Raw genomic sequence first — 57671 nt, forward strand, 5'->3', positions numbered from 1 at the left:
ATCCTGCTGCTGGTCCCGGTCGCCCTCAGCGCCGAGTCGCTGGCGGTGCCCCGGGAGGGCTGGGGCATGGTGCTGTTTGCCGGGCTCGCCTCCTCCATCTTCGCCGCCTACTGCTGGATGCGCGGCCTCGCCAGCCTGGGGGCGGAGCGCACCTCGGTCTTCATGAACCTGATGCCACTGTGCACGGCGCTGATCGCCGTCATCACCCTGGGAGAGCCCATCCACGGCTATCACCTGCTGGGGGGCAGCCTCATCCTGGGGGGCGTTATGCTCGCCCAGCGCAAGCCAAGAGCCCGCCCCGTCCTTACCCAGGAGGCATGAAAACGACGCTCCCCTCGCAAGGACACGGGACCACAAACAGCAAAAAGGGAGCCTCGGCTCCCTTTTGTCTGAATATTCGTTTGTGTATGCATGGCGAGCTGGCAGATCAGCTCTCCCGACGCCAGCGATAGCGGCGCTCCGGCCGGCCCCGCTGACCATAGTTGAGCTCCACATCCACCCTGTCTTCCGACTCCAGATATTCCAGATAGCGGCGCGCCGTGGTGCGACTCAGGGAGAGGCGCAGCGCCACAGTATCGGTGGAGAAAACGCTGTCCGGCTCCCCTGCCAGCAACTCAAGCACCTGGCGCAGGGTGATGCTGTCGATCCCCTTGGGGGTAATGCGCATCTCCCTGGCCTGGGGTCGCCCCTTGCCCAGCAGCTTGTCGAGATCTTCCTGCTCCAGCCGCCCCCGTTCACACAGCTTGCGATGCAGTTGCAGGATCTCGTCCAGGCTCTGCTGGATGCGAAACAGCCGCAGCGGCTTGATTATGTAGTCATGCACCCCGAGATTGAGCGCCTGCTGTATGGTCTCCACCTCGCGGGAGGCAGTCACCATGATGACATAGGCTTCACGGTTGTGACTGCGCAGGCGGTTCACCCATTCAAGACCCGAGCCATCGGGCAGGGAGATATCCACCAGCAGCAGTTGCGGCACCACCCCGGCCATCATCTCGTCGGCCTGGGCCAGAGTGCCGGCCCGCCCCAGCAGGGAAAACCCCGGGGTCGCCGCCACCAGTTCCGACAGGATGGCGCCGATCCGATCGTCATCTTCAATAACAAGCGTGATTATTGGGTCCATGGCTCACATTAACTGGTTTTTATTCAAATAGATGCCAAACAATGTGGTCCGTTCGGCAGTTCGCCGCCATTCTATCACACCCTGGTGTCGCCCCACCGTCTCCTTGACCAGGAACAGGCCCACCCCGTGATCACCGCTCTGGCGAGTCGCCCCGTAATCGAACAGATGATCGGCCAGCTCCTCGTCAACTCCTTCGCCACTGTCTTCCACCTCGATCACCAGCCGGCGCCCCACATCGCACAGTGACAAGAGCACCCTGGGGGGGCACTGCTGGCGGTTGCGCCAGGCGGCCTGCAGACCGTTGTCCAGCAGGTTGCCGATGAGAGTAATGAGATCCGCCGAGACCGAGGCGGAGTACTCCCCGAGCGACGAATCGGGGTCGAGCTCGAGCGTCACCCCAAGCTCCCTGGCACGGCTGAACTTGCCGAGGATGAGACCGGCCACCGGCTTGTTGTCGATGAGCCGCAACAACTCCTGCAGCATGGTCTGGCAGGCTTCATTCTCCTGCTGGATAAGCTCCACCGCCTGATCCACGTGGCCAAGCTGAAGCAGACCGGAGAGACTGCTCAGCTTGTTGGCAAACTCATGGCTCTGCATTCGCAACATCTCGGCATACTGGCGTAGGTGGGTCACCTGTACCCCGAGACTCGCCGCCACTTCGGGACGACTGAAGATGAACAGCCGCCACGGTGCCCGGCCATTGACCACCTGCCAGCGCCCGACAAAGGGCTCCCCCTGGATGGCGAAGCTGAGTTCGCCCCCCTCCTGCGTCAGACAAGGGGCCAGCGATGGTACCAGTTCGGCCAGCGACTGCCCCAGGAGGGCATGGCGACCCGTGCCGGGCAGGCGCAACTGGTAGCAAGCGGTGCTGTTGATCATGCTGATGTTGCCGTTGTCATCGAGCGCTATCACCCCTTCGGTGATGTATTCGAGCAGCAGATCCTGCAGGGTGAAGCGGCGCACGATCGCCTCGGGCTCCAGATCGAGCAGGGTCTTGCGCAGCCGCTGCTGCATCCAGAATGCCAGCACCAGCGCGCAACCGAATACGGCGGCGATGGCGCAGACCAGCAGCGAGATGCGCTGCAGATAGATGCCCTCCACCGCCGTCATCAGATAACCCACCACGACCGCCCCCATGGGACGGCCATCGGCCCCGATCACCGGAGAGAAGCAGCGGATCGCCAGCCCCAGGGTCCCCTCGTCACGGGAGCAGTAGCTGCGCCGCTCCTGCAGGGCAGGCCAGATATCCTCACCGCGAAATTGCTGGCCGATCAGCTCGGCTCTAGGATGACTCAGACGCCGGCCATGTTCGTCGGTCACTACCATGTAGGTGGCATCGGTGCGCCGGCAAATCCCTTCCACATAGTCGCGCAGGGCGGGATCCTCACCGCGTTGCAGGGCGGCGACCACCCGGCGGTCGGCAGACATGATGCGGGCCAGATCCCCCCCCTTCTCCTCCAGATTGCTCTCCAGCAGATGACGGATGAAGAGGGCGAGCAGCGAGCCCAGAATGAGGATCAGCAGCAGGGACAAGCCGAGGGAGAGGGTCACCAGTTGGTGGCGAAGTTTCATGCACAAACCTTACAACGTCAGAACGCCACCCAATAGTGCGGATGCCGGGAAGCAGGGTCAATCATGGATGCCAGCGTTTCGACGCGTGCGGCTCTATGATGGCAGTATCCCTCGTACGGAGCAGGTACATCACCGGGCGGATATTATTGGCGACCCCGTGCGGGGTCGCCATTTATTGTGATACTGCGTGTGTTTCATCCTGCACTCTATTGCGTGTCATCCCTGTCGTCATTTAACCAAGCGACAAAATCATATAAAAACATTAAAAACTTAAACACCACGGCTCCCATCCCGACATGCTTTACCGACACCGGGGCATGGCAACCAGGCAGCCAGCCTTTCACACTATTCCTCCATGCAGCATTCACCTGTGAGAAACCGGAGCAACTGCCAGTGCCAATCAGGACGCCAGGCCCAACAATAATAAAGAGGAGTATGGCGACCCCAGATTCTTCTCGTCAGCAACAGACAGTCATCCAGGCCGTATCGCCATACAGGGAGCCAGCGCTCCCGTCGGCAGAGCGCGGGAAAGGTGATGGGAAAATGAGTGCGTGAGAGAGAGCCAGAACAAACCGGCCAATACCTGCATACCGGTTTATTCATTCGAGCAGATATAGATGCTCCAGTTATTCCGCCAGCAACACAGGAATATTGGCAGGGTCAAATTCATGACATATTTCGCTACTCTCCCAACCCGCTCCCGCATGAAATCAAGATGCATTTTCTGCATCGCTTAACAGGCGATCCAGTACCAGATATCCCCCATCCACCTCATATTTTTCCATCGCAAAATGCCTCCCTGATCCAGACCTGAATAATATTAGCGAATAAAAAACAAGCTGCACGATAGACATGAAAATACGCTGAAAATAATGAGTCACTATTTTCCTCTGTCCTTACCATCGCAAAAAAAGACTCTATCGACACCACCCAAGGCTCACCTGCCACCCTGCGCAAAAAGATGATCCACATCACACCATTTACTTAGCCTGCTAAATAAATATAATGCTTAGCAAGCTAAGTAAACTGAGGTGGCCGACGTGAAGGATTTGGAAAGGTTGCGCGAGCTCTCCCTCGCCGAACAGATAGCCCGCATGCACCGGCTCTGGCGCACCGCCGCCGATCTGGAGCTCGCGCCCCTGGGCCTCACCCATCCTCGCTGGACCGCCTTGTGGAAACTCTCCCGCATGGGGGGAGAGGTGAGCCAGAAGACCCTGGCCGATGCCCTCGAGATCGAACTGCCCTCCCTGATGCGCACCCTGGGCCAACTGGAGGAGCAGGGGCTGATCGAGCGCCACTGCTGCAGCCAGGACAAACGGGCTCGCATCGTCTGCGTCACCGCCGAGGGCCAGGCCCTGCTCGACCAGATTGCCGGTCGCATCATGCGCGTTCGCCAGGAACTGCTGGTCGGCATAGATGAACAGAGCCTGCGCCAGTTTGAAGCCATAGTGCAGCGCATCTCGGCCAATGCCCTCGGCAGGATCGAATGGCACCACGAGCAACTGACCGACCACCAGAAACACCCTGAAGCAGGAGAGTAAAATGACCCCTGATCAACAATTTGCCCGCTGGATCAAATGGTCCATGGCCGGCTTCGTCATCCTCTTTGCCTACTTTCTGGTGGCCGATCTGCTGATGCCCCTCACCCCCCAGGCCATGGCGACCCGGGTCGTCACCAAGCTGGCCCCCCAGGTCAGCGGCAAGGTGGTGGAAGTGGCCGTCCACAACAACCAGCATGTCAAGAAAGGGGATCTGCTCTTTACCCTGGATCCCGTGCCCTTTGAACTCGCGGTGGAACAGGCCCGGCTCGCCCTGGATCAGGCCGAGCAACAAAACAGCGAGCTGGATGCCGCCCTGGCCGCCGCCGATGCGGATATCAATGCCAAGGAGGCCCTCGCCAGCCAGAAGGGACGGGAAGCTGCGCGGATTGGTTCCCTCTACCAGCGCCACATGGTGTCACTGCAACAAAAAGACGAAGCGGACAGCGCCCTGCGCAACGCCCGGGCCAACCTGGCGGCCAGCAAGGCCAAACGGGACGAGATCAGGGCCAGCCGCGGTGCCAGCGGTGAGGACAACCTGCTGCTGCGTCAGGCGCGCAACAAGCTGGCCCAGGCCGAACTGGCGCTGACCTACAGCCGGGTTCATGCCGATCAGGATGGCATCATCACCAACCTGCAACTCAAACCGGGCAGCATGGCGACGGCAGGTGGTCCGCTGCTGGCGCTGGTGGCGGATCAGGTGGACGTGATCGCCGATTTTCGCGAGAAGAGCCTGCGCCATGTGGGAGATGAGACCCGGGCGCTGGTCGCCTTCGACGGCAATCCAGGCGAACTCTACCCGGCCCGGGTCAGCAGCCTGGATGCCGGGGTGAGCGCCGGCCAGTTCGATGCCAATGGCACCCTGGCGGCCCCGGTGGAGTCGGATCGCTGGGTGCGGGATGCCCAACGCCTGCGCCTGCACCTGACCCTGGAGCAACTGCCCAGCCATCTGCCGGCCGGCGCCCGCGCCACCGTGCAGTTGCTGCCGGACAACGGCCTGACCGCCATGCTGGCTCGCGCCCAGATCCATCTGCTCAGCCTGCTGCACTACATCTATTAAGGTGGCGACCATGACTCTGTGGCACAGGCCCCTGACCGGCAACGAGTTGCGCCAATGCCTGCGCATCGCCTTTGGTAGCACCACGGGGTTCTTGCTCTGCAAGATCTTCGGCTGGAACTATGGCGTCTTCTACACGGTGACGCCCGTCCTGCTGCTGGGCATGGTGCCGGTGATGAATGGTCATGCGGCACGCCAGCTGATCGCCTCCGCCATCGTCTGCGGGGTGGAGGTGGGCCTGCTTGGGGGACTGTTTGGCGGCCACCCAGCGCTGATGACCCTCCTGGTCTTCTTGCTGTTTCTCTATCGCTTTGCCGCCATGTCCCGGGGTAGCCTATTCCTGTTCGGTGCCAATGGCGTGCTGAGTCTGAGCATCATGCTGCACTTTGCCAGCTATCCCCAGACCGATCTTAACGACCTGATCCTCAACAACCTGTGGGCCAGTGTGCTGTCGGTGCTGATCGCCTACCTGATGACGGCCCTGCTCCCGGATGTGGAGCCACGCCCGACGCCGGCGGCTGCCCCCAAGGCTCCGCACCGGATGCGCCACGAGGCGCTGCTGGGAGCCAGCATCGCCACCCTCTCCTTCCTGGTGTTCCAGGCCTTCGATCTGCGCGACTCCATGTCGGCCCAGGCCACCACCCTGCTGCTGCTGTTTCCCATGCACTGGAATGGCGCCCTGAGTTATGCCCGCAAGCGGGCCATGGGCACCCTGCTCGGGGTGAGCTTTGGCCTCATCGGCCAGCTGCTGCTCTATGACTGGTCCGGGCAGCTGATCCTGGTCGCGCCCCTGCTCTGGTTCGGCGCCATGTTGTTCAGCCATGCCCATGTGAAGGAGGCAAGCGGTTCCGGCGTCGGTTTCGGCGCCCTCACCACCCTGGGGATCCTGTTTGGCCAGTACCTGACCCCGGGCAACGATCTGGTGTTCAGCGCTCTCTACCGGGTGAGCAGCATACTGTTTGCCATCGTCGCCACCCTGCTCGCCTGCTACCTCATCCATCGCCTGCTCAACCGCTTCGAGGCGACCCGCTTCGGCTACTGACTTTTCATGGTGCTTCAAGGATGATCCGCTTTTCGCCCCGCAGCCTGCCGGGGCGTTTTTTTATGGCCAAGCTCTATGGCGTGGCGGCAGAAGCGCTATGGACAGCTGCCGACGCATCCCAAAAACGGACAATTGCAGATCCTGCCCAACCTGTTAGGCTCACGGCGTTAGATAGCAAAGGAGTCCACATCATGCGCCACATTTCCCTTTTCACCACCTCGGCTTTGGCGTTTGCCCTGCTCACCGGCTGTGTCCAGAATGACACTCTGGTCGCCACCGGTGGCGAGCCAATCAACTACCTGTGCGAGCAGGGGCAAAAAGTACAGGTACGCTATTTCACCCTCTCCGATCAGAGCCTCGACTTTATCAAACTGGCACTGCCGGATGGCAAGGATTACACCCTGCCCCAAGCCGTCTCCGCGTCGGGGGCCCGCTATAGCGACGAGTTCCAGGCCGTCTGGTGGAACAAGGGGGAGGAAGGTTTTGTCGAGCTTAGGGATCCGCAAGGGGAGTGGCAGATCGCCTATCGGGAGTGCAAACAGCAATAAGAGAGACCCCGGCACGGCCGGGGTCTGATGTCATCGCGCTCGGGTCAATTGACCTCGATGTTGAAACGGTTGGTCACCTGCACCGGAATGGCGTCCGGATTGTCCTCTGCCGGGCTGTAGCGGATCCGCGAGAGAGTCGCCAGGGCGCTCTGCTCCAGCTCGCCGGGCGGCTCGGCCGCCACCACCTCGGGTTTGGTCGGCCTGCCATCCTCATCAATCACATAACGCACGTCCACATAGCCCTTGACCGGTTTGGTGGGCAGCGCTTCTTCATCGCTGGCAAACCATGAACGCTGGTTCTGTTGTATCCAGTATTGCGGCAGTTGTGCCAGCGTCACAGCGACAGGCTCACGGTCGACCACCGCCACCTCGCGGGACAGGCACCCTTGCAGCAGTGCCAGCATTACCCCTGACCAGATTGCCATCTTCCACTTCATACCACGCTCCTTGTTCTCTCTGCCGGGCCTGCAAGCCATCGGGCTTCTCCATTTGGTCAGTGATGAATCCTAACGAAAAAGCTGTCGGCTGAACATGTACAAAAGGGCCAACCCGTGAGGTTGGCCCTTCTTTTTCAACAATTGAGCGGGATGACGAGGGAAGATGGTCAGGCACGCTTGTCGCTCACCACCAGCCAGAGCGCGTGAACCATGCCGGGCAAGCCGCCGAGCAGGGTCAGCACTATGTTGATTAAGAAATGCAGGCTGAAGCCGACCTGGATAAAGGCGCACACAGGGGGCAGGAAAATGGCCAGCAGGATCTTGAGCAGATTGTTCATCTCGCAATGCCTCATCAAAGATTGTCACGATACTTGGGTGGCCTAACCATAAACAGCATTGGCCTCAACTGCAAACCAGACAGGGAATGTGCTCACCCCCTTCCCGCCAGGAGTTGAGATCGTGGATCTGCTGATTGCTGCTGCCGCGCCAGAGCAGACCGGGGTCCGCCAGCCCCTTTTCGAACTTGCCATCCACCAGCACGTCCAGCAAGCAAACCAGCTCACTCTGGGCCGGGCTGAGCTCTGCCAGCAGATAGCCGGTCCAGCACCAGATGTCCTTGCCGGGACACTCGGCACGCACCCGCTTCACCAGCGCCAGCACGTGGGGCACGTTGGCCGGATGGAGCGGATCACCGCCGGAGAGCGACAGACCCCGCCGCTTGATGCGGGTGTCGTTGAGATCCGCAATGATGCGATCGCTCATGGCCTGATCGAACGGGTGGCCACCGTCGAGGCGCCAGGTGCTCTGGTTGTAGCAGCCGGGGCACTGGTGTTCGCAGCCCGACACAAACAGGGTGGCTCGGGTGCCGGGGCCGTTGATCACGTCGACCGGGTAGTACTGGTGGTAGTGCATCGCTTCTCTCCTGCCTCGCTCGTGCAACGACAGAGACCTGTCGCCGCCCAATGAAAATGGCCCCTTGAGTCAGGGGCCAGCTCTTCATCACGATTGCGCTTACATATGCTTGACGCGGCGCTTGACCTCTTCCTGCTTGCCCGCGTTGAAGGGGCGCGCATCCGGACTGCCGAGGTAGCCGCAGACACGGCGGGTCACCGACACCTTGGCCGGGTCGTGGTTGCCGCAGCGCGGGCAGGTGAAGCCCTTGGAGGTGCACTCGAACTCGCCGGTGAAGCCGCACTCGTAGCACTCGTCGATGGGAGTGTTGGTGCCGTAGTAGGGCACCTTGTCATAGCTGTAGTCCCAGACGTTCTCGAGCGCTTCCAGGTTGTGCTGGATATTGGGGTACTCGCCGTAGCAGATGAAACCGCCGCTGGCGATGGGCGGATAGGGCGCCTCGAAGTCCAGCTTGTCATAGGGGTTCACCTGCTTCTCCACGTCGAGGTGGAAGCTGTTGGTGTAGTAACCCTTGTCGGTCACCCCCGGCACCACACCAAACTCCTTGGCGTCGATGCGGCAGAAGCGGGAGCAGAGGTTCTCGCTCGGGGTGGAGTAGAGGCTGAAACCGTATCCGGTCTCCTCCTTCCACTCGTCGGTGGCGGCCTTGAGACGCTCGACGATGGCGATGGCCTTCTGTTGCAGCTCGTCATTGTCGAACAGATGCACCTTGTCGCCAAACAGGGCATTGATGGTCTCGTGGATCCCGATATAGCCGAGGGAAATGGAGGCGCGACCATTCTTGAAGATCTCGCTGACGTTGTCGTCCGCTTTCAGACGTACCCCGCAAGCCCCTTCCATATAGAGGATGGGCGCAACCCGCGCCTTGACGCCATCCAGACGCTTGATGCGGTACATGAGCGCCTTCTTGGCGACCCGCAGGGCGGCATCCAGCTTGTCCCAGAAGTCCGCCTCATCGCGGGATTTGAGGGCGATGCGCGGCAGGTTGAGGCTCACTACCCCCAGGTTGTTGCGCCCCTCATGAATGAGCTCGCCATTCTCCTCGTAGGCACCGAGGAAGGAGCGGCAGCCCATGGGAGTCTTGAAGGAGCCGGTCACCTTGACCACCTGGTCGTAATTGAGGATATCCGGGTACATGCGCTTGGAGGCGCACTCCAGGGCCAACTGCTTGATGTCGTAGTTGGGATCGCCCTGCTTGTGGTTGAGGCCATCCTTGATGGCGAACACCAGTTTCGGAAACACGGCGGTCTTCTTGTTCTTGCCAAGGCCGGCGATGCGGTTTTGCAGGATGGCGCGCTGGATCATCCGCGACTCCCAGCTCTCGCCCAGGCCAAAGCCGAAGGTGACGAACGGGGTCTGGCCATTGGCGGTATGCAGGGTGTTCACCTCGTATTCGAGGGACTGGAAGGCGTCGTAGCACTCCTTCTCGGTGCGGGCCATGGCATAGCCCTCGGCGTCAGCAATGCCCCACTCCTCGGCCACCTGGCGATTCTTCTCCCAGCTGATGGTCACATAGGGTGCCAGCACTTCATCGATGCGGTTGATGGTAGTGCCACCATAGATGTGGCTCGCTACCTGGGCGATGATTTGAGCTGTCACCGCGGTGGCAGTGCTGATGGATTTGGGGGTATCGATCTCGGCGTTGCCCATCTTGAAGCCGTGGGTCAGCATCCCCTTCAGGTCGATCAACATGCAGTTGAACATGGGGAAGAAGGGAGAGTAGTCGAGATCGTGGAAGTGCAGATCGCCGCTCTCGTGCGCCTGAACCACATCACGGGGCAGCATGTGGCTGGTGGCGTAGTGCTTGGCGACGATGCCCGCCAGCAGGTCGCGCTGGGTCGGGATCACCTTGGAATCCTTGTTGGCGTTCTCGTTGAGCAGGGCCGCGTTGGTCTGCTCCACCAGGCCGCGGATCTCCTGGGCCAGACGGCCGCGGGCCTCGCGGGCCAGATCCCGATCGTGACGATATTCGATGTAGGCGCGGGCGATGGCCTTGTCGTCGGAAGCCATCAGATGGTTTTCGACCCGGTTCTGGATCTCGTGGATATCAACTTCACCACGCCCCTCCAGTTCCTGGCTGACCGCATTGGCAATGCGCTCCGCCAGGGCAGGATTGGCCTGATTGACCGCTTCCGCCGCTCGACTGACCGCTTCGCCGATCAGTTGGGCATTGAATGGTGCGCGACATCCGTCACGTTTGATCACAACCGGTTTCATGGATTTTCCCCGTTAAAAGGCCAGGCACAGTGCCGATGGCTCACCCTTGTTGAGCTCCCCTCCCCGCATCTCGTCCTGGACGCAAACAAATTCAGCCGAGGCTTGACAAGCCAGGGCTGAAGATAGAAAGGGAACAGCTTATACACAGCTTAATAACACAACATATAGGGATTAAAATCGAATGCAGACCTATATGTGGGGTCTATTAGGCCCGAAAGCCGACCATCATTTATTGATCCAGAACAGGTTTTGCCATTGGCGGGACAGATCACAACCAGCCAAAAAGAGCGCCAAACAGACCTCTTCTCAATGGGGATGCGGGCTGGCGTCCGATCCGGCCTCATCAGAAAATTTGATGCCTGCGCCAGCATGCGACACATGACAACCCGCCCCCTGCCCCCGCATACTGGCAAGACACACATCACATACAAAAAACGGGAAACTGCATGCTCAAATCCCTGATGCTGGCTCTGCTTTGCACCCTGCCGTTTCCCCTGTGGGCGGCCCATATTCTGGTGATCAGCAGTTATCACGCCGGCTATTCATGGGATCAGAGCTACAACGAGGGGCTACGTGAAGGCCTCAAGGGTGATCACACCTTCAGCCACTTCTACATGGATACCAAACGCCACCCCGCCAGCAATTACGACGAGGTAGCCGACAGGGCCCTCGCCTACTACCACAAGGTCAAACCGGATCTGGTGGTATTGGGAGACGACATCGCCATCCAGTATCTGGCCAACGATATCGCGTCCTTCGGCACCCCTGTGGTCTTTCTCGGGATGAACGAGAACCCCCGCAACAACGGACTGGTCGGTCACGTCAAGATCACCGGGGTACTGGAGCGCCCCTTGCTCAAGCGCAGCATCAGCGAGATGAGCCAGCTGATGGGCGGCCTTGGTAAAGCCCTGGTGCTGTTTGATGCCAGTCATGTGGCACGCACCGCCATCGAGTACGAATTCAAGCAGCAGACCAGCCTGCGCATCGGCCGTACCCTGATCGACAGTCAGCAGATAGGGGACTACGCCAGTTGGCAGAAGGCAATTCTCGATGCCAGGAAAAATGGTTACCAGGCCATCTTCATCGGCCTCTACCACACCCTGGCGGACCCCAACGGCCAGCATGTCAACGAGCAGACTGCGCTGGCCTGGGCCAGTGCTCACAGCCCGGTTCCCCTGTTCAGTTTCTGGGAATTTTCGGTGGGCAAGGGCAAGAGCATCGGCGGTCTGGTGCTGGATGGCCACGAGCAGGGGATCAAGGCCGCCGAACTGATCAACACCATACTGGCCGGTACCTTCCCCCGACGCTTATCCCCCAGGGCCGCGCTGCGCGGGGAGTATGTCTTCAGCAAGTACGAACTGGCCCGCTGGGGCCTGACCCTGCCAGAAAGATGGCAAAACAAGGTCCAATGGCGTGACTAATCCCCCAAAATGAAAACTCGGCCTGATGGCCGGGTTTTCATGATGGAACGACGTACCCAATGGTCAGCCCTGCAGCGCCGCCTGCAACTCCTCTTCGGTCCAGATAGTGATGCCGAGTTCCTGAGCCTTGGCCAGTTTGGAGCCCGCCGCTTCACCGGCGACCAGCACGTCCGTCTTGGCCGACACCGACCCCGCCACCTTGGCGCCAAGCGCCTGCAGCGCCGCCTTGGCGTCATTGCGCGACAGGGTAGTGAGGGTACCGGTCAGCACGAAGGTCTTGCCGGCAAAGGGCTGCTCCGCGGCCTCCTTCTTCTCGATGGCGGGCCAATGGATACCGGCGGCCAGCAGGGCCTCCAGCACTTCCACGTTGTGGGGCTGGCGCAGGAAGTAGTAGACATGCTTGGCCACCACGTCCCCCACATCCGCCACCTCGAGCAGCTGCTCGACCGAGGCGGCGCGCAATGCCTCCAAGGTCAGGAAATGGTTGGCCAGGTTCAGCGCGGTCGCCTCCCCCACTTCGCGGATACCGAGGGAAAACAGGAAGCGCGGTAGCGTGGTGCTGCGCGCCTTGTCGATGGCGGCCACCAGATTGAGGGCAGACTTTTGCCCCATCCGCTCGAGCCCGGCCAGCTGGATGGCGTTGAGGGCAAACAGATCGGCCGGAGTCTTCACCAGCCCCTTGTCCACCAGCTGCTCGACAATCTTGTCGCCAAGGCCGTCCACGTCCATGGCACGGCGGGCGGCAAAGTGCTTGATCGCCTCCTTGCGCTGGGCTTCGCAAAACAGTCCGCCAGAGCAGCGGGCCACAGCCTCCCCTTCCAGCCGCTCCACCGCGGAGCCGCACACCGGGCACTGGGTCGGGAACAGGATCGCGCGGGCATCCGCCGGGCGCTGCGCCTCCACCACGGCGACAATCTGCGGGATCACATCCCCCGCCCGGCGCACGATCACGGTATCGCCGACCATGACGCCGAGCCGCTCGATCTCGTCGGCATTGTGCAAAGTAGCGTTGGAGACTGTCACACCGCCGACAAACACCGGTTTGAGCTTGGCCACCGGGGTCACGGCGCCGGTGCGACCAACCTGGAACTCGACGTTCTCGAGGAGCGTCATCTCCTCCTGCGCCGGGAATTTGTGGGCGGTGGCCCAGCGCGGGGCTCGGGCCACAAAGCCCAGCTCCTGTTGCAGGGCAATGTTGTCGACCTTGTAGACCACGCCATCAATCTCGTAAGGGAGCTCGCCACGGCGGGCCAGGATGTCGTCGTGGAAGGCCTGACAACCGGCCGCCCCTTCCTTGAGTTTCACCTCGGGACTGAGCGGCAGTCCCCAGGTTTTCAGCTGATTGAGGCGGCCGAAGTGGGAATCCCCCAGCTCGTCGCCACCGACCCCGACACCGTAGGCATAAAAGGCTAGCGGACGGGCGGCGGTGATACGCGAATCGAGCTGGCGCAGGCTGCCGGCGGCGGCGTTGCGCGGGTTGACGAACACCTTCTCGCCCGCCGCCAGCGCCCTGGCATTCATCGCCTCGAAACCGGCCTTGGGCATAAAGACTTCGCCACGTACCTCCAGCCTTGCCGGCCAGCCCGTGCCCCGCAGGGTGAGCGGAATGGCCTTGATGGTGCGCACGTTTTCGGTGATCTCCTCACCGGTGGTGCCATCCCCCCGGGTGGCGGCCTGCACCAACTGGCCATCCACATAGAGCAGACTCACCGCCAGACCGTCCAGCTTGGGCTCGCAGCAGAAGGTGAAGCAAACCTCGCGCTTGAGGCGATCGCTCATGCGCTGCTCGAACGCCTGCAGCTCTTCACTGCTGAACACGTTGTCCAGGCTCAGCATGGGGATCTCGTGGCGCACCTGCTTGAACGCAGACAGCGGCTGACCCCCTACCCGCACGCTCGGGGATGCCGGGGTTTTCAGTTCGGGATGGGCCGCTTCCAGCTCAAGCAGCTCGCGCATCAGGCGATCGTATTCGGCGTCCGGGACTGTGGGGTTGTCCAGCACATAGTACTGATGCCCATATTCGGTCAGCAGCTCACACAGTTGACGGTGGCGGGAGAGGATATCGCTCATGAAAAAGTCTCGAAGTGTGATGGGTAAAACCTGCCAGGGGACAAATAAAAATGCGGCACCCAGGTACCGCACTTTTTATTGCTCAGAGCCCGTGGCGTCTTAGTCGCGACTGGCCTCGTAGGCCGCCAGTTCCTGGCGGTAACGGGCGATGGTCTCGTCGCTCAGGGGGCTGCGCTCCATGTCGGTCAGCATGGCATCCAGATCGCTTGCCAGCTGATCGGCGGCCTGCAGCATGTCTTCGAAGGCGAAGGCCGCGTTGCTGCGCAGGGGCAGCTGCATGAAGAGCGACACACCCGGGGTGGAGAACTGCTCCATCCGGTACGGATTGAAGGTGCCCGGCTTGACCATGTTGATCATGGAGAAGAGCACCTCGCCCTTGCCGTTGGGATCTTCGTGGCGGTGGAAGATATCCATCTCGCCAAACTTGAAGCCCAGCGCCATCAGGGAGGAGAGCAGGGTCGCCCCTTGCAGATCGTGACCCGGACGACCCATCAGGTTGATGACGTAAACATCCTGCCAGATTTTCTCGACCGGCTGCGGGGCGAGACGCGGCTCTTCGGCCACGGGCGCTTCATAGGCCGGCTCCTCATGCACGGGCTCGGGGGCCACATGACGGGACTGGGCCTGGTATTCGGGGGCATGAGCCGGTTCGCGGGCACCGAAGGTCGGTGCGGTGGCGTAAGCGGGCTCGACCAGCGGTTCATCGTCGGCCACCGGCATCACGGGTTCACGCTGGGGACGGGAACGGTAAACCGGAGTACGGCGATTGACCTGGGCAGGCTTGCGCACGGGGGCGGCAGGCACCTCTTCCAGCGGCTCTGGCAGCGGCTCGTCGAAGGCTTCCTCTTCCTCGTAAACCGGAGGGGGCGGAACCGGACGGGCGGCAGGCTTGCGCACGACGGGGGGCGGCAGATCGTCTTCTTCATCTTCATCGAAGGCAGGGGCGGCAGGACGACGGCTCAATTCGGGCTGACGCTCTTCGCGGTGGAGCTTGGGCTCGGCACGACGGCCACCACTGACTACACGAACCTGACCTATGCCATCGCTGTCGAAGGCATCGTCATCACGATCCCGCGATTTGGAGTCCATCCGGCCAAGCGGTTTTTCCTTGATCGGTGCCTGACGATTCTTTCTGTTGCTCCACAACCCGTGAATGAGCAATGCCGCGATGGCAATACCGCCCAGGGCAACCAAGATGTAACGCAATTCCTGCATTAGCTGCTTCTCTTTCTAGTTTTGCTCAGCCAAAGCGACGGCTTCACCGATATCGACCGACACAATGCGCGAAACTCCGGGCTCTTGCATCGTGACGCCAACCAGCTGCTCAGCCATCTCCATGGAGACCTTATTATGACTGATGTAAACGAACTGTACTGTGCTCGACATCTCTTTGACAAGAGAACAGAAGCGACCGACGTTCACTTCATCGAGCGGTGCATCCACCTCATCCAGCAGACAAAAAGGTGCTGGATTGAGTCTGAAGATGGCAAAAACCAGCGCAAGGGCGGTTAGCGCCTTCTCCCCCCCGGAAAGCAGGGCAATGGTAGCATTCTTCTTACCCGGAGGTCTCGCCATGATGCTCACTCCGGCCTCCAAAAGATCATCCGAGGTCAGTTCAAGCCAGGCACTGCCTCCCCCGAACACTTTTGGAAACAGGGATTTTAAATCTTCGTTGACCTTATCGAAAGTGTCCCGGAAGCGTATTTGTGTCTCTTTATCAATTCTTTTAATGGCTTGGCTCAAGGTTTCGAGGGCCTGCTCGAGATCCTGACACTGGTTTTCGAGGTAGGTTGCGCGGGTTTTCGCCTCCTCATACTCCTCCAGCGCCGCCAGGTTGATGGCGCCGAGCGCTTCCACTTGCGCCTCCAGGGTCTGGATCTCCTGGCGCAGTTTGCCGCGATCGGCGGCAATCAACACCGCCTGATCGAGATCCACCAGCCGCACGCCCAGCTCTTCGAACTGTTCGTGCAGTCCCTGGCGGCGGGTCAGGTTGCGCTCGCGCTCGAGCCTGAGCTGGGCCAACTTCTCCTGCAAGGCCACCAGCTGCTTGTGATCGGCACTGCGCGCCTGTTCCAGCTCGGTCAGCTGACGCTCCAGCTCCGCAAGCCGCTGATGACAGGCCAGCTGCTGCGCCTCCAGATTGCGCTGCTCGGCGAGCAGGGGAGCGAGATCCGGTACTCCTTCGCTATCCGGCCCTTTCAGGCTGGCCAGCTCCAGCCCGAGCCGTGCCAGCTCTTCCTCCCCCAGGGTGATCAGCTGACGCAGATTCTGCTGCTCCAGTTGCAGACGCTGGCAGACCCCCCCTTGCTGCTCGCGCCGCACACGCGCCTCTTCCAGCATTCGCTCGCATTGGCTGACTCGCTCCTGGGTGGCCTGCAGCCCTTGGGTAAGCGGCTCGCCCTGCTCCTGCAACTCGGCAAGCTGCGCCTCCTCCTGCGCCAGTTGCTGGCAGGCAAGCTCCAGCCGCTGCGCCTCGTCGGCCTGCTCCTGGTCAAGCCGGGCAAGCTCTTCACCCAGCTGGCCGAGCCGCTGCATTCGCTCCTGCCGTTGCCCCTGTTGCAGGCTCCACGTTTCCCGCAGTTGCTGCCACTTTTGCTCTTGCTCGCGCAGGGTTCGCTGCGACAGCTCCTGCGCGCTCGACAGCCGGGCTCGTCCGGCCTTGGCCGCGGTTAACTGCTCGGCCAGCCGCGCCAGATGCGCCATGGCCGTGCTTTGCTCGGTATGCAACCGCTCACGCTCGCCGAGCAGCGCCAAGGTGCCCAGGGTGCTGCCCTGCCCCAGATCGGCCCAGTTGGGGCCAAACCAATCTCCGGCAGGAGTCAGCACCGACTCACCGGCCAGCAGCGTTGGCTGGCGGGCCAGGGCCGCGTCCCGCGTATCGGCCAGCCAGATGGCGTTGAGAAAGGCGGGAATATGGTCACCATCGAGTTGCGCCGCCAGAGTGCCGGAAACAACGGGCCGAACAGGACCTATCCAGAGCCCATCTTGTGCCAGATTGCACTCATCGGACGGGGTGGCCGTGAGCCAGCGCCCGAGCACCTTGTCCAGGGCCTGGGCCCACTCGGGGGCTACCTGCAACCGGTCTGCCAGGGTGTCCCCTTCCATCTGCTCCCCGAGGATCTGATCCAGGGTGGTCAGCCTGGCTTCGAGTTCGCGCAGCAAGCCCTGCTGCTGGCCATGCTCCTGCCTGAGCCGCTCATGTTCATCCACCGCCTGTTGCAGTTGTGCGGTCAGCTCCCCCAATCCGGCCCGGGTCAGCTCCAGCTCGGCGCCCAGCTCGTCGAGACGGAGTTGCAGCGTCTCATCATCCCCCTTGATGGGACCGGCGCGCTCATCTTCCAGCTTGAGCCGCGCCAGCCGGGTCTTGGCTTGCAACTCCTGCAGGCCTCCGACCCGGGCGCGAGTCTGGTTGATCTGCCCCTGCAGTTGCGCCAGTTGTTGTTGCCACAGTTGTTGCCGCTGACGAGCCTGCTCCAGTTGTTCGCTGGCGATAAGCCGCGCCTCCTGCTGCTCGGTGAGCAACTGCTCACACTGCTCCAGCCTGGCATCCTCCAGCTCGGCTTTGAGTACCCCGTCGGTCAGTTGTTCCTGCTGGCTGGCGAGCTGGGCCTTGCGCTGGACGATCCGCTCCCCCAGCATCTGCTGGCGGGCCTGCCAGTCGCGGCCCAATTCGTGCTGGTGAAGTTGCTGCTGCTCGAGACGGGCGATGGCCTGGCCGCCGAGAAAAATCTGCTGCTGGCGGCTAGCCTGCTCGGCCTGGGCCTCCTGGCGGGCCACCGACAGAGTGACGTGGCGCCCCTCGTCGGTAGTGCGCTTGGCATCGAGCGCCGCCAGCGCCTGCTCGGCCTGGGCCAGCTCGCTTTTCGCCTCGCCAAGGCGGGTCTCCAGCGCCCACAGCTCGGAGCCAATCAGCTCGGCACGGGCGGCGCGCGAGCGGCTCTTGAGCTGCTTGTAACGCTCGGCAGTCTCGGCCTGGGACTTCAAGTGCTCAAGGCGGGATCCCAGCTCGCCGCGAATATCACCGAGGCGTTCAAGGTTTTCCTGGGTGTGGCGGATACGCTGCTCGGTTTCCCGGCGCCGCTCCTTGTAGCGGGAGACCCCGGCCGCCTCTTCCATAAAGAGTTTGAGGTCGGCAGGGCGCGATTCCACCAGCCGGCTGACGGTGCCCTGCTCTATGATGGCGTAACTGCGCGGCCCAAGACCCGTGCCGAGGAAGAGATCGGTGACATCCTTGCGACGGCACTTCTGGCCGTTGATCTGGTAGTGGTTGGAGCCGTCGCGCAGCACCTCGCGGCGTACCGAAATCTCGGTGAAGCGGCCGAACTCGCCGGGCACCCGGTTGTGGGGATTGTCGAACACCAGCTCCACCGAGGCACGGCCATGGGGGCTGCGGTTGATGGAGCCGTTGAAGATGACGTCCGTCATGTTCTCGCCGCGCAGGTGGCGGGCCGAGCTCTCTCCCAGCACCCAGCGCACCGCGTCGATCACATTGGACTTGCCGCAGCCATTGGGCCCGACCACGGCGGTCATGTCGGCATCAAGCTCGATACGGGTCGGTTCGACAAACGACTTGAAACCGGCGAGTTTGATCAACTTCAGACGCATGGAGGCCTACACAAATAAAAAATAAAGAGGGGGCGAGCAGCCGACGTTACCAAATCCAAACCGGAGCCTGGTTTGTCACAGGCAGGCGGCTTCCCCGCAACAACATCCGGAGCCCGGCTGAACCGGGTCGGAAAAGGAATGGACTGGCGACTTTACCAAATCAAAGGCTTGTTTGTAATATGCAGGCACTTTCCCATGAACAGATGGAGCTCATATGAGCCAATCACCCCGTATGGTAAAAGATTCAATCAGCGGCGCCGATTACTTCCTGCGCGGCTTTTCTCTCATCCGCCAACCCGGTATCCGCACCTTCGTCCTGATCCCCCTGCTGGTCAACTTCGTGCTGTTTGCCGGTGCCTTCTACGCCCTGCTGCTGCAGCTGGACGGTCTGTTCGCCTGGCTGCACCAGCAGATCCCCGCCTGGCTCGACTGGCTGGACTATCTGCTCTGGCCCATCGCCCTGGTGACCATACTGGTGGTCTTCTCCTTTGTGTTCAGCTCGGTGGCAAACTGGATAGCCGCCCCCTTCAACGGCCTGCTGGCGGAGAAGGTGGAGCAGACCCTCACCGGCGAGACCCCGAACGACAGCGGCATGCTGGATATCGTCAAGGATGTGCCACGTACCTTCGGCCGTGAGTGGATCAAGCTGAAGTACTACCTGCCCAAGGCGATCGGTTGTCTCATCCTGTTCCTCATCCCCGTGGTCGGCCAGACCCTGGCTCCCGTGCTCTGGTTCCTGTTCAGTGCCTGGATGATGGCGATCCAGTACGTCGACTATCCGTTCGACAACCACAAGATCGATTTCATCACCATGCGCGACGCTCTCAAGCAACGCCGCGGCAAGTGCCTGAGCTTCGGTGCCCTGGTCACCCTCTTCTCCGCCATCCCGGTGGTGAACCTGTTCGTGATGCCGGTCGCCATCTGTGGCGCGACCGCCATGTGGGTCGATCACTACCGCCAGGAACAGCTTGGCCGCTGATCCCCAAACCTGATGCAACCAAGGCACCCAAGGGTGCCTTTTTCTTTTTCGCCCCATTTCGCATGAATTAAAGTAATGGATGGTTTGCTTTCCTTGTCCCATATGTCGCGACTTGATAGGATGCAGCCCTGAATCGCACCCTGGGATAACTCATGTTACATGCTCTCTTCTTGCTCGGCCTGGTGGCCGAAGGGATGACCGGCGCGCTGGCAGCGGGTCGGCGGCGGATGGATCTGTTTGGCGTAGTGATCATCGCGTCTGCGACGGCCATCGGGGGGGGCACCATCCGCGATGTGCTGCTGGGCCACTATCCCCTGCTCTGGGTTGAGCATCCGGAATATGTGCTGTTGGTGGCAGGCGCCGCCATGGCGGGAGTTATCTCTGCACCGCTGATGCGCTACCTCGGCAAGCTGTTTATGGCGCTGGATGCGCTGGGGCTGGTGGTCTTCTCCATCTTCGGTGCAGCCAGGGCTCTGGATATGGGCCATGGTGCCGGCATCGCCTGCATCATGGCGGTGGTGACCGGGGTGTTTGGCGGTGTGCTCAGGGATCTGCTCTGCCAGCGCATTCCGCTGGTGTTTCGTCGCGAACTCTATGCCGCCATCTCGCTGGTGACAGCCGCCCTCTACTGCTTTGCCCTGGAGCAGGGCCTGCCCAACGACTGGGCCGCGTTCGGGTCTATCGGTGTCGGTTTTGTGTTGCGCCTGCTGGCGGTACGTTTCAAGTGGGGACTCCCCACCTTCAACTACCAGTACGCAACCCACTGATTACGCCAGCTTCTGGCAAAGCCGCTTAAATTCAGAACACAAAAAAGCGCCCTCGGGCGCTTTTTTGTCATGGCAGACTCAGGTGTCAGTTGATCCCTTCCGAGCTGAAGAAGGTTGCCTTGTCAGCGATGAAGCGGATCTTGATGTTCTTGCCTTCTCCGCCCCAGACGCAGCTGGTGGTGCCCAGCGCATCGTCACACCGCTCCGCCTTGCCAAGGATTTCACTGGCCTGCGCGTACGTCATGCCCATCTTCAACTTGTCGTAATTGTCGCGGTTGAGTTTGCTGCAACCGGTCAGCAAGAGGGCGACCAGAGCGCCAATCATTATCTGTTTCATCGTTATCTCCTCACTGGAGCGACGATCTTGTCAGCTTGTTGATACATTTACCAGCTACGAACCGGGCCGGTATCGAGATGGACAAAGTTGTCATGGGGATAATAACCGACCCCGCCGACCCCCAGATTGAGCGCGGCCTTGCGCAGGTGGGCCAGTTGCACCCCGGGGATCCGCACATCCACCGCCTGCCCCAGGGTGTGATAGCTCTGCTTGGCCACACCGCGGCTCTTGCTGCGCTTCTGGCGATTGGTGGCCGGTGAACGATAGCCGGAAATGAGCTGGATCTCGCTGCGCCGCCCCAGTTTTTGCTGCAACAGATAGAGTTGATCGAATAACCGCCTGTCGATATTGAACACTTCGTTGCGACGGTAATCCCGCAGTATGTGGTTAAGCTCGGCCAGCCCGTCGCTCAGGTAATGGCCATTCTCCCAGTAACTGGCGCGCACCCGCTCGCCGGTGTTGAGATTGAAAAAGCTCAGTTCACGCCCGGCCGTACTGCGGCTTGCCAGCGCCGGGAGGGGGAGCAGGGCGCCCCCCAGCAGACAACCGGCTCCCAACAGCAGACGACGTCGACTTATCTCTTGTTCCAGCATAAGGAGTTGATCCATCGCTCATTGATGCAAAACGGGTAAGTAAATGTGACAAAGACGCTTGAAACTACCCGTGTGCGGGGGACTATGTCAAACCGCAAGGCCCCATGAAAAAGCCCGACCGGGGTCGGGCTTTTCACACTGTGGCAGGGATCACAACAAACGGCTCTGGAAGCTGACTCGATCAAATCCGTAAATATCGTTGCGCAGTTGCTGGCGCCCGGTCTCGTCGACCCAGCTGCTCCAGTAGACGGTAAACACCGGGATCGGGGAGGTCAGCGGCAGCCACTTGGTCTGGGACTGCTTCAGGATGCTGGCGACCTTGTCCGGCTGATAGCGGGAGTCCGCCAGCAACAGTTCAGCCAGATCGTCGGCATGTTCCACCCGGATGCAACCCGAGCTGAAGGCCCGCGCCCCCTGCTCGAACAGCCCCTTGCGGGGGGTGGAGTGCAGATAGATGGCATCGTTGTTGGGCAGGTAGAACTTGTAGCGCCCCAGGGCGTTGTGATCCCCCGGCTTTTGCCGCAGGCGGTAAGGGAAGCCTGAAGCCAGCGCCTGATGCCACTCCTCTTCGGTGAACTGCACCGGATTGCCTTCACCGTCGACCACCTCGAACTGCTCACGGCTCAGGTAGGCGGGATCCCGCCCGAGTTTGGGCAGAATATCCTTGCTCAGAATGGATCGCGGCACATGCCAGGCCGGGTTGAGCACGATGGATCGGATCTCGCTGGCCAGGATGGGGGTCGCCCGCTGCTCCTTGCCGACGATCACCCGGCTGGTAAACACCTCGCTACCTGACTCCACCACGCTCAGGCGGTAATCGGGGATATTGACCAGTACATAACGGGGCTTGGCGAGCTGATCCACCAGATCGCGACGCCACAGGTTGCGCAGCAGCAAGCTGGCGCGCACCTCGGGGCCGGTATTGAGCCAGGTACGGGTCTGACGGCCTATGATGCCGTCGGCGGTGAGGCCATGACGGCGCTGGAATGCCTTGATGGCCTGCTCGGTCTCGGCATCATAAACGGCATCCTGATGCAGGGGGGCGACATCCCCCAGCTCGTTCAGCATGGCGCGGATCGTCCCGAGCTCGGCGGAGGTTTCACCGGCACGCAGGGTAGGAATGTCGAGGGAAGGCCACTTGCGAGCCATCGGCATGGCCAGCAACTTGCGTACTTTTTCCCGCACAGCCTCATACTCGGCGACCTGCGGACGCAGCTCCCTGACTTGAGTCAGCAGATCATCAGTCGTCGGAGTCAGGTTGATTGGCTGATTGAGATCCAGTTTGAGGGTCTTCATCTGCTCGCGGGAGACCAGATCCATCCCCCGCCAGGCGTGCTGGAAGCGAGTGAGCTTGGTAAAGACCTCGTCATAAATGGCGCCACGCTGGGAGGCGGGTGTGGCATTCAAACGCTTCCACAATGCAAAGAAATCCGGATGCAAACGGGCCAGCACAGCCTCTTGCAACTGCTGTTCCAGCTCGGCCCGGGCCAGTTCGGCCTGGGGACCCTGATACCAGTCATGCCGGGTTTCACCGACAGCCACCACGATGGGCGTCTCTGCAGCCTGTGCCACAGTCGCGGGCAGACAGCCCAGCCACACCAGATTGGCCAGAGCCAGCCAATACTTCATCCCCATGGATACCTCAAAAACGATTTGTTTACTCTGCCCGACCCTGCGGTCGGGTTGCTCATGATGCGCGAATGGCTATCACTTTGCCAGTTCCGGCGACACATAACGTCGCCAGATGGCGTCATACTCGCTCGTCACCTTGAAGGCGGCCAGCTCCTGATTGAAACGCGCAATAAAGTCCGGAGAAAAACGCTTTTTGCTGAAAAGAAAGAAGGTGGGCAACTCATGCACCGGCTTGCCATGAGGGACTATCTGGCCAGCCAGCCCTTGCTCCTTGAGCCCCCAGGGGGTGGCCAGCATGTCACCGAGGAAACCATCGATCCGCCCGAGCACCAGCTTGCCGTAGTTCTGCTCATCGTTGACCGTACTCACCTGGGCGCCATGGTAAGCCAGCAGGGACATCACCTCGTCACCATAGAAGTAATCTTTGGTCACCCCGAGTTTGTGGCCACTGACCAGCCAGCTCGCCAGCTCCTGCTCGTGATAATGCTGCCCCTTGCGTATCCACAGGAGCGTGCGTCCCGGGTTGTAGGTATCGGAGAAATAGCCGTAGCGGGCCCGGTCTTCGTTGAAATAGACCTCCATCGCCATATCCAGCTTGCCGAGCTCAATCTCGTGCAGCACCCGCTTCCAGGGCAGTTCCACATAATTGGCCTGGCAGCCCATGCGGGCCAGCACGCCGTTGAGCGTCTCGACGGCAAATCCATGCACCTGCTGGCGTGCATCTCCGTCGTCGTAGTAGTGATAGGGGGGCCAGTTGTCAAAACCGACCCGAAGTGGAGCCGGGCAGAGGCTGGCGGCAAATGCCTGCGGCATCCAGCAGCAAAGCAGCAAACAGTAGGCAGTCCATTTCATATGTCGTCCTTGACAAACAGATGGGTCATCATAAAACGGCCTCGCCAAAATGGCGATAGCACTCCTATGACGATCTATATGTGCAGGAAGCTGACGCAGCAAGCTATCGGCTCGTATTTCTTCCCAGACCGACGCCCCACTTGCCGTCAGCACTTCTTGCCGTCCGAGCGGCAGATTACCGAGTCCTGCCTTTTGAACGCCCGGGGTTGGGCACAGGGAGTGAAGGGGTTAATATGTGAACAAATATTTTTTTGTGATCCACTATGCTTTTTTTGCAATTGGATTAGCATATGCGCGAAATCGGCCTACCTATTTTTTGTCAGGCGTAGAGAGTGATATGACGTACAAAAAGTTTGGTTTTCTAACTGCAATCCTGGCGTTGAGCGGTTTTTATCTCTACACCCTCTATCTGGCCGCTCACCCCAACGTGAGCCTGGCCTACCGGCTCTATTACCTGGAGGGCAAGACCCGCTTCTGGGAGCACAACTCCAGCATGACCTATCAGCCGGGCAACGAGCTCAATCTGACCAAACCAAGCCGTTTTCTCTCCAGTGAAGGCTGGGCCAAGAAACCCGGCGCCGAGGGCACCCAGCTTAGCGGTCAGGGTGGCCTCTATTTCGTGTTGCCCAAGCAGGCAGCCAACCCCGATGAGCTGACCGTGCATGCCCGCATCAACAGCCCGCAAGCCGGCGCCCTGCTGAAGGTGGCCCTGGGCAACAACTTCACCACCACGGTGAAGCTGGCGAAAGCGGGTATCAACGAGATCCGCCTCAGCCTGCCGGGCAATTCACTGACGGCAGACCCTAAACACCCCAACTTTCTGGCCCTGTCGGCACCGACTCCCATCAATGTGCAGTCGGTACGCATGACCCTTGCCCAGTGAGCCTTGCCCCGCGCACGGTTTGATAAAAGCAACTATCCAAAATAAGGACGTTCTTATGTCGTATCCAGATTTTCGACTCTCTCTGGTCGTTCCCGTATACAACGAGGAAGAGAGCATCGATGCCTTCATCAATGCGATAGACAACGAACTGGCCCCGCTGAAAGACCAGCTTGAAATTGTATTCGTCAACGACGGCAGCCGTGACCGCACCCGTGAAGTGGTCGAGCAGGCCATCGCTCGCGATCCCCGCGTAACCCTGGTCAACCTGGCCCGCAACTTCGGCAAGGAGGCGGCCCTCACCGCCGGTCTGCACCAGGCCAAAGGGGATGCCATAGTCCCGATGGACGTGGATCTGCAGGATCCCCCCGCCCTCATTCTCGAGTTCGTCAAGCTGTGGCAGACCGGCGACTATGACACCGTCTACGGCATCCGGGTGGATCGCAGTGCCGACACTCCGATGAAACGTGTCACCGCCGGTGGCTTCTACCGCTTCTTCAACGCCCTCTCCACCAGCACCAAGCTGCCGGAAAACGCTGGCGATTTTCGCCTGATCGACCGCCGCGTGGTGGAGGCGATCAAACAGTTGCCGGAGCGCAACCGCTTCATGAAGGGACTGTTTGCCTGGGCCGGTTTTCGCGCCGTTGGCGTTCCCTACGAGCGTCCTGCCCGCCACGCGGGTGAGACCAAGTTCAACTACTGGAAGCTGTGGAACTTCGCCCTCGACGGTCTGCTGAGCTTCTCCAGCTGGCCGCTGCGCGTCTGGAGCTATGTGGGTGTCGGTGTCTCCTTCGTCGCCTTCCTCTATCTCATCAAGATCATCACCCAGGTGGTCTTCTTCGGCATTGACGTCCCCGGTTATGCGTCCCTCATGTCCGTGGTGCTGTTCCTCGGTGGTATCCAGCTGCTGTCGCTCGGCATCATTGGCGAGTACATCGGTCGCATGTTCGTGGAAGTGAAGCAGCGCCCCGTCTACCTCATCGAAGGGGTCTACGGCCAGTATGCCCGGCAGGAGGCCCAGCAAGGGCAGGATGCCAATCCCGAAGCTGACAAGCAGGAGCAGGCGTCCCAATGATCTCCCGCGAGGAATTCTGGCGGCTGGTACGGTTCGGTTTTGTCGGCGGGGGCGCGACCCTCGTCGATCTCGGCACCTCGTTCGCGCTGTTTCACACCTGGCCCACCATCTCCGAGCATCTGGTCACGACGTTGGCGTTTGCCATCGCGTTCTGGTTCTCCTTTTTCGGCCATCGTTACATCACCTTCCAGAAGCAGGGTGCCGCCAGCAAGTTTCTGCTGGTCGCCCTCTTCTCGCTGGCGGTACGTAACCTCATTCTGAGCGGCCTGCTGTTTGCAGGGCTCTCCGGTCTGTTGCCCGTGGTGATCGCCACGCTGACCGTGACCGTGCTGACCTATCTCCTCTCTCGCGTCTGGGTGTTTGCCTGATGAATGACATGACCACCATGGCCCCCGCGCAGGCGGGCCCCTATCGTCCATCACTGCGGATCAGCGGCCGTGACTGGCTGATGATCATCGCCGCCTTCGTGCTGAGCCGGGTAGCTCTCTATGGCATGGGCTACTTCGGGGTCCAGCTCTACGGCGCCACCGATATCGGTCCGCTGCAGGCCTATTGCCAGTTCGACTGCGTCTGGTTCCAGCGCATCATCGAAAACGGCTACGACCTCTACCCGCGCTGGCTCAGCAAGGGCAATGCAGCCAACTGGGCTTTCATGCCCCTCTATCCCATGCTGGCCGGCTCCCTCTCCAGCCTGCTCAACGTAGAGAGCCTGATCGGCCTGATGCTGGTGGCCAACATCGGCTTCTTCGCCAGCATGCCGCTGATGCTGCTGGTGCTGCGTCAACTCAAGCTGGGTGACGAGACCGCCCGCTTCGGTGTCTGGCTGCTCGCCTTCTCCCCCTTCTCTGCCTATTTCGTCTCCGGCTACACCGAATCGATGTTCATGGCGCTGATGCTGGGAATGTTCCTGTTCGCCTATCGGGAGCAGTGGCTGATGGTGGCGGCGCTCGGGGTCTGTATCTCGGCCACCCGCAACCTGGGGGTCATGATGGTGTTCCCCGTGCTGATCCTGGCGCTGCAAGCCTACGGCTGGCGCGAGTTCTTCCGCTTCACCGAGCGCGCCTTCAAGGTGGTATTCACTCTCTGGCTGATCCCGTTCGGCCTGTTCGCCTATATGCTCTACCTCTATCACCTCACCGGGGATGCGTTTGCCTTCAAGCACATTCAGGTGGCCTGGGGCCGTTCCATGGACAGCCCGCTGGACTGGTGGCTGAGCGGTTTCGAGCTCGGCGGTCGCAAAGCTTACCTCTCCATCATGGTGATCTTCGGCTGGTGCCTGAATGCCTATCTGTTCAGCCAGAAGCGCTGGGCCGAGGCGACCCTGATGTTCATCTGCTGCACCATACCGCTGATGACGGGGCTCAACGCCATGCCGCGCTACATGTTCGGCCTCTACCCGACCCTGCTGGCCATCATACTGATGACCCATCGCTGGCCGGCCATTCGTCCAGCAGTGCTCTGCATCAGCGGCATGGTAGCCTCCTTCATCGCTGTCGCCTTCGTCAACTTCAAGTTCTTTACCGTCTGACGACACCACAGCCTGACAATGCCGGTCCCTGGACCGGCATTTTTTATGGCAGCGGTTTTTACACCGACACGGCAGGCATCACACTTTCCCCTTCTTGAAAACGTAACCATTTGAACTAACGTCACAAATCGGCGTTTTAGCGCTCCAGGGCCAAGGGCCTGCCTCCTAGAATGGGCGCACCTTCATCTCGCCCCGCTCAAGGAATGGCTTATGCGTCGCGCTTATCGTCTCTCCCTCTTGTGGCTCGCCCTGCTGGCCAGCCAGCCCTTTGTCTCCCAGGCTCTGGCCGCCCCCGACATCCACCTCTATGTGGATGGCCAGGCAGTGGCGACTCCGCTGGCACTGGACAAGGGGACGGTGACGCTGACCCATCCCCTGGCCAAGGGCAGCCATAAAATTCGCATCGGCGACGCCGCCAACAGTTGTGGCTCCAGTTTTGGCCCGATCGAGGCCAAGCCGCTCCCCTTTGGCACCGCCCAGCCCATGGATAAATGCAGCAAGGGAGAGAGCTTTACCCTGCGGGTGATGCTGGCAGGGGACTACGAGTTCACCTTCAACCCGGATACCCCCAGCCTCAAGGTGCTGCGCGCCACCAAAAAGAGCGAGTTCAAGCGCCAGCCACCACAAGAGCCCTGCATCAGCTGGGATGGCGGCCCGGTCACGGTATCGCTAAACGGGGTCTGGCCCGACGGCACCCGGTTGCGGGATGCTTATTCGGGACAGGAGGGCGTGGTGAAACAGGGCAAGTTGACACTGACGCCGGCCAAAGAGAGCGGCGGCCTGCTGCTGCTCGAGCCGGTCAAGGCGGCCAAACCAGCCCCCTTCAGCTGGGATCAGGCGAGCGTCTATTTCCTGCTGACCGATCGCTTTCACAACGGCGATCGCGCCAATGACCACAGCTTCGGCCGCCAGAAGGATGGTCAGGACGAGGTGGCCACTTGGCACGGCGGCGATTTCAAGGGGTTGACCGAGAAGCTCGACTACATCAAGAGCCTTGGCATCAACGCCATCTGGATCACCCCCATGGTGGAGCAGGTGCACGGCTTTATCGGCGGCGGCGAGCGAGGCAACTTCCCCTTCTACGCCTACCACGGCTACTGGGCGCTGGACTTCACCAAGATAGATCCCAACTACGGTGACGAGGAGAGCCTGAAAACCCTGGTGGACGAGGCGCACCAACGCGGCATGCGCATCATCCTGGACGTGGTGATGAACCACGCCGGTTACGCCACCCTGGCCGATTTACAAGATCTGGGGCTCACGGACCTGGCCCAAAATACCGGAAATTTGCCAGGCCGCTGGAGCGAGTGGCGCCCGAGCGGCGGTCTCGACTGGCATGGCTACAACCAGTTTATCGACTATCAATCACCCGCCTGGAGCAAGTGGTGGGGCCCCGACTGGGTGCGCGCCGGCCTGCCGGGCTACCCGCAACCCGGCACTGACGACGTCACCGGCTCGGTGGCCGGGCTCCCTGACTTCCTGACCGAGTCCACCAAACCGGTGGGCCTGCCGCCCCTGCTCACGGCGAAAAAGGATACCAGGGCCAAGGTGCTGCCCAACGCCACTGTGAGCGACTACCTGATCACCTGGCACACCGACTGGGTGCGCCGCTTTGGCATCGACGGTTTTCGCGCCGATACCGTCAAGCACCTGGAGCCCGAGGTGTGGGCCAAGCTCAAGCAAGCCGGCACCGCCGCCCTCAAGGAGTGGAAGGCCGCCAATCCGGACAAGAAACTCGATGACCTGCCCTTCTACATGGTGGGCGAGGTGTGGGATCACGGGGTCGCCAAGGACTTCTGGTACCAAAATGGCTTCGATTCCCTGATCAACTTCGACTACCAGCGTGAGTTCGCCCTGCCCCAGGCCCAGTGTCTGGCGGGTGCCGAGCCCACCTATGCCAGCTACGCCAGCCGTATCAATCAGGATCCCGGGTTCAACGTGCTGAGCTACATCAGCTCCCACGACACCAAGCTGTTCTTCGGTGACTATCAGGACGTGCCGCTACAGCGCAGGGTCGCCAGCAGCTTTATGCTGTTGCCGGGGGGCATTCAGATCTACTACGGCGATGAATCGGGCCGCGGGCTCGCCAGGGATGGGGGCGTGTTTGACCAAGCACTGCGCTCCGACATGAACTGGCAGGAGCTGGCAAGTGGCGAGAAGGCCGAGCTGGTCAAACACTGGCAGCGCCTCGGTCAGTTCCGCGCCGCCCATCCGGCCATTGCGGCAGGCAGCCACAAGAAGATCGAAGATACCCCCTACGCCTTCGTGCGGGAGAAGGGAGATGACAAGGTGGTGGTGGTGTTCGCCGGGCGCCAGCAGTAAACCAGCTCCGGCCGGTTTAACACCCGCCATTTGACAGGAGGAAAGCCCATGGCTCCCCTCCTCTTTTTGCCGAAGACTAGGCGCTGGCGTCCTGGCGCTGCGCCTCGGCGGGCCATTGCAACCGTGCCTTGACCAGGGTTTCCTGCCACAGGGGCCAGGCCAGCAGGGCCTTTTGATACTCTCCCGCCAAACCGGGCAACTGGATACCATAGCTCGCCAGCCGGTAGGCCATCACGGCGTAGAAGGCATCTATGATGCCCGCCTCGCCAAAATAGAAGGGGCCCCGCGCCAACCCCCAGATCTCCTGCAATCTGGCCAGCTCGCCGATGGCCTCCACCGGTGGGTCGATGCGGGTCGGCGCTCCCAGGAAGAAGGGCAGCAGGGTGCGTATCTGGCGAAAACCGGCATGCAGCTCGGCACACAGGCTGCGGGCCAGGGCCCGCTCGGCCAGCGAGGGGGGATAGAGCTGGCGATCCGGGCAGAGCTCGTGGATATATTCGGCGATAGCCAGCGAGTCGTGTACCCGCACCCCGTCATGATCCAGCCAGGGCACCAGCCCGGCCGGTGCCTGCCGTTTGAGCCGCGCCAGGGCGGCTGCGTCGTCCAGATCGAACACCTGCACCTGCCACTCCAGTCCACTCATGGCGAGCACCAGCGCCGCCCGCATCGCCCAGGTGGAACCCGTGCCCACCGTCAATACCAGGGATCCCATCTTTTGCCTCCTGCATGAATCCGTGCCAGCCATCCTGTCTGCCCCAGTGGCATCACATCCGATGGTCACCTCACATTTGCACACCAGCGGGTTTGACCCCCTTGGGGAGCGATGCTAGTTTGAGTTTTCAAAACAATCAGTTAGCAACCATGTGAGCTATGGATAGCCAATTTACCATCGTCATCGCAGATGACCACCCCCTGTTTCGCAGCGCCCTCTATCAGGCAGTCCACATGGCCATCGACGAGGCCCAGTTGCTGGAAGCGGACTCCATCGACAGCCTGACCCAGCTGCTGGGGGAGCACCCCGAGGTCGATCTGCTGCTGCTCGATCTCAAGATGCCGGGGGCGAATGGCTTCGAGGGGCTGGCCCATCTGCGCGGCCAGTATCCCGACCTGCCCATCGTGGTGGTCTCCGCCTCGGAAGATCCCGCCATCATCCAGCAGGTGCTGCGACTGGGAGCCCTCGGTTTCATCCCCAAATCCGCCCCCATGAAGGAGCTGGTCAGCGCCCTCAATACGGTGATCGGGGGGGACAACTGGGTGCCTGAGGGCATCTCGCTGCACCCGGAATCCGAGGACGGTCCCGATTTTGCCAGCAAGCTGGCAAGCCTCACGCCCCAGCAGTACAAGGTGCTGGTTATGCTGCGCGATGGCAGCCTCAACAAGCAGATCGCCTGGGAGCTCAACGTCTCCGAAGCCACCATCAAGGCTCATATCACCGCCATCTTCCGCAAGCTCGGCGTCAAAAACCGCACCCAGGCAGTGATCGCCCTGCAACAGATGGATATCAAGGACAACTGAGCCGCTCCCCCTTAGCGGCTCCTCTTTTTTCGTAGACCCGACAGAAAGCAACAGCGCCCCGAGTGCTTTGCCGCTCGACAATTAGCACGATCGTACTTTATGCTGCCCGGGCAATGGAGGAGAGAGCGATGAGCAAGGGGCGCCTGACCCGCGACAACATTTTGCAAACTGCGTTCGAGCAGGCGAGCCGGCAAGGGCTGGAGAGCCTGACCATAGGCTCGCTGGCAACGGCATGCGAGATGTCCAAGAGCGGCCTGTTTGCCCACTTTCAGTCCCGCGACAACCTGCAGATCGCCGTGCTGGAGTATGCCGCCCAGGTGTTTCGCGAGCGAGTGATCCAGCCGGTACGCCAGCAGCAGCACGCCAGCCAGCACGACAAGCTGACCGCCCTGTTGCAAGCCTGGCTGGCCTGGAACCAATGCTTTGCCGGTCGCTGCATGTTCCTCGATGCCTGGACCTCGGCCCAGGATGGTGAGGTGCAGCAGGCGGCCCGCCAGCTGGTGCGTTTCTGGCTCGACTACCTGGCTCGCCAGGTAGTGAAGGGCCAGGCGCAGGAGGAGTGGCGCTCCGACATGGATCCCTGGCGCGCAGTCTACCGGCTCTACGGCCTCTATCTGGCGGATCAGGTGTTCAATGCCCTGGATCTTTGCCAGGATCCGGCCCGTCACTTCTGGCCCGAGGTGGAGAAGGTGCTGGCCAGCTGGCGCTGATCCTTTTAAAAATCGACAAAAAAGCACGACCGTTCGCACGCAAAACCGACAGGATTATCATGAGCAGCAAGATCTACTTCAACACCCGCCGCTTCAACCCGAGCAAATGGTTGCTGGGGATCGGCACCCGTCTGCATCACAGGATCGCCCCCGCCCACGCCAAGCGCACCGCCAGCAAGCTGCTGCTCACCCCCCAGCGCAGCCAGCGGGACGAGACGCCCCCGGCCGGGCTGGTCAAGCAGGCCGTGCATACCAGCGAAGGCGTATTGATGAGCTACCGCCTCGGTCAGGGGCCGGTCTGGCTGCTGATGCACGGCTGGTCCGGCAGCGCCAGTCAGTTTTATCCGCTGATGCGCCATATCGCCGCCCAGGGCTTTACGGCGATTGCCTACGATCATCCGGCCCACGGCCACAGCGCTGGCCAGACCGGTCACCTGCCCCGCTTCGTACGCGCCTTTGACGAACTGGCCGCCAGCGTGGCCGACGAACTGGGCCCCATCGCCGGCATCATAGCCCACAGCATGGGAGGCGCCGTCATCCTCTCCAGTCGCCAGCCAGCCATGGATACACTGCCGCTGCTGCTCATCTCGCCGGTGCTTGACTATGTGCCCCAGCTCTACGGCATGGTGGCCCGCTCCGGCTATTCCATCCGGCTGTTCGATGCGGTAGTCAAGGAAATCGAGCAGGAGTACCAGCACCCCTTGAGCACGGTCGATCCCCTGGGCCGGCTCGCCAGCCGCCACGGCCCCGCCATGATAGTGCACGATGAGGAGGACAGATTTGCCCCCCACGACGATTCGCTTCGCGCCAGCCAGGAGGGCCACACCCGATTGGTGAGCACCCGCGGACTCGGCCACGGGCGCATCCTCGCCAGCGCCCCTGTCTTTGCCACCTTCGATCAGCTGGCAAGGCCCGAGCATCCTCACCGCGACTTGTAAACAAGGGGCGAAAAAAAACGCGTCAGCGCCCTTTTTTATATTTGATACAGCGCTTTATAGTTAACTTGTCAGTGGGAAAATCGGCATGGATAACGATAAGGCGCCCCCCTATGGCCAGACCCAACACCGCATTGTTGCTCACCGGAGGCGGCGCCCGGGCCGCCTATCAGGTCGGCGCCCTCAAGGCGATTGCGGAGCTCTATCCCCGCAATCTCGGCATCCCGTTTCCCATCCTGTGCGGCACTTCGGCGGGGGCCCTCAATGTCACCGCGCTGGCCTGTTACGCCTCCTGTTTTCATCTGGGGGTGCGCAAGCTGGAGTGGGTCTGGCGCCGCTTCGAGACTCACCACATCTTCGACTTTCACCCCGGCCGTCTGCTGTGGCGCCTGATGTATGAAGGCTCGGCCGGGCTCATCACCCCCAACACCAACCACGCCTTTCACCTGTTCGACAATGCCCCCCTGCACCGTCTGCTGGATCAGCTCATCGACTATCATCGCATCGACGACAACATCCTCTACGGCAGCCTGGAGGCGCTGGCCATCACCGCCTCCGACTATGACGACGGCCTATCCACCACCTTCTTCCAGGGGCGCAACGAGCACCATCCCTGGGAGCGGGCCAGACGGCGCGGAGTGCGTACCCTGCTCACTTCGGATCACCTGCTGGCCTCCGCGGCGCTGCCCTTTGTCTTTCCGGCGACCCAGATAGAGGGCAAGTTTTACGGCGATGGTTCCATCCATCAGCTGAGCCCCCTCAGCCCGGCGATCCATTTGGGGGCGGAGCGGATCCTGCTCATCACCCTGGATCCGCCGACCCGCACGGCCCCCACCCAGCACCATGGTCACCTGACCAGCTCCAACATCGCCAGCCACCTGCTCGATACCGTGTTCACCGACACCCTCAACTCGGATCTGGAGCGGCTATGGCGCATCAACCAGACCCTGGATCTCATCCCCGAGCGCGAGCGCCGACGCCTCAAGCTCAAGCGGGTGGAGACCTGCGTGCTGAAACCGAGTCAGGATCTCGACGAGATGGCGCTTCCCTACCTGCGCAAGTTGCCGCTGCATCTGCGCCGCCTGTTGCGAGTTCTGGGAGTGAAGGGGGACGAAACCAGCAGCCTGGCCAGTTTCCTGATGTTCTATCCGGGCTACTGCCAGCAGCTCATCAAGCTGGGCTATCAGGACACCCTGAAAGAGCGGGCGCGGGTGATCGAATTTCTCAATCTGGAGGCACTGCTCAGAGACGAGGCCATACTGGAGCCCCAGCTGTAACTGGGCTCAGTGCCCTTCCAGCAGTCGCTGCTCGGCCTGCTCCATGGCCACCGCAGTACCAAACAGGATCAGCCGGTCGCCGGCGGCGAGCCGCAGCTCGGCCCTGGGTTCCAGGGTCTGATCGCCGCGCTGCACCTCCTTGATCCTCACCTCCCCCAGCGGCAACTCCTGCACTTCGCGCCCCACCGCCCAGGCCTGATCGTGCAGCAGCAGTGGGTGGAGCCGTTCGAGCAGCTGATCGGCCTCCATGTTGCTGGCACTCTGATCCCCCCAGTAGAAGCCGTGCAGGAAGCGATACTGGCTGCTGCGCTCGTGCTCCATGCGCCGGATCACCCGCCCCAGGGGAACGTCGCAGTTGACCAGCAGATGGGAGACCAGCATCAGGGCCCCCTCCTGGGATTCGGGGATCACCTCGAACGCCCCCGCCTGTTTCAGCTGCTCGAGAAAGCTGTCATCCCGGGTGCGCACCAGCACTTTGAGATCCTCGGCCAGCTCGCGGATCAGCGCCAGCATGGCTTCTACCCGCTTGCGATCGTCGAAGGTGATGATCACCAGCCGGGCCCGCAGCAGGCCGGCGGCCAGCAGGATATCGCGCCGGCTGGCATCGCCGAAGGCCACCTGCTCCCCCGCCAGTTTCGCTTCGCTCACTCGCTCGGGGTCGAGATCCAGAGCAAGAAAGGGGATCTCTTCGAGCTTCAGGAAGCGGGCGCAGGTCTGCCCGGCACGGCCGAAGCCGGCGATGATCACGTGCTGGGTTTTGCTAAGGCCTGACTGGGCTACCTCGGAGCGGGTCAGCAGGGCGGGATCGGTCAGACTGCGGGCCAGGGAGTGGGCCTGGATCACCAGCCAGGGGGTCATGGCGATGGAGATGATCCCCATGCCGATCAGCAGCGACACCAGTTCCCTGGCCAGTAATCCATGGTGGCTGGCCAGCGCCAGCAGCACGAAACCGAATTCGCCGACCTGGCTCAGCATGATGCCCGCCGCCAAGGCGTCGCGCTTGCGTTCCCCCATCAGACGACCGGCCAGCAGCACCAGCAGGGCTTTGCACAGCACCAGTCCCAGCACGCAGAGCAGTACCTGCCACCAGTCTCTGGCCACCAGTTCCCAGTTCATGGCCATGCCGATGGTGATAAAAAAAAGCCCCATCAGCACGTCGCGAAACGGCTTGATGTCCACCTCCAGCTGGTGGCGATAGTGGGACTCCCCCAGCATCATGCCCGCCAGAAAGGCCCCCAGCGCCATCGACAAGCCCAGCGAATAGGTCATGGCGGCAGCCAGCAAAGCCACCAGCAGGGCGCTCAGCACGAACAGCTCGTCGGAGCGGGCCCGCGCCACCTCGTGAAACAAAAGCGGCAGCAACCACTTGCCGACCGCCAGCAAGCTAAGCAGGGCGAACAGCCCCTTGAGGGTGGCCCAGGCGATCTCCGCCAGCAGGGCGCTGCCCTGCACCTCGGGCCGGGCCAGAATGGGGATCATCACCAAGAGCGGCACCACCGCCAGATCCTGAAACAACAGCACGCTCACCCCGAGCTGGGCACGGCGGGTATGGAGCTGTTTTTGCTCACCCAGCTGCTTGATCACCACGGCGGTAGAGGAGAGTGCCAGGGTGCCGGAAACCACCAGCGCCTGGGGCAGGCTGAGCCCCCACCAGCGGGCAAGCCAGAAAAAGAGCAGGGAGGTGAGCAGCACCTGTAGCCCCCCCACCCCCAGCACCAGCCGGCGCATCGCCAGCAATTTGGGCAGGGAGAACTCCAGCCCCAGGGAAAACATCAAAAAGACGATGCCGAGCTCGGCGATGGTTTGCATGGTGGACTGGCCGGTCACCATGGCCAGCCCATGCGGGCCGAGCAGTACCCCGGCGATCAGGTAGGCGAGGATCACCGGCAGCCCGAGGCGCCGGAAAATCGCCACCAGCAAGACGGCGGCAAACAGCAGGATCAGCAGATCTGTATACAAATTTTCCTCTCCTTTTATCAACTTAAGTCTAGTCAGCCAGGCCGGGAGGCAGGAAAGATATATTGGGCATGCCAATTGCAGGGAAGGGGGAGTAGTCAGGTGTTTACAGGTGGAAAACCATGGAAAATACGTCGTCACTCAATGGTTTTGCCCATAGCCTCGAGCTGTGGGCGCACCAGAGCGAGCGGGTCGTGCCGTTACATAGCGTCGAGCGTAACCAGTTGCTGGAACAGTTGCTGGGGCAGCAGGATCTCGACGCTCTGCTGACAACCTTTGCCGCCCAGGCGGCAAAAATTGTCAGGATCCACAGCCTCTACTTCGAGCACGAGCAGCCCCGCTCCCTGATCCAACATCCGCCCCTGGCGACCCTGACACCGCACAACCACTCCTTCGAGCTACGCGGCCAGCATGGCCAGCTGCTCGGCCAGCTGCACTACGAGCTGGATCTGCCCATGAGCAGCCACCAGCAACGACGGCTGCTGCAGTGCCATCAGTTGCTGAGCCTGCTGCTGCCGCTCTATCTGCGCCTTGAAAAGCTCGATCAGCTGGTGCGACTCGATCACCTGACCGGCCTTGGCAACCGCTCCTACTTCGATGAGGCCATCGGCCGCGCCATCGAGCAGCATGGCCGCGAGCCCCACGGGTTGGTGCTGGTGCTGCTGGATCTGGATCGCTTCAAGCAGATCAACGACACCTGGGGTCATCCGGTGGGGGATCTGGTGCTGAGCCGCTTCGCCCTGCTGCTCAAGGGGTGTATCCGCAGCACGGATCAGGCATTCCGGCTCGGGGGGGACGAGTTTGCGCTGCTGCTGCAACCGGCCGAACCCGAGGCATGGCGTCCGGTCTGGCTGCGTCTGCAGCACATGCTGATGACCAGCAAGGAACTCTCAGCCTTCTCGGTTGGCTGCAGCCTGGGGGCCGCGACCTGGCAATCCGGGGTCGACGTGCAGAGCCTCTACGAGGCGGCCGACAACCACCTCTATGCCCGCAAGAAAGCGGGCAAGACAGACCCCGGCGAATAGACAATCTGGCGGCCCCGCCATGGCAACAGGATGGGGGCCGCGATTCAATCCAGATCGCCTGACTCCGGCATGACGGGGGCAAGCCGGGCCGCCTGCCACTCACATCTCAGCCCCTCCTCCTGCGCCAGAAAACCGTCACAGACAAAAAGCCCCACCACGGCCGCCACCTGATCGCCATAGTAGAGGATGGGAATGCGCCCCCGCTGCCAGGAGGGTACGCCATACTCCTGCAGCAGTTTTTTCAGACGGCGACTGCCGGCGCGCCCTACCGGTTTGAGCATGGTGCCGGGCACCACCTGAAAGCGCACCGAGAGCGGCTCATCGCCCCGGGGCAACCGCAGCAATCCCTCCCCGCCGGTTTGCCGGCGAAGCAGGAGCGTGCCCAGTCCGTCAGGCAGTGAAATCACCTCTCCCGTGGTCAATGGCAGCTCCTGCTGGCAAGGCTGCAGGTCGGGGGTGACCAGATAGAGGCGATCCTGGAAGCGGCGACAGCTCTGCTTGCCCCAGTTGAGCTGCGGGTTGGCATCCCCTCTGGCCAGTGCCACCTCCTGCCAGAGCCGGTTGAGCTGTTCGCGAGAGGGCATCTCGCCCCCCTGGCGACGGAGCCAGTAGCGCAGCAGATTGTTGCGCCGCGCAGGCGAGAGGGGCTGCAGGGCCGCGATATGGAGCGCCTCTCCCTCGCCCGCCAGATGCCAGTCCTGTGCGGCCAGCTCCTCCAGCAGTGCTTCTTGCTCGGCGCAGATCGCCATGGTGCGGCTTGCGGTCTGGGCCATGGCGGGCCAGCGCGCCTTGAGCCGGGGAATAAGCTCCTGGCGCAAAAAGTTGCGATCGTAGCTCACGTCCCGGTTGCTCTCATCCTCCACCCAGCCATAAGGCAGGGTGGCGGCGGCCTCGGCCAGCTCGCTGCGGCTGATATCGAGCAAGGGGCGCAGCAACTGACCCCCGGCAAAGGGCTGGCTTGGCAGGATCCCGGCCAGGCCGCGCAGCCCGGTGCCCCGTTTCAAGGCCAGCAGCAGAGTCTCCAACTGATCGTCCTGATGATGGGCGGTGAGCAGCCACTCCCCCTCCCCCATGTGCGCAGTCAGGCAGCGATAGCGCGCCTCCCGGGCCTGGGCCTCCAGGCTCTCGCCATTGCCGCGCACCAGCTGCACCCGCTCCACCATGAGTTCTACCGCCAATTGCTGACAGACGGTTTCGCAGTGGGCAACCCACTCATCGGCGTGGGGGCTCAGACCATGGTGAACGTGGAGGGCGCTCAGGCCAAGGCCGTGCTCGCGGGCGAACTGCGCCGCCAGCACCAGCAGCACGGTGGAGTCGAGCCCGCCGCTGAACGCCACCAGCAGACGGGTGGAACCTTCCGGCACAGGCAGGGTCTGACAAAAGCGAGAATAAAGATGAGAAATCATAGGCTTCCCCGAAACGGACCGGCCGATCTTAACAGAGTCAGGCTTATCAAGCTGCAGCCCGACTGCTAGAGTGAGCCGCATCCCAGAACTCCAAATGGTACCGAAAGTGGTGCCAGGATGCCCCCGTTGCAAGGGAAGCAAACAACCGGAATTGGAATCAAACAGCATGAACAACAAGAAAAGCATACTGGCCGGCCTCATTGGACTGGCCCTGCTGGCCGGCTGCACTCAGGCACCGCAAGGCGACCCCAAACACTCGGGACTGGCGCTGGCCAACATGGACACCACCGTCAGCCCGGGCGACGACTTCTTTCGCTACGTAAACGGTAAATGGCTCGCCAGCGCCAGGATCCCCGACGATCGCCCCGCCGATGGCGCCTTCTACATGCTAAGGGACAAATCCCTCGCAGACGTGCGGGTGCTGGTCGAGGGGCTGGCCAACCAGAGCGCCGCCGACGGCACGCCTACCCAGCAGATCCGCGATCTCTACGCCAGCTATCTGGATCAGGCGGGCCGTGACGCCAAGGGGCTGTCACCACTTGCTCCCGCCCTCGCCCAGATCGATCAGATCCACGACCAACGGGATCTGGCCCGCGCCTTTGCCGAGGCGAGCAAGCTCGGTGGCGGCGCCCCGTTCGGGATCGGGATCGGCCCCGACGCCAAGGCGCCGGATCGCTACGCTGTCTACCTCTATCAAGGGGGCCTGGGACTACCGGATCGGGATTATTACCTGAAGACGGATGCCGACAGTCAGGTCCTGCGCCAAAAATACGAGCGCCACATCGCCAGCATGCTGACTCGGCTCGGTGAGTCCGACCCGAGCGGCAAGGCCAGACGCATTCTCGCCCTCGAGACCCGGCTCGCAGCCATCCAGTGGGACAACGTCACCCTGCGGGATCGGGAGAAGAACTACAACAAGCGTCCGGCCAGCGAGCTGACCCGCCTCGCTCCCGCCATCGACTGGCAGGCCTATCTCGATGGTGCCGGCATCGCCGCCCAGCCCGATCTCATCATCGGCCAGCCGAGCTACCTGAGCGCGCTGGACAAGGTGATGGCCCAGACTTCCATCGCCGACTGGCAGGCCTACCTCAAGTGGCAGCTGCTGACCGACTACGCCCCTTACCTCGACGGCGAGACGGATCGCGCCAACTTCGCCTTCTACGGCACCACCTTAAGCGGCACACCCAAGCAGCGCGCCAGCTGGGAGCGGGCACTGGGGGTGCTCAATGATCACCTGGGCGAGGCCGTCGGCCAGCTCTACGTGGCCCGCTACTTCCCGCCCGAGGCCAAGGCCCGGATGGAGCAGCTGGTGGAAAACCTGCGCACCGCCTACGGCCAGAGCATCGAAGAACTCGACTGGATGTCGCCAGAGACCAAGGCGCAAGCCCTCGAGAAGCTGGCCAAGTTCAGACCCAAGATTGGCTATCCGGACAAGTGGAAAGACTACAGCGGTATCGTCATCAAGCCGGACGATCTGGTGGGCAACCTGCAGCGGGCCCAGGCATTTGAATACGCCGACGATCTCGCCCGCCTCGGCAAGCCGGTCGATCGGGACGAGTGGCACATGTCGCCCCAGACGGTGAACGCCTACTACAACTCGAGCAACAACGAGATCGTCTTCCCGGCGGCCATACTGCAACCCCCCTTCTTCGACATGACGGCGGACGATGCGGTCAACTATGGCGCCATCGGCGGAGTGATCGGCCACGAGATGGGCCACGGTTTCGATGATCAGGGGGCCAAATCCGACGGCGACGGCATGATGCGCGACTGGTGGACACCGCAGGATCTCAAGGAGTTCCGCTTCCGCACCAGCCGGCTGGTGGCCCAGTACAACCGCTTCGAGCCCATCAAGGGACAGTTCGTCAACGGCCAGTTCACCCTGGGCGAGAACATCGGCGATCTCGGTGGCCTCACCATCGCCCACAAAGCCTACGAGCTGTCGCTCGATGGCAAGGAGGCACCGGTACTGGACGGCTTCACCGGCGAGCAACGCTTCTTCCTCGGCTGGGCCCAGGTGTGGAAGGGGATGTACCGCCCCGAGCTGATGCAGATGCTGCTGCGCTCCGATCCCCACTCCCCGCCCGAATACAGGGTCAACGGCGTGGTACCGAACATTCCCGCCTTCTACGAGGCATTCAACATCCAGCCGGGTGACAAGCTCTATCTGCCGCCCGAGAAACGGGTGAAGATCTGGTAAACACCACCAACGGGGGCGCCCCGCCGTCCCCGTAAGGAGTCAACGATGAAAAACAGGATGATGGCGCTGGGGCTGCTCGCCCTGCCTCTTTTCGCCCTGCCCATGGTCGCACAAGGGGCGGAAGGGGCCTCCCGCCAGCTGACCCTTCCCTCCGGCCAGATCCTCATGGTTAGCGAGGGTCGCGGCGAGCCTGCCTCCATCGGCAGCTATGACGTGCGCCTCTACACCGGGGCCAATCCCCAGTTTCCCCTCGACCAGTTTGTCGAGGGCAAGGTATTGCCCCGGGAGGGCAGCATCAGGGAGTTGAAACTGCTGGATCTCAACGGTGACAAGCAGCCCGAGCTGGTGGTCATCATGGAGAGCGCCGGCAGCGGCAGCTACCTGAGCGGCGATGCCTTCACCATAGGCCCCCAGGGGGAACTCGAACTGTTTCACCAGATAAGGGATCTGCCTCCGGGCGAGGACATCATCAAGGCGCTCAAGAGCCCGCAAGACTGACCACAGCCCAAATCGGCACGCAAGAAAAAGCCCTGATCATCAGGGCTTTTTGCTATCTGGCGCCAATCAGGCGGCGCAGGTCAGGGCAAGCCGGGTCGCCCGGATGCGCACATGGGGCTGCGCCATCTCGTGCTGGGCCGCCACCAGTTGCAGCTCATAGGCATTGACCAGCCAGGTCTGGGCCAGCACCGCATCCACGCTGGCGTTGGTCCGCTCGAACGCCACCACCGGCTCGTATCCGGCCAGCAGATTGGCCAGCATGGTGGCACTTAGCAGATCTCCCACCCCGATGGGCTGGCGAGCAAACGGATAGAGGGGGCGCGAGATATGAAAGGCCCCCTCGTCGCACACCAGCAGCATCTCGAAGCGATCGTGGCCGAATCCTGCCCGCCCCAGATGCTTGACCAGCACCAGCCTGGCCCCCCGCGCCCGCAGCTGCTGGCAGGCCGCCACCGCCTCGGGCACGTTGTGGATCTCGCGGCCGGTGAGCCGCTCCAGCTCCAGCAGGTTGGGGGCCAGCATGTCGGCGCAGGCCAGCGCCCGATCCTTGAAGAACTCGGCGACGCCGGGGGCGACGATACATCCCTTGTCGGGGTGGCCCATCACCGGATCGCAAAAATAGAGGGCGCGCGGATTGCACGCCTTGAGCCTGGCCACCGCCGCCAGTATCTCCTCTCCCTGGGCGGCAGAGCCGAGATACCCGCTGAGCAGCGCATCGCACTGCCCCAGCACGCCGATGTCGGTGAGGCCCGCCATCAGCTGACCGATGTGGCCCGCCGGCATCACCATCCCCTGCCACCCCTGGCTGTACTGGGTGTGATTGGAGAACTGCACCGTGTTGACGGGCCACACTTCCACCCCCAGACGACGCATGGGGAAAACGGCGGCGCTGTTGCCGGCACAGCCAAAAACCACGTGGGATTGAATGGAGATCACTCGCTTCATGATTGGCGACTCACACAAGAAAACCGAAGGAAAAAACGGGCCTTGCGGCCCGTTGTGATTAGTCTGCCTGGCGCAGCACCTTGACGGTGTAGCTGCCATCGGCCTGGCGATAGAGGCCGTGGATGTCGGTCTCGAAACCCGGATAGTGGGCGCCGATCTCGCACAGCATCTCGAGGAACTCGAGCACCGGCAGGGAGTCGGTGGTCACCATCTCGCCCGGAAGAACCAGGGGCACTCCCGGCGGGTAGGGCAGGATCATGTTGGCGCTGATGCGATCCACCATGTCACGCAGCGGCACTTCCTCCACGTTGCCGGCCAGCTCCTGCTGCCAGGCGGCGTGCGGGGTCATCTTCATCTCCGGCAGCACGTCGAACGCCTTGAACATCAGCTCCGGCAGACGGTATTTGCGGGTCAGATCGTGGATGCGCTGGGCCAGATCCTGGATGCGCATCCCTTCATAGAAGGCCGGATCTTCGCGATAGAGGCTCGGCAGAATGCTCTTGATGGTGAGATTCAGGTCATAGCCGCGCTTGAACTCGGTCAGGGCGCGCAGCAGCTGCATCGCCTTGGACTTGTCGATACCGATGGAGAAGAGGAACAGCATGTTGTAGGGGCCGGTCTTCTCGACCACGATGCCGCGTTCGTCCAGGAACTTGGAGACCAGGGAGGCCGGGATACCGCTCTCCAGCAGCTGGCCGTCACGGCCCATGCCCGGAGTGAGAAGGGTCACCTTGATGGGATCCAGGTACATGTGCTCGTCGTCGATATCCTTGAAGCCGTGCCAGTCATCCTTGGGATCCAGCTTCCAGCACTCGACTGTGTCGATGTTGTCCGGCTGCCACACGTCGAAGAACCAGCCTTCACTCTCGGTACGCAGGCGCTTGATCTCTTTACGGAAAGAGATGGCGCGGTCGATGGAGTCCTTGATCAGCCGCTTGCCGGTGTTGCCCCGCATCATGGCCGCAGAGATCTCGGTGGACGCCACTATGCCGTACTGCGGCGAGGTAGAGGTGTGCATCATGAAGGCTTCGTTGAAGGTCTCTTCCTCCACGTCGCCCTTGATGTGGATCATCGAGGCCTGGGAGAAGGCCGCCAGCAGCTTGTGGGTGGACTGGGTCTCGTAGAACACCTTGCCCGGGATGGCGTCGCCGCTCATGCCGCACTTGCCCTCATAAATCGGGCTGAAGTTGGTGTAGGGCACCCAGGCGCTGTCGAAGTGGATGAAGGGGGTATCCAGCGCCTCCTTGATGAAGCCGGTGTTGTAGAGCAGGCCGTCATAGGTGGAGTTGGTCACCACCGCGTAACGCGGGGCCTGGGCACCCGGGGTCGCGGCCACCTTGGCGGCAATGGTCTCGCGGCGGAACTCGCTCTGCGGGATGCCGCCCAGGATGCCGTAGGCGTTGCGGGTCGGACGGAAATAGATCGGGGTCACGTCGTTCATCATCATCAGGTGAGTGAGCGACTTGTGGCAGTTGCGATCCACCAGCACTGTGCTGCCCGCCGGCGCCGAGTACATGCCGACAATCTTGTTGGCGGTGGAGGTACCGTTGGTGACTATGTAGGAACGATCGGCGTTGAAGGTGCGCGCTATGTACTCTTCGGCATCCTTGTGGGGGCCGGAGTGATCCAGCAGGGAGCCCAGCTCCGGCATGGAGATGGAGACGTCCGCCTTGAAGGCGTTGGGGCCGTAGAAGTCATAGAAGAGGCTGCCGGCCGGGCTCATCTGGAAGGCGGTACCGCCCATGTGACCCGGAGTACAGAAGGTGTACTTGCCCTCTTCCACATACTTGAACAGCGCCTTGGTGAACGGCGGCAGGATGGCGTCCTGATAGTCCTGGGTGGCCTGGTTCATCTTGAGGGCGATGTCGTCGGCCATGCCGAGACGGTACTCGAAGAAGTGCACGTTCAGGCGCAGATCGGTCAGGTGGATGTCGAGGGTGGACTGATCGTTGGCGAAGGCGAAGATCGGCAGCTTCTCGTTGCGATCGTGGATCTCCTTGCACAGACCCAGGGAATATTTGTCCCAGTCGAAGATGGCGCCGCAGACGCGGGGGTTCTTCTCGATAAGCTTGAGCAGATCGGCCACATCGACCGGATAGACGACCTCGAAACCCTTGCGCTCGAGGGAGGCTTGCAGCTGGCGGATGGGTTCTTCTTTAAAGAAAACGCCCAGGTGGTTGAGGATGGCAATGATATTCATCGTAATGCTCCACACGTAAGGGGGCGCTCTCCATCAGTGATGGTGAGTGAAGAGCGCACGGAAGATGAAAAGGGAGAATTAGTGGCTGGTCTGCTCTTTGAGCAGGGCGTCATGCTGACGCAGCCCCTGTTTTTTGGCGTAGAACATCAGGATGATGAGCGACACCACGAAGGTAGCGGTGAGGTTTGACCCCTTGGCCCCCATCAGGGCCACCAGACAGAAGACACAGGCGACACCGGAGAAGATCATGGCGCCAACGCTGCGGGAGGTCATGCCCTCGAAACGGATCAGGTTAATGCTGGAGTAGAAGTAGGGCAGCATGGTCAGCAGCACAGCATCCGTGGTCAGCACGTTGAACAGGTCGGCCGCGTGGGCGGACTGGGAGGTGAAGGCGGTCAGACCGATCATCAGGGCAGTCATCTTGAGGGAAGCCAGGATCAGCCCCTTCTTGGCCACGCCGTTCTTGTCCACTTCGCCATAGACTTTCGGGAAGTTGCCGTCATGGGCGGCACGCTTGCCCGCCTCGCCAACCAGCATCATCCAGGAACCCAGAGAGGTGAAGCAGGCCAGGGCGGTGAAGGCGGACACGAAGGGGGCTGACCAGCTGCCGAAGATGGCGGAAGAGGCCATGGCAAACGGAGCGCCGGAGGCGGCCACTTCATCGGCCGGGAACATACCGCCGATCACCTGGGTGGAGAGGATGTAGATGACACCCGCGATGCCGGTACCCAGCATGGTGGCGAGCGGTACGGTGCGCTTGGGATTTTTCACCATGCCGGAGGAAACGGCGGCGGACTCCACCCCCACGAAGGACCAGAGGCAGATCAGCACGGCGCTGATGACCGCATGGATATCGCTGCTCCCTGTGGTGTTCCAGTTCTGGCTGTAGAGGGCGCTGTCAAAGTGGCTCCAGCCGACCAGGGCGGTGCCCACGACAGGCAGCAGGATCAGCACCAGACCCAGGGTACAGAGCCGGCTCACCCAGCTACCGCCAAGCAGGTTGACGAAGGTGAAGATCCACACCGCAGCGATGGTGGCCACTGCGGCCGGGATCGGGCTGTTGAGGATGGGGAAGAAGACGGAGAGGTAAGAGACACCGGTGATGGCGATGGCCAGGTTGCCAATCCAGTTGGCGTGGTAATAGAGCACGCCGGTCTGGAAACCGAACACCGGGGAGATCTCGCCGGCGTAGGCGATGGGGCCCCCTTCCTGCGGGTTCTTGGTGGCGAGGCGGGCAAACACAAAGGCCAGGCCCATGGCGCCAACCAGACAGATGGCCCAACTGAAAATCGAGATGGAGCCAATAGTGGCCAGGGCAGAGGGCAGCAGGGCGATGCCGCTCCCCATCATGTTGCCGGCCACCACGCCTGTACAGGCGATAAGGCCGATCTTCTTGCTCGTATCTAGGGACATAAGATCTCCGGTGCTATAAAAAGTCGGGTCGTCACAGACATATCTGACGGCGTCACCCGCCAGGGAATGGCCACAGACTAGGCTCCCGGTCACCGGAAAACATAAAGTCCCGCTAAGGGATAAAAATATGAGTGAAGTTTTTTTCGCCTTCTTTCCTATGGATATAAAGTTGTTTAAAAACATAAACTTGATTGATTCATCAAGTCCCACCTTGATAAAACCTTGATACCAGCATCGCCTCTTGATGGGCCTTGATAATCCCCTTATCAAGCCGCCTTGATATTTTTCTCATCCCCTTGATAAGTACAAAGGGCCGATGGCATTCCCCAGTCCTCCCCATCGCCAGCCGGCAACCGGATACGGCTTCGCAGCCATCGACAAAATCGCTGCCGGATGACACTCATCTCCACCAAGACGACAACCGCAAACGTGAAAGGTGGTGCACCGGACAAACCATCCCAAGGCACAAAGGCAGAAGAAAGCGCGCAGTCGCTCAGGATAGAGAGGCAGCAACGGGACAAGAGTGGCCAGTCGCAACCCGACCGGGCTGCGTCATGGAGAGGAGAAAGGGAGGAAAAGGATAAGGGCAAGCTAACACACCATCCGGTCTGCGAGCGACTCTTGCAGCCATTCCTGAATAGCGGACGCCAGACAAGCAAAAGGCCGCCCGCAGGCGGCCTTCACGACTGACCTGAGTGGCGGTCAGCCGGTTTGTGCAGGCACTCAGAACAGCTTTACCTTGCTCTGGCCCAGGGTATTGAACAGCGCCGGGGTCAGGGTCTCCATATTGCTGTAGAAACCGAGTTGCTGGCAGAGCAGATAGGTCTGCTCGGTGGCCTCCATCAGAAAGGCGTGACTGTAGGCATCCCCCGCCGCCTCGGGGCGGCCATCCAGCTCGGCCAGCTTGCCCTGCAGTATGTAATAGAGCACGGAGCGGCCCCGACCGGCGGCCTGCGCCAGCAGCTCGCCTGCCTGTTGCTGCTGGCCATTCAGGATGGCTCTCAGGCTCAGTGCCTCCCAGACCCGGGCGGGCAAGGTGCCGCTCTGGAGCTGTACCACATGGGCCAGATGATCGCCAATCTCCTGCAGAGGGTCGCTCTCGGGTTCACCCGTGAGCGTCGCCAGCACTTCACCGGCCAGATAACGCTCCGCCAGCAGCAGGGGCTGATCCGGCTGGCTGGCCAGGGATTTGTCGAGCAGGTCGACCCCCTGCTTCAGCGCCACCGGGTCGCGGCTGTTGGTGTAGTAGCGAGCCTCCATCATGGCGATCAGGGAACCCGCATCTGTGGGCCAGCCCATGCCCGGCTGCGCCTGTGGCTGTTCGAGCACCTGCAGCAGATCCCGGCTGCTCGCCTGCAGTACCTCGTGAACGTTGTCGCGACTGAACAGATACTGGTGGCTGAACAACACCCGGTTGGTATTGAGGTTGCGATACTCCAGATCCAGATAGGCACCTCTCGGCTGGCGGGAGACCCGCACGCTCAGCTCCTTGCCGGGCCTGATCCCCCCAATCAACCGGGTAGCCCCATACTGCACCCGCAGCGGCGTGGCGGCCGCCACCTCTCCCATCAGGGTGCGGGTGATGCCGTCGGCGAGGCGCACATCCTGGTTGTTGCCATCCAGACCGGCGTGGAAGCGAAACACCAGCAGATCCGGATCCAGCATGGTGTGCACCTGGGGAGCGGCATGCTGATAGCTGAGCATGCTAACGATGGCGACCAGCACCAGGGCGACGAAGATATCGAAGCTCGCCATCTTCCAGCGGCTGCGACCGTCCTTGCCATGGGTGGAGATGGCGCGGGTCAGCGGGCCGGCCGGGAAGGGAGTCACATTCTGCGCCGTCTCATCCGCCACCTTGTCGATGCTGTCCGGCTCACCGTCCGTCTGGCTGGCGGCCGGCAATTCGTCCGCCATCACCAGACCGATCACCTGCTGCACGCGCACCGGCGCCACCAGCTTGTAGCCGCGCTTGGGCACGGTCACGATATAGTCGGCCGCATCAGTGCGGCCATCTTTGAGGATCTTGCGCAACTCGAAGATGGACTGGGTAACCACCTGATCGGTGACCTCGGCGCCCTCCCATACTTCGTTGATCAGGGCGTCACGACCAAACACGGTGCCGGCATTGCACGCCAGAAACCGCAACAGATTGACCAGTCTGGGCTCGAGGTAGACCTCCCGCTCGGGGCGCGACAACATGTTGTCATCCACCCTCAGGGTCCAGTCATGGATCTCAAAAATCGATTCGCTCATGGTTCACTCACTGCAGATGAAGACGATGCACGATGAGAGCGACGTAAGGCCGATACTGACGAAACGGCACAGGCAGCCGTCACACCGGGTGACAGCGTTGGGGAACCGTGAAGATAATCGGGAGTCAGTCTGGCCAGACCATCCTGTTACGTCTGGATGGCATCCTTGCGGGCACCCCGAACTTGGCGAACGGGGAGAATCACTTTAAGCAAAACGAGAGATAGATCCCACTTTTTTTGGCGACAAATCGCCTCTGAATTGATCCGGCACGGGGGTTTTAGCGGGCTGGCGAGCAAGTCAGTATCCATATGAAAAACAAAAGCCCCCGTGTAGCGGAGGCTTGTTCTGCCCTTTATCCATGAGCTTTTACTTGCAGACGGCGAGCATGTCCCGTTCGCGGCTACGGCGCAGATGACGGTGCCACAGGGAGAAGAGGCCGTAGCCTGCACTCAGCACCACTGCATAGAGCACCTCGGAAGCGAGTGCCACCAGCACGGCGGCGCAAAGCAGCACGCTGAGCCCCGCCAACCCCTTGCCCACCCCGCCGAGCAGACGCCAGCCCGCCGCCATGCAGAGCAGATAGACCAGCACGAAGTTGCCGTTGGCGTAGCGGATCAATTCATCCAGCGGCAGCTTCAGCCAGATGATCAGGGTGATGGAGAGCAGGCAGATGGCGAGCACCCAGCTGAGCGCCAGCAAGGGGGCGCCCCGGGCGGTGAGGCGGGACAGGGAGGCAGGCAGCTTGCCTTCGCGCGCCATGCTCCAGATCAGCCGGGCAAAGCCCTGCAGATAGATGTTGATGCTGGCAAAACAGGAGAGGTAGCCAAGGATCGCCACCAGCCACTTGGCGGTGGGACCAAACAGCAGGGCCAGCAGGGAGGGGATGGCAGTGGCATTCTTCGCCTCGTCCCCATAGAGGCCATATTTCAGTACCACCAGCGAGTGGATCCAGTAGATGAGCCCCGCCAGCAGCACGCCACCGAGCAGGGCAAGGGGATAATCCCGCTCCGGCCGCTTGAACTCCTCCCCCATATGGGCGAAGGCTTCCAGCCCGACGAAACACCAGAACATCACCGCCAGCGCCGTGCCCATGGCGGGCCACTCACTGGCGGCCGGCAACGGCTGGGTCGCGTCACGCCAGCTCAGATCCCCCTTGAACCAGATAAGCAGGGTGAGCCCCAAAATGGCCAGGGCGATCAGCAGCTGCAGGTTGCCGGAGGAGCGCGCCCCCCGCAGCCCGAGCAGAAAGACGCCGAGCAGAGTGAGCAGCTGGATGCCCCACAGGGTCCACTCCCCCATGTCAAACAGGGCGTGCCAGAACCCGGCGGCGATAATCAGGGCGGCGGGCAGCCCCACCGGCAGCACCGCCAGAAACAGGAAGGCGGAGAAACGCTCGGCGCCATTGCCAAAAGCGAGCCCTATCAGGTGCGGCGCCCCACCGGCATGGGGATAACGGCGCCCGAGGCGGGCGAAGGTAAAGGCGATGGGCAGCACCAGCGCAATCAGCAGCAACCAGGCCCAGAGCGAGGCCCCACCCGCCAGCGACGCCGCAGTCGCCGGTACCACAAAGATACCGGTGCCGAGCAGGGAGGTGGCGAGCAGCCCCATCCCCTGCCAGAGCCCGAGATCCTTCTTCAACGCAGACATATCCTTTTGTCCCGATTCAAAAAATGTCCAGCCATGTTAGGCCTCCCCCGCCCCTTTGTTAAGCCTTTTGGCGCCATATGGCCAAGGCTTGTCGACTGATCACTCAAAAAGCGTCAATGGGGAAGGAACTCGAGGAGAACCGCGCCATCCGTGAGAAGGGAATACAGGCGCGGCCCGCTCTGTTGCACGGCGCATCGCTCAAGCTCGAAAAACAAAAAAGCCGCCTCTTGCGAGGCGGCTTTCTCTTTCAACTGATTGATCTGTGTTATCAGGCAATCAGCTTGTAGATGATGCCGGACATGGCGATCAGGCCAATGATGGTCACGAAGCCGTTGCTGATGTTGCCGGCGTACTTGCGCATGGCAGGTACCTTGGCGACGGCATACATCGGCATCAGGAACAGCAGCATCGCGATGATGGGGCCGCCCAGGTCTTCAATCATGCCGAGGATGCTCGGGTTGATGGTGGCGATGGCCCAGGTGGTCAGGATCATGAACACCGCGGTGATCTTGTTCAGCTGCTTGGTGTCAACCTTCTTGCCCTTCTCGCGCAGCGCCTTGGCCATCAGGCCGTTCATGCCCTCTTGCGCACCCAGGTAGTGACCCAGGAAGGATTTGCTGATGGCAACCATGGCGATCAGCGGTGCCACGGTGGCGATAACCGGGTTGTCGAAGTGGTTGGCCAGGTAGGACAGGATGGAGATGTTCTGCTCCTTGGCAGCCGCCAGGTCAGCCGGGGAGAGGCTCAGTACGCAGCTGAACACGAAGAACATCACTGTCATCACCATCATGACGTGGGCGCCCAGCAGGATGTTGCTGCACTTCTTCTCGGCACCTTCACCGTAGCGACCCTTGTTGTCCACCGCGAAGGAGGAGATGATCGGGGAGTGGTTGAAGGAGAACACCATTACCGGGATCGCCAGCCACAGGGTCTTGATGAAGTCACCGCTGAAGGCTTCGGACAGTGCCGGCGCTTCGGTGATGATGGCACCGTTCCAGTGCGGGATCAGGTAGAGCGCCAGGCCCATCAGAGTGATCACGAACGGGAATACCAGCACGCTCATCGCCTTGACGATCACGTCGCCACCGAGGCGAACGATCGCCATCAGGCCGAGGATCAGACCCAGGGAGAGCAGGACGCGCGGGGGCGGCGTCATGCCCAGTTGGTGCACCATCAGGCTCTCGACCGTGTTGGTGATGGCCACGGAGTACATCAGCAGGATCGGGTAGATGGCGAAGAAGTAGAGCAGGGTGATGAACTTGCCTGCAGTCTTGCCGAAGTGCTCTTCCACCACTTCGGTGATGTCGCCATCACGGGTGGAACCGGACAGCACGAAACGGGTCAGACCACGGTGGGCGAAAAAGGTCAGCGGCAGGGCCAGGATCAGCATGGCCACCAGCGGCCACAGACCGCCGACACCGGCGTTGATCGGCAGGAAGAGCACACCGGCACCGATGGCGGTACCGTACAGACCCAGCATCCAGACCACATCGGCCTTGTTGAGGCCACGGGAAGCCTTGCTGGCTACAAGACCATCAGCTGCAATATTCATGTCAGACATATGTTGTTCCTGTCATCTAGGAAAAGGGATTCTTGTTGTTCATTCGGGCCTTGGCCCGGCTCCTCATCCCTGGAACAGCGGTCGTCCATGCTTGCAATTCATCACGTACACCCCGGCAATCAGGTCATCACTCCTTGTGACAACAAGACCGCAACAATCGGTGCTGCGAAACATAGCCATTGAGGTCCAAATCAGCCCAGATTAACAATCTGGAAACAAGAGACGCTCTCGATGGAATGACTGTAATTAAAAGACCCTATCAATCACAGCGTTTTTTTGAATTAATCAACCAAAGTTTGATTCGAGTCGCCTTTCGACCGACCAAGATCACATTAGAGATGCCTTGCCTTGAATTTTTTTTAACAATTCAAATTTCATTTGGCATTTTCACCCCATTTTTAGCCGTTACTTTTCGGCAACATCCTGTCTTTTGCTGTGGATTGTGCCCCGCTCCCCCTTGGCGTACCCTTGTGAGCCACACCTCTTCGTGGATTGCCGATGACCATTACCCGTACCGATCTCGCCGAACTGGCGGTGTTTGCCGCCGTCGCCCGCCACCGCAGTTTCAGCAAGGCAGCCCTTGAGCTGGGTGTCTCTGCCTCAGCCCTGAGCCACAGTCTGAAAGGTATGGAAGAGCGGCTGGGGGTGCGCCTGCTCAATCGCAGCACTCGCGCCGTGGTGCCGACCGAAGCGGGACAACGCCTGCTCAAGCAGCTGCTGCCCACCCTCAATACCCTGGAAGAGGCCCTCAGCGAACTGGCCCGCAATAGCGACGAACCGGTGGGACGGCTCAAGATCTGCGCCCCGCGCAGCGCCATCGACAGCCTGCTGGCGCCGGTACTCATCGACTATCTGGGGCGCTACCCCAAAATGCAGGTGGAGGTGGTGGAGCAGGAGCTGATGCCGCGGATGATCGAGGATGGCTATGACGCCGCCCTCTTTTACGGGGATCTGTTGCCCAAGGAGATGATCGCCATCCCCTTGGGCCCGCCCCAGCGCTATCTGGTGGTGGGATCCCCCGCCTATCTGGCGCAGCACGGCATGCCGGAGCACCCGAGCGAGCTTAGCCGTCACGCCTGCATCGGCTATCGCCTCACCCCTCATCATCACTACCGCTGGGCCTTCGCCGCCGATGGCAACCTGCTGGAGATAGAGGTGACGGGGCCGCTCACCACCAGCACCCCTGCCCTCTATCTGGGGGCGGCCGAGGCGGGGCTGGGGCTGGCCTATTGCCTGGAAGAAGAGGTGACCCAGAAGGTGGCTCAGGGCAAGCTTGTCACGGTACTGGAGCCCTGGAGCCCCACCTTTGCCGGCTTCTATCTCTTCTATCCCAGCCGGCACCAGCTGGGCAGCGGGTTGCGCATCCTGATCGACATGCTCAAGGCGCACTATCAAAATCCTGAATTAATGAGTAATACTCAGCAATTCATCAAGTAAAACCCGGATTATCACCAAAAAAGAATTAATCTAGACTGTCTGCTCGATAATCGAACTCCGCAAGAGAACAGATATGTCTGCCTATTTCACATTGCGGCAACGGGCAATGACCCGCCGCTTCTGGGCCTATGCCCTCCCCTCGATCCTCGCCATGCTGGTATCCGGTGCCTATTACCTCATCGACGGCATCTTCGTCGGCCATTTTGTCGGTGCCGCCGGCCTTGCCGGCATCAACCTGGTCTACCCCGTCATCATGGTGCTGATCGGTCTCGCCGCCATGATCAGCATGGGGGCGGCCACCGCCATCTCCTTCCAGCAGGGGGCGAAGAACATCCCGCTGGCGCGCCAGGCGCTGGTCAATGCCCTCTGGCTGCTGCTGGTGCTGGGGGTGACCGCTCCCGTGCTGCTCTATTACACCCACACGGAGATATTGCTGGGGCTTGGCATAGAGCAGGGCACCGAAACCTGGCAACAGGCCAGCGATTACCTCTACTGGATCGGTGGCGGTACCCTGCTGCTGGCCAGCAACCTGGCGGTGCCCTATCTGCTGCGCAACGACGGGCGCCCCAAGCTCGCCATGGTGCTGGTGAGCGCCGGCGCCGTGCTCAACATCCTCCTCAACTATGTGATGGTGGCCAAACTGGAGCTGGGCCTGACCGGCACCGCCCAGGCCACCCTGATGGCGGAGGGGACAGTGAGCCTCATCGGTCTTGGCTACTTCTTTACCCCCTATGCCAGACTGCGGCTGGGCTGGCGTGATCTGGTGCCCCATCTTCCCGCCATGCCGAACCTGCTCTTTACCGGCCTGCCGAGCCTCATCGCCCAGTTCAACTTGGGACTGCTGCTGATGCTGCACAACAGCCAGCTGATGGTGCATGGCAACGTGAAGGATCTGGCGGGTTTTACCGTGGCCGGCTATACCGAGGCGGTCTTTATCGTGATCCTGCAAGGGCTCGCCTTCGGCATCCAGCCCCTCATCAGCCAGGCAGCGGGGGCCAGGCGTCATCGCAATCTCAAGTACCTGATGGAGATGGGCCTCAAGTTCACCCTTATCTACGGCATGCTGGTGTGGCTCACCATCCAGCTGCTGCCCCGGCAAGTGGCCATGCTCTATACCGGCAGGGAGGATCCCGAACTCATCGATGCCGCGGTCAGCAGCCTGCTGCTCAACCTGGGGGCGATTCCGCTGGAGGGGGTCATCATGTTCGGCATAGTGCTGCTGCAATCCATGGCGCGCACCCGCCAGGCGCTGATCATCTCGATCGCCAAAACGGTATTGCTGCTGCCGTTCATCTTCCTGCTGCCGCTGATGTGGGGCAAAGACGGGGTACTGATGGCCCAGCCCGCCACCGTGCTGCTGCTCACTCCGCCGCTGTGCTGGCTGCTGTGGCGCGAGTGGCTGCGCCTCAAGCGTGCCTGTGCCCCCAAACCCCGCCAGCGCCGGGCTGTGGCAACGGCGGCCCGCACCGTCGAGCTGGCCCGCTGACGCTCGGCAAAGACCGCGAATGGCAGATACAAAAAAGCCTCCGCAAGGGAAGCTTTTTCATGGCAGCGGTGTTCAAGTCACTGCTTATTTAACGGTCACCCGGGCAAACTTGCGCTTGCCGACCTGGTAGACGGCAGTGCCGGCACCAATAAGCGCCTTGCCATCTTCCAGCTTCTCGCCGTCAACCTTGACCGCGCCCTGCTTGATCATGCGCAACGCCTCTGAGGTGGTGGCAACCAGCTCGGCGTCTTTGAGCAAGTTGGCAATCGCCAGCCCTTCCCCTTCCAGCGCCAGTTCGACCTCCGGCATCTCGTCCGGAATGGCGTTCTTGGAGAAACGCTGGGTGAAATCTTCGTGGGCCGCCTCGGCCGCCGCCTCGTCGTGATAGCGAGTGATGATCTCTTTCGCCAGCCAGATCTTGACGTCGCGCGGGTTCAGGGTACCGGCGGCGATGCCGGCCTTGAACTCTTCAATCTCGGCGAGCGGACGGAAGGAGAGCAGCTCGTAGTAGTTCCACATCAGATCGTCGGTGATGGACATGATCTTGCCGAACATCTCGCCCGGGGCGTCGTGCACGCCGATGTAGTTGCCTGCGGACTTGGACATCTTCTTGACGCCGTCCAGACCCACCAGCAGCGGCATCATCAGCACGCACTGGGCGGCCATGCCGGCATCCTTTTGCAGCTCGCGGCCCATCAGCAGGTTGAACTTCTGGTCGGTACCGCCGAGCTCGACGTCCGCCTTCAGGGCAACCGAGTCATAGCCTTGCAGCAGCGGATAGAGGAATTCGTGGATGGCGATGGATTGGCCGTTGCTGTAGCGCTTTTTGAAGTCGTCGCGTTCCATCATGCGGGCCACGGTCTGCTTGGCCGCCAGCTTGATCATGCCGGTCGCGCCCAGCTCACCCAGCCAGCTGGAGTTGTACTCGATGCGGGTCTTCTTGGGATCGAGGATCTTGAACGCCTGCTCCGCATAGGTGAGGGCGTTGTGCTTGATGGCCTCTTCGGAGAGCGGCGGACGGGTAGTGTTCTTGCCGGAGGGATCCCCCACCATGGCGGTGAAATCGCCGATCAGCAGGATGATCTCGTGACCCAGATCCTGGAAGGTCTTCAGCTTGTTGAGGATCACGGTATGACCCAGGTGAATGTCGGGAGCGGTCGGGTCCATACCCAACTTGATGCGCAGGGGGCGCCCTTCCTTCAACTTGGCAACCAGTTCTTCTTCAACCAGAATTTCTTCCGCTCCGCGCTTGATCTCGGCTAGCGCCACCTCGAGCTGGGACATTTTTTGACACTCCAATCACGATTCCACAGGGCCAGACATATTACTGGAATGGCGGGCCAATTGGAAAGGCTGTAAGATCCTCCCATTCTGCTCGACTGCATCAACTTCCATGGTTATTTGGCACGCCTTCAATTCTCTTCCCCACTGGCATCGCAAGATGGTGCTTATCCTGAGCATCCTGACCATGATGCTGATCGCCTGGCCCAGTGAACAGGCCGTCGCCACCCGGGTCGATGACAACGGCAACGAGATTGCCATGAGCGAGCAAACCGACGAGGCCCCCACTCCTGCCGAGCTGACTGCACAAGTAGAGCAGCCGGTCACCCCGCCCAAACCGACCTATATCACCAAGCAGGTCAAGGTTCGCCGGGGCGACAACATGGGGATCATCTTCCAGCGCCTCGGCCTTAGCACCACGGATCTGCACCTTATCGATCAGCTTGAGGGCAGCAACCCGCTGCGCATGCTGCAGCCGGGCCAGGAGCTCACCTTCAAGCTCACCCAGAACGGTGAGCTGCACAGCCTCTATTACCCCCATAGCCTGGAGCAGGCCCTCAAGGTGAGCCGTCAGGATGACACCTTCGTGGCCCGCAACGTCAAAATGGCCCTCGATACCCGAGAGCTGGTCAGCAAGGGGGAGATCCGTTCCAGCTTCTGGGGCGCTGCAGTCGAGGCGGGCATGACAGAGGATCAGATCATGGATCTGGCCGCCATCTTCGGCTGGGACATCGACTTTGCCCAGGATCTGCAGCCGGGGGACAGCTTCCGGGTGGTCTATGAGGAGAAATTCCGCGACGACGAGCGGGTTGCCTCTGGCGATATTCTGGCCGCCGAATTCATCAATCAGGGCGAGATCTACCGCGCCGTCCTCCATGACGATGGCAACTACTACACGCCCCAGGGCAAGGCGATGCGCAAGAGCTTCCTGCGCGCGCCGGTCAACTTCAAATACATCAGCTCCAACTTCAACCCGCGCCGCCTCCATCCGGTAACCGGCAAAATCCGCCCCCACAACGGCATCGACTATGTGGCGCCTGTGGGTACCCCCATCATGGCGGCGGGCTCAGGCAACGTGGTGGCCGCCGGCTACAACCAGTTCAACGGCAACTATGTCTTCATCAAGCATGCGGGCAATTATGTGACCAAGTACCTGCACCTCACCAAGCGCACCGTCAACAAGGGGCAGCGGGTGAAACAGGGGCAGACCATAGGTACTCTGGGGGGCACGGGCCGCGTAACGGGTCCGCACCTGCACTATGAATTCGTGGTGGGCGGCGTGCACAAGAATCCGCGTACCCTCACCCTGCCCCAGGCAGAGACACTCACCGGGCGCGAGCTCGCCAACTTCAAAAAACTGGCGACGCCGCAGTTGGCCAAGCTGGACAGCTCCGAGATCCAGCTGGCCCAGAACAAGCGAAGCAACCGCGGCAATTGAGCCTCGGGCGGGTCATTACCGCCGGATGACAACTAACAGTAACGACGGGGGCATGGCCCCCGGACTTTTATCTGGCGCCTTTGATATATGACCGAAGGCGACACACGGGGAGACGAGATGATCGAGCGTGATACAGGGCCAATGTCGGGCACCGGAGCTGGCCCCAGCATCATGTGTCACCCTCTCCTCTCTGTAACCCCTGACCAGGTTTTCCGTCATACAAGGAGATGTCATGAGTGAGCGCTATATCGGGTTGATGTCGGGTACCAGCATGGACGGGATAGATGCCGTGCTGCTGGCCATCGACGGGGAGCGGCTTAAGGTCGAGGCGGCGCTCTGCCACCCCTGGCCGGCACCGGTTGCCCGCGAGCTGCATGCCCTCTGCACCCCGGGCGAGAACGAGATAGATCGCATGGGCGTCGCCGACAACCTGGTGGCGCGGGAATTTGCCGCCGCCACCCGTGCCCTGCTCGCCAAGGCCGGGCTGACCCCTGCCGATATCCGCGCCATCGGCTCCCATGGCCAGACCATCCGCCATCGCCCACAGCTCGGGTTTACCCTGCAGATCGGCAACGGGGCGCTCCTGGCTGCCCTCACCGGTATCGATGTGGTGGCCGATTTTCGTACCATGGACATGGCCCTCGGTGGCCAGGGCGCCCCGCTGGTGCCCGCCTTCCATCAGGCACGCTTCGCCAGCCCCGGCGCCCTGCGGGTGGTGCTGAACCTTGGCGGCATCGCCAATATCTCTGTGTTACCGGGCGACGCCGACGGGGTATACGGTTTTGATACCGGCCCCGCCAACACCCTGCTCGATGGCTGGTATCGCCGCCATCACCCGCACGGGGGCGACTATGACGCGGGCGGCCGCTGGGCGGCCAGTGGCACTCTTATCCCCGAGCTGCTCGCGCAGCTGCTTGCTCACCCCTACTTCACCGCCCCCTGGCCCAAAAGCACGGGGCGCGAGATGTTTACCCTGGCCTGGCT

Annotated in this window: 49 protein-coding genes (2 of these 49 running past the window's edge); 25 read left to right on the forward strand and 24 right to left on the reverse strand. The window is 61.5% G+C overall.

Annotated elements, in window-relative coordinates:
* A protein-coding gene (locus tag LA321_RS01015) for a DMT family transporter (protein WP_042073083.1) crosses the window boundary here: on the forward strand, nucleotides 1–321 show its 3' end. Its footprint begins 567 nt before the window's first position; 321 of the gene's 888 nt are visible here — the last part of the coding sequence; its start codon lies beyond the left edge, outside the window; it ends in the stop codon at nucleotides 319–321.
* A 106-nt stretch (nucleotides 322–427) separates the two neighbouring features.
* On the opposite strand, the gene LA321_RS01020 is transcribed toward LA321_RS01015, so the two are convergent.
* From LA321_RS01020 to LA321_RS01030, 3 genes are all read right to left on the reverse strand, one after another.
* Nucleotides 428–1120 carry a response regulator gene (locus tag LA321_RS01020; protein WP_042073085.1) on the reverse strand — a complete coding sequence of 231 codons (693 nt, stop codon included), beginning with the start codon at nucleotides 1118–1120 and terminating at the stop codon, nucleotides 428–430.
* Nucleotides 1121–1123: 3 nt separating this feature from the next.
* Nucleotides 1124–2692 (reverse strand): ATP-binding protein, encoded by a 1569-nt coding sequence (locus tag LA321_RS01025; RefSeq protein WP_042027833.1) that lies wholly within the window; start codon nucleotides 2690–2692, stop codon nucleotides 1124–1126.
* 206 nt (nucleotides 2693–2898) lie between these two features.
* Nucleotides 2899–3036, reverse strand: a complete 138-nt coding sequence (locus tag LA321_RS01030) for a hypothetical protein (protein WP_156141183.1) — start codon at nucleotides 3034–3036, stop codon at nucleotides 2899–2901.
* A gap of 203 nt (nucleotides 3037–3239) precedes the next feature.
* On the opposite strand from LA321_RS01030, the gene LA321_RS01035 reads away from it, so the two are divergent.
* The 5 genes from LA321_RS01035 to LA321_RS01055 all read left to right on the forward strand — a co-directional run bounded on the left by LA321_RS01035 (nucleotide 3240) and on the right by LA321_RS01055 (nucleotide 6877).
* A complete protein-coding gene (locus tag LA321_RS01035; RefSeq protein WP_156141185.1) occupies nucleotides 3240–3506 on the forward strand; it encodes a hypothetical protein in 267 nt (88 codons plus the stop codon).
* Between the two features lie 226 nt (nucleotides 3507–3732).
* On the forward strand, nucleotides 3733–4233 hold the full coding sequence (slyA, locus tag LA321_RS01040) for a transcriptional regulator SlyA (protein WP_082043462.1): 501 nt from the start codon (nucleotides 3733–3735) through the stop codon (nucleotides 4231–4233).
* Nucleotide 4234: 1 nt separating this feature from the next.
* Nucleotides 4235–5290 carry an HlyD family secretion protein gene (locus tag LA321_RS01045; protein ID WP_042073087.1) on the forward strand — a complete coding sequence of 352 codons (1056 nt, stop codon included), beginning with the start codon at nucleotides 4235–4237 and terminating at the stop codon, nucleotides 5288–5290.
* Between the two features lie 10 nt (nucleotides 5291–5300).
* Nucleotides 5301–6329, forward strand: coding sequence for a DUF2955 domain-containing protein (locus LA321_RS01050; RefSeq protein ID WP_042073088.1), 1029 nt, complete (start codon nucleotides 5301–5303; stop codon nucleotides 6327–6329).
* A gap of 191 nt (nucleotides 6330–6520) precedes the next feature.
* Nucleotides 6521–6877 carry an MliC family protein gene (locus LA321_RS01055; RefSeq protein ID WP_042073091.1) on the forward strand — a complete coding sequence of 119 codons (357 nt, stop codon included), beginning with the start codon at nucleotides 6521–6523 and terminating at the stop codon, nucleotides 6875–6877.
* 44 nt (nucleotides 6878–6921) lie between these two features.
* Here LA321_RS01055 and LA321_RS01060 read toward each other — a convergent pair whose 3' ends face one another.
* From LA321_RS01060 to nrdD, 4 genes are all read right to left on the reverse strand, one after another.
* Nucleotides 6922–7314: an energy transducer TonB gene (locus tag LA321_RS01060; RefSeq protein WP_042073092.1), complete on the reverse strand. Its 393-nt coding sequence runs from the start codon at nucleotides 7312–7314 to the stop codon at nucleotides 6922–6924.
* Between the two features lie 167 nt (nucleotides 7315–7481).
* Nucleotides 7482–7652, reverse strand: a complete 171-nt coding sequence (locus tag LA321_RS01065; RefSeq protein WP_010673454.1) for a YqaE/Pmp3 family membrane protein — start codon at nucleotides 7650–7652, stop codon at nucleotides 7482–7484.
* Between the two features lie 64 nt (nucleotides 7653–7716).
* Entirely contained in the window at nucleotides 7717–8226 is a 510-nt protein-coding gene (nrdG, locus tag LA321_RS01070) for an anaerobic ribonucleoside-triphosphate reductase-activating protein (RefSeq protein ID WP_042073093.1), read from the reverse strand.
* 99 nt (nucleotides 8227–8325) lie between these two features.
* Nucleotides 8326–10443 carry an anaerobic ribonucleoside-triphosphate reductase gene (gene nrdD, locus LA321_RS01075; protein WP_042073096.1) on the reverse strand — a complete coding sequence of 706 codons (2118 nt, stop codon included), beginning with the start codon at nucleotides 10441–10443 and terminating at the stop codon, nucleotides 8326–8328.
* A gap of 446 nt (nucleotides 10444–10889) precedes the next feature.
* Between nrdD and LA321_RS01080 the strand changes: the two genes are divergently transcribed.
* Nucleotides 10890–11864, forward strand: a complete 975-nt coding sequence (locus LA321_RS01080; RefSeq protein ID WP_042073098.1) for an ABC transporter substrate-binding protein — start codon at nucleotides 10890–10892, stop codon at nucleotides 11862–11864.
* A 63-nt stretch (nucleotides 11865–11927) separates the two neighbouring features.
* On the opposite strand, the gene ligA is transcribed toward LA321_RS01080, so the two are convergent.
* From ligA to LA321_RS01095, 3 genes are all read right to left on the reverse strand, one after another.
* Entirely contained in the window at nucleotides 11928–13934 is a 2007-nt protein-coding gene (ligA, locus tag LA321_RS01085) for an NAD-dependent DNA ligase LigA (RefSeq protein ID WP_042073099.1), read from the reverse strand.
* Between the two features lie 99 nt (nucleotides 13935–14033).
* A complete protein-coding gene (zipA, locus tag LA321_RS01090; RefSeq protein ID WP_042073101.1) occupies nucleotides 14034–15149 on the reverse strand; it encodes a cell division protein ZipA in 1116 nt (371 codons plus the stop codon).
* Between the two features lie 15 nt (nucleotides 15150–15164).
* Nucleotides 15165–18539 carry an AAA family ATPase gene (locus LA321_RS01095; RefSeq protein WP_042073102.1) on the reverse strand — a complete coding sequence of 1125 codons (3375 nt, stop codon included), beginning with the start codon at nucleotides 18537–18539 and terminating at the stop codon, nucleotides 15165–15167.
* 214 nt (nucleotides 18540–18753) lie between these two features.
* Here LA321_RS01095 and cysZ point away from each other — a divergent pair, with 214 nt between their 5' ends.
* Together cysZ and LA321_RS01105 are read left to right on the forward strand one after the other, a co-directional pair.
* Nucleotides 18754–19518 (forward strand): sulfate transporter CysZ, encoded by a 765-nt coding sequence (cysZ, locus tag LA321_RS01100; protein WP_042073105.1) that lies wholly within the window; start codon nucleotides 18754–18756, stop codon nucleotides 19516–19518.
* A gap of 152 nt (nucleotides 19519–19670) precedes the next feature.
* Entirely contained in the window at nucleotides 19671–20285 is a 615-nt protein-coding gene (locus tag LA321_RS01105; protein ID WP_042073106.1) for a trimeric intracellular cation channel family protein, read from the forward strand.
* Between the two features lie 85 nt (nucleotides 20286–20370).
* On the opposite strand, the gene LA321_RS01110 is transcribed toward LA321_RS01105, so the two are convergent.
* The 4 genes from LA321_RS01110 to LA321_RS01125 form a co-directional block, all read right to left on the reverse strand.
* Nucleotides 20371–20622 (reverse strand): lipoprotein, encoded by a 252-nt coding sequence (locus LA321_RS01110; RefSeq protein WP_026458071.1) that lies wholly within the window; start codon nucleotides 20620–20622, stop codon nucleotides 20371–20373.
* A 47-nt stretch (nucleotides 20623–20669) separates the two neighbouring features.
* Nucleotides 20670–21215, reverse strand: coding sequence for a DUF882 domain-containing protein (locus LA321_RS01115; RefSeq protein WP_042027856.1), 546 nt, complete (start codon nucleotides 21213–21215; stop codon nucleotides 20670–20672).
* Between the two features lie 150 nt (nucleotides 21216–21365).
* The gene (locus tag LA321_RS01120; RefSeq protein WP_042073108.1) at nucleotides 21366–22850 is read right to left on the reverse strand and encodes a L,D-transpeptidase family protein; all 1485 of its coding nucleotides are present in this window, start codon (nucleotides 22848–22850) and stop codon (nucleotides 21366–21368) included.
* 72 nt (nucleotides 22851–22922) lie between these two features.
* A complete protein-coding gene (locus LA321_RS01125; protein WP_042073109.1) occupies nucleotides 22923–23699 on the reverse strand; it encodes a substrate-binding periplasmic protein in 777 nt (258 codons plus the stop codon).
* Nucleotides 23700–24036: 337 nt separating this feature from the next.
* Here LA321_RS01125 and LA321_RS01130 point away from each other — a divergent pair, with 337 nt between their 5' ends.
* From LA321_RS01130 to LA321_RS01150, 5 genes are all read left to right on the forward strand, one after another.
* Nucleotides 24037–24582: a hypothetical protein gene (locus LA321_RS01130; RefSeq protein ID WP_026456915.1), complete on the forward strand. Its 546-nt coding sequence runs from the start codon at nucleotides 24037–24039 to the stop codon at nucleotides 24580–24582.
* 55 nt (nucleotides 24583–24637) lie between these two features.
* A complete protein-coding gene (locus LA321_RS01135; protein ID WP_042073110.1) occupies nucleotides 24638–25654 on the forward strand; it encodes a glycosyltransferase family 2 protein in 1017 nt (338 codons plus the stop codon).
* On the forward strand, nucleotides 25651–26022 hold the full coding sequence (locus LA321_RS01140) for a GtrA family protein (RefSeq protein WP_026456917.1): 372 nt from the start codon (nucleotides 25651–25653) through the stop codon (nucleotides 26020–26022). The genes LA321_RS01135 and LA321_RS01140 overlap by 4 nt, the downstream gene beginning before the upstream one ends.
* The gene (locus LA321_RS01145; RefSeq protein ID WP_042073111.1) at nucleotides 26022–27182 is read left to right on the forward strand and encodes a membrane protein; all 1161 of its coding nucleotides are present in this window, start codon (nucleotides 26022–26024) and stop codon (nucleotides 27180–27182) included. The genes LA321_RS01140 and LA321_RS01145 overlap by 1 nt, the downstream gene beginning before the upstream one ends.
* 210 nt (nucleotides 27183–27392) lie before the next feature.
* The gene (locus LA321_RS01150) at nucleotides 27393–29504 is read left to right on the forward strand and encodes an alpha-amylase (RefSeq protein ID WP_042073113.1); all 2112 of its coding nucleotides are present in this window, start codon (nucleotides 27393–27395) and stop codon (nucleotides 29502–29504) included.
* A 76-nt stretch (nucleotides 29505–29580) separates the two neighbouring features.
* Here LA321_RS01150 and LA321_RS01155 read toward each other — a convergent pair whose 3' ends face one another.
* Nucleotides 29581–30216, reverse strand: coding sequence for a glutathione S-transferase N-terminal domain-containing protein (locus tag LA321_RS01155; protein ID WP_042073114.1), 636 nt, complete (start codon nucleotides 30214–30216; stop codon nucleotides 29581–29583).
* 158 nt (nucleotides 30217–30374) lie between these two features.
* On the opposite strand from LA321_RS01155, the gene LA321_RS01160 reads away from it, so the two are divergent.
* The 4 genes from LA321_RS01160 (at nucleotide 30375) to LA321_RS01175 (ending at nucleotide 33941) form a co-directional block, all read left to right on the forward strand.
* A complete protein-coding gene (locus LA321_RS01160; protein WP_042027862.1) occupies nucleotides 30375–31019 on the forward strand; it encodes a response regulator transcription factor in 645 nt (214 codons plus the stop codon).
* Nucleotides 31020–31147: 128 nt separating this feature from the next.
* Complete coding sequence (locus LA321_RS01165) at nucleotides 31148–31729, forward strand: TetR/AcrR family transcriptional regulator (protein ID WP_042073115.1); 582 nt, start codon at nucleotides 31148–31150, stop codon at nucleotides 31727–31729.
* 59 nt (nucleotides 31730–31788) lie between these two features.
* Entirely contained in the window at nucleotides 31789–32667 is an 879-nt protein-coding gene (locus LA321_RS01170) for an alpha/beta hydrolase (RefSeq protein WP_042073118.1), read from the forward strand.
* 110 nt (nucleotides 32668–32777) lie between these two features.
* Nucleotides 32778–33941, forward strand: coding sequence for a patatin-like phospholipase family protein (locus LA321_RS01175; protein WP_042027868.1), 1164 nt, complete (start codon nucleotides 32778–32780; stop codon nucleotides 33939–33941).
* Nucleotides 33942–33947: 6 nt separating this feature from the next.
* Here LA321_RS01175 and LA321_RS01180 read toward each other — a convergent pair whose 3' ends face one another.
* Nucleotides 33948–35900 carry a monovalent cation:proton antiporter family protein gene (locus LA321_RS01180; RefSeq protein WP_042027869.1) on the reverse strand — a complete coding sequence of 651 codons (1953 nt, stop codon included), beginning with the start codon at nucleotides 35898–35900 and terminating at the stop codon, nucleotides 33948–33950.
* Nucleotides 35901–36019: 119 nt separating this feature from the next.
* On the opposite strand from LA321_RS01180, the gene LA321_RS01185 reads away from it, so the two are divergent.
* Nucleotides 36020–36922, forward strand: coding sequence for a GGDEF domain-containing protein (locus LA321_RS01185; RefSeq protein ID WP_042027870.1), 903 nt, complete (start codon nucleotides 36020–36022; stop codon nucleotides 36920–36922).
* 44 nt (nucleotides 36923–36966) lie between these two features.
* Here LA321_RS01185 and tilS read toward each other — a convergent pair whose 3' ends face one another.
* Complete coding sequence (gene tilS / locus LA321_RS01190) at nucleotides 36967–38328, reverse strand: tRNA lysidine(34) synthetase TilS (protein ID WP_042073120.1); 1362 nt, start codon at nucleotides 38326–38328, stop codon at nucleotides 36967–36969.
* A gap of 166 nt (nucleotides 38329–38494) precedes the next feature.
* On the opposite strand from tilS, the gene LA321_RS01195 reads away from it, so the two are divergent.
* Together LA321_RS01195 and LA321_RS01200 are read left to right on the forward strand one after the other, a co-directional pair.
* Complete coding sequence (locus tag LA321_RS01195) at nucleotides 38495–40528, forward strand: M13 family metallopeptidase (protein ID WP_042073121.1); 2034 nt, start codon at nucleotides 38495–38497, stop codon at nucleotides 40526–40528.
* Between the two features lie 45 nt (nucleotides 40529–40573).
* Nucleotides 40574–41026 (forward strand): PliI family lysozyme inhibitor of I-type lysozyme, encoded by a 453-nt coding sequence (locus LA321_RS01200; protein WP_042073123.1) that lies wholly within the window; start codon nucleotides 40574–40576, stop codon nucleotides 41024–41026.
* A 66-nt stretch (nucleotides 41027–41092) separates the two neighbouring features.
* Here the strand turns inward: LA321_RS01200 and pdxY are convergent, their stop codons facing one another.
* The 6 genes from pdxY to LA321_RS01230 all read right to left on the reverse strand — a co-directional run bounded on the left by pdxY (nucleotide 41093) and on the right by LA321_RS01230 (nucleotide 51045).
* Nucleotides 41093–41971: a pyridoxal kinase PdxY gene (gene pdxY, locus LA321_RS01205; RefSeq protein ID WP_042073125.1), complete on the reverse strand. Its 879-nt coding sequence runs from the start codon at nucleotides 41969–41971 to the stop codon at nucleotides 41093–41095.
* Between the two features lie 58 nt (nucleotides 41972–42029).
* Nucleotides 42030–44171: a lysine decarboxylase CadA gene (locus LA321_RS01210; protein WP_026457947.1), complete on the reverse strand. Its 2142-nt coding sequence runs from the start codon at nucleotides 44169–44171 to the stop codon at nucleotides 42030–42032.
* 78 nt (nucleotides 44172–44249) lie between these two features.
* Nucleotides 44250–45584, reverse strand: a complete 1335-nt coding sequence (cadB, locus tag LA321_RS01215) for a cadaverine/lysine antiporter (RefSeq protein WP_042073127.1) — start codon at nucleotides 45582–45584, stop codon at nucleotides 44250–44252.
* A 723-nt stretch (nucleotides 45585–46307) separates the two neighbouring features.
* Nucleotides 46308–47837: a lysine decarboxylation/transport transcriptional activator CadC gene (gene cadC / locus LA321_RS01220; RefSeq protein WP_042073128.1), complete on the reverse strand. Its 1530-nt coding sequence runs from the start codon at nucleotides 47835–47837 to the stop codon at nucleotides 46308–46310.
* Nucleotides 47838–48203: 366 nt separating this feature from the next.
* On the reverse strand, nucleotides 48204–49484 hold the full coding sequence (gene yjeH / locus LA321_RS01225) for an L-methionine/branched-chain amino acid transporter (RefSeq protein ID WP_042073130.1): 1281 nt from the start codon (nucleotides 49482–49484) through the stop codon (nucleotides 48204–48206).
* Nucleotides 49485–49752: 268 nt separating this feature from the next.
* Nucleotides 49753–51045 carry an HAAAP family serine/threonine permease gene (locus LA321_RS01230; protein WP_026456090.1) on the reverse strand — a complete coding sequence of 431 codons (1293 nt, stop codon included), beginning with the start codon at nucleotides 51043–51045 and terminating at the stop codon, nucleotides 49753–49755.
* Between the two features lie 498 nt (nucleotides 51046–51543).
* Between LA321_RS01230 and LA321_RS01235 the strand changes: the two genes are divergently transcribed.
* Together LA321_RS01235 and LA321_RS01240 are read left to right on the forward strand one after the other, a co-directional pair.
* Nucleotides 51544–52482: a LysR family transcriptional regulator gene (locus tag LA321_RS01235; protein ID WP_042073131.1), complete on the forward strand. Its 939-nt coding sequence runs from the start codon at nucleotides 51544–51546 to the stop codon at nucleotides 52480–52482.
* A 73-nt stretch (nucleotides 52483–52555) separates the two neighbouring features.
* Entirely contained in the window at nucleotides 52556–53968 is a 1413-nt protein-coding gene (locus LA321_RS01240) for an MATE family efflux transporter (RefSeq protein WP_042073134.1), read from the forward strand.
* Between the two features lie 84 nt (nucleotides 53969–54052).
* Here LA321_RS01240 and tyrS read toward each other — a convergent pair whose 3' ends face one another.
* Nucleotides 54053–55252 (reverse strand): tyrosine--tRNA ligase, encoded by a 1200-nt coding sequence (tyrS, locus tag LA321_RS01245; protein WP_042073136.1) that lies wholly within the window; start codon nucleotides 55250–55252, stop codon nucleotides 54053–54055.
* Between the two features lie 109 nt (nucleotides 55253–55361).
* Here tyrS and LA321_RS01250 point away from each other — a divergent pair, with 109 nt between their 5' ends.
* Nucleotides 55362–56687 (forward strand): peptidoglycan DD-metalloendopeptidase family protein, encoded by a 1326-nt coding sequence (locus LA321_RS01250; protein WP_042073137.1) that lies wholly within the window; start codon nucleotides 55362–55364, stop codon nucleotides 56685–56687.
* A 232-nt stretch (nucleotides 56688–56919) separates the two neighbouring features.
* Nucleotides 56920–57671 carry the 5' portion of an anhydro-N-acetylmuramic acid kinase gene (locus tag LA321_RS01255; RefSeq protein WP_042073139.1) on the forward strand. 358 nt of this gene lie beyond the right edge of the window, so the window shows 752 of its 1110 coding nt (coding positions 1–752); its start codon is at nucleotides 56920–56922; its stop codon lies off the right edge, out of view.

The sequence above is a fragment of the Aeromonas enteropelogenes genome (genome assembly GCF_020097295.1).
In the GTDB taxonomy this organism is placed as follows: Bacteria; Pseudomonadota; Gammaproteobacteria; order Enterobacterales; family Aeromonadaceae; genus Aeromonas; species Aeromonas enteropelogenes.

Bases quoted from the DNA above. Each gene is read 5' to 3' on its own strand.
- LA321_RS01240 (WP_042073134.1), top strand. From the start codon at position 52,556: ATGTCTGCCTATTTCACATTGCGGCAACGGGCAATGACCCGCCGCTTC.
- LA321_RS01150 (WP_042073113.1), top strand. From the start codon at position 27,393: ATGCGTCGCGCTTATCGTCTCTCCCTCTTGTGGCTCGCCCTGCTGGCC.
- LA321_RS01110 (WP_026458071.1), bottom strand. From the start codon at position 20,622: ATGAAACAGATAATGATTGGCGCTCTGGTCGCCCTCTTGCTGACCGGT.
- ligA (WP_042073099.1), bottom strand. From the start codon at position 13,934: ATGAGCGATATCCTCTCCCGCCACCGTCAACTGTGTGAGCTGCTGACC.
- LA321_RS01065 (WP_010673454.1), bottom strand. From the start codon at position 7,652: ATGAACAATCTGCTCAAGATCCTGCTGGCCATTTTCCTGCCCCCTGTG.
- LA321_RS01025 (WP_042027833.1), bottom strand. From the start codon at position 2,692: ATGAAACTTCGCCACCAACTGGTGACCCTCTCCCTCGGCTTGTCCCTG.
- tyrS (WP_042073136.1), bottom strand. From the start codon at position 55,252: ATGTCCCAGCTCGAGGTGGCGCTAGCCGAGATCAAGCGCGGAGCGGAA.
- LA321_RS01155 (WP_042073114.1), bottom strand. From the start codon at position 30,216: ATGGGATCCCTGGTATTGACGGTGGGCACGGGTTCCACCTGGGCGATG.
- LA321_RS01200 (WP_042073123.1), top strand. From the start codon at position 40,574: ATGAAAAACAGGATGATGGCGCTGGGGCTGCTCGCCCTGCCTCTTTTC.
- LA321_RS01230 (WP_026456090.1), bottom strand. From the start codon at position 51,045: ATGTCTGACATGAATATTGCAGCTGATGGTCTTGTAGCCAGCAAGGCT.
- LA321_RS01080 (WP_042073098.1), top strand. From the start codon at position 10,890: ATGCTCAAATCCCTGATGCTGGCTCTGCTTTGCACCCTGCCGTTTCCC.
- LA321_RS01115 (WP_042027856.1), bottom strand. From the start codon at position 21,215: ATGCTGGAACAAGAGATAAGTCGACGTCGTCTGCTGTTGGGAGCCGGT.
- LA321_RS01195 (WP_042073121.1), top strand. From the start codon at position 38,495: ATGAACAACAAGAAAAGCATACTGGCCGGCCTCATTGGACTGGCCCTG.
- LA321_RS01145 (WP_042073111.1), top strand. From the start codon at position 26,022: ATGAATGACATGACCACCATGGCCCCCGCGCAGGCGGGCCCCTATCGT.
- LA321_RS01120 (WP_042073108.1), bottom strand. From the start codon at position 22,850: ATGGGGATGAAGTATTGGCTGGCTCTGGCCAATCTGGTGTGGCTGGGC.
- nrdD (WP_042073096.1), bottom strand. From the start codon at position 10,443: ATGAAACCGGTTGTGATCAAACGTGACGGATGTCGCGCACCATTCAAT.
- cysZ (WP_042073105.1), top strand. From the start codon at position 18,754: ATGAGCCAATCACCCCGTATGGTAAAAGATTCAATCAGCGGCGCCGAT.
- LA321_RS01055 (WP_042073091.1), top strand. From the start codon at position 6,521: ATGCGCCACATTTCCCTTTTCACCACCTCGGCTTTGGCGTTTGCCCTG.
- LA321_RS01060 (WP_042073092.1), bottom strand. From the start codon at position 7,314: ATGAAGTGGAAGATGGCAATCTGGTCAGGGGTAATGCTGGCACTGCTG.
- LA321_RS01050 (WP_042073088.1), top strand. From the start codon at position 5,301: ATGACTCTGTGGCACAGGCCCCTGACCGGCAACGAGTTGCGCCAATGC.
- LA321_RS01175 (WP_042027868.1), top strand. From the start codon at position 32,778: ATGGCCAGACCCAACACCGCATTGTTGCTCACCGGAGGCGGCGCCCGG.
- LA321_RS01235 (WP_042073131.1), top strand. From the start codon at position 51,544: ATGACCATTACCCGTACCGATCTCGCCGAACTGGCGGTGTTTGCCGCC.
- cadB (WP_042073127.1), bottom strand. From the start codon at position 45,584: ATGTCCCTAGATACGAGCAAGAAGATCGGCCTTATCGCCTGTACAGGC.
- cadC (WP_042073128.1), bottom strand. From the start codon at position 47,837: ATGAGCGAATCGATTTTTGAGATCCATGACTGGACCCTGAGGGTGGAT.
- zipA (WP_042073101.1), bottom strand. From the start codon at position 15,149: ATGCAGGAATTGCGTTACATCTTGGTTGCCCTGGGCGGTATTGCCATC.
- LA321_RS01185 (WP_042027870.1), top strand. From the start codon at position 36,020: ATGGAAAATACGTCGTCACTCAATGGTTTTGCCCATAGCCTCGAGCTG.
- LA321_RS01020 (WP_042073085.1), bottom strand. From the start codon at position 1,120: ATGGACCCAATAATCACGCTTGTTATTGAAGATGACGATCGGATCGGC.
- LA321_RS01165 (WP_042073115.1), top strand. From the start codon at position 31,148: ATGAGCAAGGGGCGCCTGACCCGCGACAACATTTTGCAAACTGCGTTC.
- yjeH (WP_042073130.1), bottom strand. From the start codon at position 49,484: ATGTCTGCGTTGAAGAAGGATCTCGGGCTCTGGCAGGGGATGGGGCTG.
- LA321_RS01250 (WP_042073137.1), top strand. From the start codon at position 55,362: ATGGTTATTTGGCACGCCTTCAATTCTCTTCCCCACTGGCATCGCAAG.
- LA321_RS01210 (WP_026457947.1), bottom strand. From the start codon at position 44,171: ATGAATATCATTGCCATCCTCAACCACCTGGGCGTTTTCTTTAAAGAA.
- LA321_RS01125 (WP_042073109.1), bottom strand. From the start codon at position 23,699: ATGAAATGGACTGCCTACTGTTTGCTGCTTTGCTGCTGGATGCCGCAG.
- LA321_RS01140 (WP_026456917.1), top strand. From the start codon at position 25,651: ATGATCTCCCGCGAGGAATTCTGGCGGCTGGTACGGTTCGGTTTTGTC.
- LA321_RS01105 (WP_042073106.1), top strand. From the start codon at position 19,671: ATGTTACATGCTCTCTTCTTGCTCGGCCTGGTGGCCGAAGGGATGACC.
- LA321_RS01130 (WP_026456915.1), top strand. From the start codon at position 24,037: ATGACGTACAAAAAGTTTGGTTTTCTAACTGCAATCCTGGCGTTGAGC.
- LA321_RS01045 (WP_042073087.1), top strand. From the start codon at position 4,235: ATGACCCCTGATCAACAATTTGCCCGCTGGATCAAATGGTCCATGGCC.
- LA321_RS01095 (WP_042073102.1), bottom strand. From the start codon at position 18,539: ATGCGTCTGAAGTTGATCAAACTCGCCGGTTTCAAGTCGTTTGTCGAA.
- LA321_RS01135 (WP_042073110.1), top strand. From the start codon at position 24,638: ATGTCGTATCCAGATTTTCGACTCTCTCTGGTCGTTCCCGTATACAAC.
- tilS (WP_042073120.1), bottom strand. From the start codon at position 38,328: ATGATTTCTCATCTTTATTCTCGCTTTTGTCAGACCCTGCCTGTGCCG.
- nrdG (WP_042073093.1), bottom strand. From the start codon at position 8,226: ATGCACTACCACCAGTACTACCCGGTCGACGTGATCAACGGCCCCGGC.
- pdxY (WP_042073125.1), bottom strand. From the start codon at position 41,971: ATGAAGCGAGTGATCTCCATTCAATCCCACGTGGTTTTTGGCTGTGCC.
- LA321_RS01170 (WP_042073118.1), top strand. From the start codon at position 31,789: ATGAGCAGCAAGATCTACTTCAACACCCGCCGCTTCAACCCGAGCAAA.
- LA321_RS01160 (WP_042027862.1), top strand. From the start codon at position 30,375: ATGGATAGCCAATTTACCATCGTCATCGCAGATGACCACCCCCTGTTT.